This is a genomic window from Bradyrhizobium sp. JYMT SZCCT0180, assembly GCF_018130165.1.
Lineage (GTDB): Bacteria > Pseudomonadota > Alphaproteobacteria > Rhizobiales > Xanthobacteraceae > Bradyrhizobium.
Genome location: NZ_JAFCLZ010000005.1, coordinates 1 through 56,605 on the forward strand (window position 1 = coordinate 1; position 56,605 = coordinate 56,605).

A 56,605-nucleotide genomic window follows, 5' to 3' on the forward strand; every position below is an offset into this window, starting at 1 on the left:
GGTCTGCAGCGCCTGATTGGCGACGGACTTGGCGGAGTCGACGAGCTTCTGCAGCGAGGTGATGCCGGTGTTGGCGGACTGCAGGACCTGCACGCCGTTGCCGATGCTGTCGAGGAGATTGTTGATGTCGCCGGCGCGGCTATCGAGCGAGGCGGCGGTGAAGAAGTTGGTGGGATTGTCGAGCGCCGAGTTGACCTTCTTACCGGTCGAGAGGCGGGACTGCGTGGTCGCGAGAAGATCAGCAGTCGACTGCAGCGAGAGAAGGTTCTGGCGAACCGACGAGGAGAGAACAATACCTGACATGACTCATATCCTTCTGGATGCACACTATTGACGCAACGCCGCAACTTTCATTCGGCGTCCGTGCCACACTGGTCTCGCAGCGCTACCCACTGGTTAACTTGCATGTCCGTACGACTACGCGACGGCGGAAAAAGTCCCGGCTTCATCATTTATGGTAAACAGATTCTTACCGACGCGGACGGCCGCAGTGTCGCGACGATCGCGTGCGGCTCGCTTCCGCGAGCGGATGTTGATCCGTGTTTTGCAAGGATTGCGGTCAGGCCGCCGGCCAGCGCCAAGACGCGCCAATCGAACCGGCACTACGGCAAAGATATAATGTCGGACCGCGTCCCGAAGGCGGCGATAGCCTGGATCGCTATCTTGACTCGGCAGCGCCCGCATAGCGCGACCGCGCTTCGGCAAGGCATTCATTAATCACCGTCACCAGCGCCGCCGGCGTAAACGGCTTGCGCAGGCAGCACGCCGCGCCGAGTTCGAGCGCCATTCGCAGAAAGTCCGGCGCCGGCGCGTCGAGATTGGCAAACGCGTATCCCGACATCGCGACCAGCGGAATCGCCGGCGCGCGCTCGTGGAATATCCGGATCGATTCGAAGCCGCGCATATGCGGCATGAAGATATCGACGATCATCAGGTCGAAGCTGGAATCTTCGAGCGCGCGAAGCCCGGCTTCGCCGCCATCGGCAATCGTCACTTCGAAGCCGTGACGCTCCAGATAGATCTCAATGGCCATGCAAACCATTGGATCGTCATCGACAACGAGTACCCGTGTCATTCCAGCCTCCTGAAGCAAGATATCTGTCTTCAATCGCTCCTCAGTCGCAATACGTGCGGAACCGCCACCCTTTTTCTGGTTCGACGCGAAGTTGTTACGTCTTGCTGGCAGCTCAGCCCGTAGCGATCCTCTCTTTCGAGATATCTGACGATGCCATTCCGCCCTGCTGTTCCGACGGCGCGGTTGTGACGGCGGCAAGGGTGGCGGCGTATCTTCGGTGCGGCTCGGCTTCCGACAAACATTCGTCGATCACGCTGAGCAACGTCGCCGGCCGGAACGGTTTGTGCAGGCACATGGTTGCACCGAGGCTGAGCGCCATTTTTAGGCAAGCAACATTGTCCGTTTCCGGCCCGGAGAACGCATAACCGGAACTTGCGATCAGCGGTACTGTCGGGGCGCGCGCGTGAAATATCCTGATCGACTCAAAACCGCGCATGTTCGGCATGAAAATATCGACGATCATCAGGTCGAACGTTGCGTCATCGAGCGTCGCGAGGCCGTTGGGCCCGCCGTCCGCGATCGCGACCCTGAAACCGCACTGCTTGAGCCAGACGCGCATCGCAAGGCGGGTATGAAGGTCGTCATCGACAACCAGGATACGACGCATCACGGCCTCCTCCGCCGTTATCGGACGTGCTGCAAGAGACACATAACGACAAGCCCCCCACAGGACCACGTCTGGGTCAGGCAGCCCAACTGCACATCAATGCATTCCCGAGCGGTTTTGCCTTGCGAATCAGCGCACTATTCGCAATTCCGTCGCAAATCGGCGGGCCTGTCTGCCCTCCACAGTGTATAGGGCGGGTTCCACAACCCTTGAGCAAGCTCGCGGCCGGTATCCACCACGCCGCCGCATTGCTGATGCGAGACCGCTCAAGCCCCGCCTTCGGCCAGAATTGAGAGTGCGGACGCAGCCCTCCTAATCGCCTGTTACAGGCTCTGCCCGCAGCGCAGTTCCGGTCCCGGGCTGTAACTTGAGATCGTCGAACCGGTCGGGGGTCCTGAGCAAGACCGGCAACGCCTCGGCCGCAGGGTCTACCTGCCCCACAGCGGGTCGTTTCGACGGTGGACAGCCTAGTCCGAAGGTCAGACGTTGGAGGTCGCAACGGTGGGCGCCGCGACTGCCTTTGTCGGCGTCCATGGCCTTCGATGCCGGGCAGCACCGACCGACGCCACGGCCTCCATTCTCGGGGCGGAGCGCCTTCGGACGGCCACCAAGCGGAGTGGCGCCAACGGATCCAGGGCAGCGGCGGAGTGCGGCTATTTGCCGATATTTCCCGACGGCGATTCATGGCAAGATGAACGGGCATTTTTGATGGCGCATATTGTATATTTTTGGTCCCTGGCACCCTGAGACCGGCTTTGACCGTAAGGCAGGAGACTGCTTTGGATTCAGCCCCTCGTTCCCCGAATGGATTTTTGTCCTCGCTGACTGCGGACGATTTTGAACTGATCCGCCCGCATTTGCGCTCTGCCGACCTCACCCAGGATCTGGTGCTGGTGGAAGTCGACGAGACGCTCAAGCGCGCCTACCTGCCGCACCGAGGCGTGATCTCGCTGGTGGTCAAGCTCGCGCGAGGCGAGCACGTTCAGATCGCGATGGTCGGCCGCGACAGCATCTTCGGCGCATTCTCCGCCCTCGGCGATCCAACCGCGCTGAACAGCGCGCTGGTGCTGGTCCCCGGCGTGGCCTCGACGATCGACCTCGATCAGCTTCGGGCGGCTGCCGACCAAAGCGCGACGCTCCGCACGTTGCTGGCCCGGCATGGATTGGCGGTCTACGCGCAAATCCAGCAGACTGCGGGCTGCAACGCCTCGCACACGGTAGAGTCCCGGCTGGCGCGCTGCCTGTTGCATACCCGCGACCTGTCCGGCAGCGACAAGCTCGTGCTGACCCAGGAAGCGATGGCACAGATGATCGGCGCGCGCCGCAACAGCGTATCGCTGGTGGCCAACACGCTGCAGCAGGCGAATTTCATCCATTACAGCCGCGGACATATCGAGATCACCAATCTGGACGGCCTGATCAGGACCTCCTGCGAGTGCTACGCGACGGTCAAGAGCCAGTACGACCGCCTGCTGCATCCGCGCATCCATTGCGCGGCAGCGTGACCCTTGGCCGCCGTCCATGGGGGGCGGGTGCCCGAACCCATTGATAGGCGCCGGGCCGGCGATGCGCGTGAAGATTGCGCCCTGCGATCCGGCCAGCGGGAACTCACCGTATAATTACGGCCGGCCTGGCCTTTGCCCGGGATTTATTCGGCCGGGAATTAACGCGCTGTTCAATGACCCCTGATACTTGTCACGGTGCTGACGGGCAGGTTCGGGAAAGAGCATCGAGACGATTTCGAATGCCACGCGAGTTCACCCGTGTTCGGCGGTTTGCTAGCTGCGCGGAGTAAAGACATGGCTTTTGATTTGTCGATGCCGATCCTGGTGGTCGATGACTACAGCACCATGATCCGCATCATCCGCAACCTCCTCAAGCAGCTCGGATTCGAGAACGTCGACGATGCCAGCGACGGCTCGGCGGCGCTCGCCAAGATGCAGGGCAAGCGATACGGTCTCGTGATCTCCGACTGGAACATGGAGCCGATGACGGGCTACGACCTGCTGAAAGAAGTCCGCGCGAGCCCGGAATTCTCAAACACGCCCTTCATCATGATAACAGCGGAATCGAAGACGGAGAACGTCATCGCCGCGAAGAAGGCCGGCGTCAGCAACTACATCGTCAAGCCGTTCAACGCGGCGACGCTGAAGACCAAGATGGAAGCCGTATTCCCCAGCGCGGCTGAATAGCATCGCGCCCGGGCGCGCTGCGTCAGGCTGAAGGCCGCCATCCATCGCCGCCTCGGCCACTATCCTCACTGCCATCAGACGCGAAGCGGATCGGCGAACGCGGAGGCGGCATCCGACCTGTCTTGCGGTGTCCGGACGGGACCGCGCCGCGCACGTGGCTTGCCGTACTACTACGGTTTACGATTTTCACAGACGGATAACGTTGAATCGCGATAGTCGCGTGGACCAAGGAGCCCCCTCATGTTCACGTTCGAAACGAGCGATCAGAAAGAAGTGCGGCGTTTTCGTATCGCCCAGTTCAACGGCAGAACCGCAACCTTCCGCTCGGCCGGCTCGGCCGTCACCGGCCACGTTCGATCGATCGTGGAAAACAAGTCGAGCGTTCCGGCGGCCTGGGTGATCACCATCATCCCGGAAGAGCCAAAACCGGTCGTTGCGACCCGGCCCGCGCCCCGCATGCGCTCGTTCGCGGAAGACTTCTGCTGAGCGGCAACCTGGCGCGAACTTCTCGGAAAACCGGCTCCCATTGTTCCGGATCACCTTCTGGTCCGGCCTCGTCGGCCCTGTCGCGATTACAATCGGCCTTCGTGAACCTGCAGCATTGCAGCGCTTTCACTGCAGGCGCAGTGCGCTTCGCCTTCATTCCGAGCAAATGAAATAATCAGGCTGGCTGCAACAACGCCTTGCGGACGAGATCCGCGGTGTTGCGGGCGCCGAGCTTGCGCATGGCTTCGGCGCGATGGCTCTCGAACGTCCTCGGGCTGATGTTCATCCGCAAGGCGCCCTGCTTGTTGGAGCAACCTTCACTGATCAGGCTCAGCACCTCGCGCTCGCGCTTCGTCAGCGGCTTCTGGCCGGACTCCGAGGCGAACACCAGCCCCGGTGTGCGACCGCCATCCTTGGTGCGGCTGGCCTGGCTCTCCCGCCCCTGCTTGCGATCGGATTCGGAAGCAAAGGAGGGATGCTTGTCCGACATCTGCTTCACCACGACACAGACGCGTTCGAGCTGTTGAACCGCGTTGTCCACGACCTGTTGCAGGTATACGCGATTGCCGGGCGCCTCGGAGAACTGGTGGCTGTGCTGCTTGATCTCGTTCATGTAGAGCAGCAGCGCCGTCAGCGGTCCGTTCAACTGGCGAGCGATCGAAGCTTCCGCTTCTTCCGTTGCGCGAGCGCGCGCGACGGATAATTGGACGATTTCAAGATTGCTCTCGAGAGGCGTGACGGTTTCCATCCACTGCGGAAAGTGCGAATCACCGGCTCGATGGTCTTGCTGCGACATATAACTAATTTATCGATTCCATCGCCGCCGGTGGTTAATTTTTTAACCAGTAAGAATACGGGGAACCGGCAAAGTGGACCGAAACTGAACCAACGCGACGGGTTTTCGCCTTCAATTGAGGGAGTACGATGCCATCAGATCAGGACTCCGTAGTTTTACGGCCCGTAGAAATGCGTTGGCCCCGCGCCTGATCCCTCATAATGGGTATTTGTTTCTCTAATGTACCCCTTTTGATTCGTTATGGTTCCATCCGTCGGACTGTTTAAACCGGGCAGCCACGCGGCACGCAACAAGCCGCGTATGATGGACCTCAGCGGCAATTCGCAGGCGCGGCTTCGATGAAGTACTCGTCGCTGTTTCCGTTAAGCGACGGATCAGACGTAACCTCGACGCGGTTCAGCTGCGCGGGAGCCTCAGGAACTTTTCGAGGAAGCGTCCCGAGGCAACGAGCCTGAACCACCAGTATGCCATCCGCCGCGTTGTCATGCGCCGTCGTTAACGCCGGTGCCGGCACCTGCGTGTGAATTGCTTCACAAAGAGCCGTAGAAACACTGTGATCGCAGGCGACCACGGCTTCACCGATTTGCGAGGTGCAGGCCGCGCGATGACCGACGCGCGACATCAATCATAACGAAATCAGGAAAAGGCGGACGGCGATGTCGACATCGCCGCGCACGACAACGCGATGCGGGCGCGCGCTATCAGTCCAAACAAGCAGCCGTCCAAATGAAGAATGGTGGCGGATCAGCCGAGCCGGCTGATCTGCTCCTCGGTCACGACGCGCTCGACGTTCTCGGTCTTGCTCTTGATGCGGTAGCGCGGGCGGCCGTCGGCCTCGATCGGCAGGCAGGTGACGATGGTGTAGATGCTGCGTTCCTTGACGGTGGCGCGGCCCTGCGGCCCCTGCAGCTGGTGGTGCACGTCGTCATTGATTGCGTAATTGTGGGCCATCGCCTGTCTTCCCGTTGGAAAAAAGGCTTGTAGTCTCAACGGCCTCGCAAGGCAACCCGCCATTGGCAGGGAACCGGCGCGCCGGTACGCATAGCAGCCTCCGGGGGGGGGGCCGTCAGGCCGCCAAAAGCGCCTTTCGCCGCCCTACCCGGGCGATCGATTCCTTAACGGCGGAACCCGTCAGGGTCCCATTATCAAGGGATTGCTCGACGGATTGGGCGATGGCGGCCATTTCCCGCTCCTGATCGAACAGATTGTTGCCGATGCAGAGCATGTCGATACCGGCCCTCAGCGATTGAAGGCCGGCTTGCCTAGTGCCCAAGGCCTTCTGCAGACCCTGCATCTGCATGTCGTCGGTGATCAGGAGCGTATCGGGAAGCCGCCGGCGCAACCGGCCAAGGCCGGCGGCAGACAGGGTCATCGGATTGTCGCGGTCCCATTGCCGCACGATGGCGTGGCTGACCAGCACGGCATCGCCGAACATTTTTGGCGCCAGCGAATAGAACAGCTCTTCCTGCTCGGGGCGCAGACTGTCGGAAATGTCCATGAACTCCTGATGCGAGTCCACCACCGCGCCGCCGATGCCGGGGAAATGCTTCAGGCAAAGCCCGATGCCCGTCTCGCGCGCGACCTCGCTCGCCAGTAGCGCATTGGCCTCCACCTCGCCGATATCGGCGGACCAGGACCGCTTGATCTTGCCGATGTTCGGATTATCAGGGTTGTAATCGACGTCGATGACGGGCGCGAAGTCGTAGTGAATGCCGAGGCGGCGCATTTCGGCGAAACTGGCGGCAAGTACTTCCCGCTTCTCGCTCAAAGCGAGATGGTTGAATTCCTTCGGGCTCGGGAGCGGCTTGAACCCCTTGCTGTCCTTCAGCCGCCGCACCAGCCCGCCCTCCTGGTCGATGAACACCATCGGGCCTGACGGCAGCCGCGAAATCTCTTCACAGAGACGCTGCACCTGCTCCGGCGATTCGATGTTGTTGTCGTATTTGCGCGTCTGGCAGGAATAGTCGAACAGGATCACGCCGCCCAGGCCGTAGCGGCCTGCGAACTCCCGCAGCCATGCCGGGATGGTTTTGCCGAAGAAGCCGAGAATGAAGAGTTCGCCGACGGGCATGCTGGCAGTCCTGATCACCGATCCCGCGCGCCGCAAAAAGTTTCAAGGGCCTACTGGCCTTGTGCTGTAATCCGTAGCATCCAGGGACACTTTCGGTCCAGCCTGCGATCTGGCACTTCCATCGTTGTTCACCACCGCTGTTCTTGGGCGCTAGGTGCAAGGGCATTCCCGCTCACAGTGACGGTGGCAAATCGACAGGGAGAGCCTAGATAGGCTGCATGAAAAGCATTGGATTCCTTTCGTTCGGGCACTGGACGCCCTCTTCGCAATCGCAGACCCGCTCGGCGGCGGACACGCTGCTGCAATCCATCGATCTGGCCGTCGCGGCTGAGGAATTGGGCGCCGACGGCGCCTATTTTCGCGTTCATCACTTCGCCCGCCAACTCGCCTCGCCTTTCCCGTTGCTGGCGGCGGTCGGCGCGAAGACCAGCCGCATCGAGATCGGCACGGCGGTCATCGACATGCGCTATGAGAACCCGCTCTACATGGTCGAAGACGCCGGCGCGGCCGACCTCATCTCGGGCGGGCGCCTGCAACTTGGAATCAGCCGGGGATCGCCCGAGCAGGTCGTCGATGGATGGCGGTATTTCGGCTATCAACCGGCCGAAGGCGAGACCGAAGCCGACATGGGCCGGCGCCATGCCGAGGTCTTTCTTGATGCGCTGCGCGGCCATGGCTTCGCGAAGCCCAACCCACGTCCGATGTTTCCAAATCCGCCGGGGTTGCTGCGTCTTGAACCGCTCTCCGCCGGATTGCGGGATCGCATCTGGTGGGGCGCCGGCTCGAACGCCACGGCAATATGGGCAGCGAAGCTGGGCATGAACCTGCAGAGTTCGACGCTCAAGAACGACGAAACCGGCGAGGCTTTCCACATCCAGCAGGCTGCCCAGATCAGGGCCTATCGCTCGGCGTGGAAGGAGGCTGGCCATGCGCGCGCGCCACGGGTGTCCGTCAGCCGCAGCATCATCGCCATCATGGATGATCGTGATCGCGCCTACTTCGGCCGCGGTGGAGACGAGGATGACCAGATCGGCTTTATCTCTCCAGAGACCCAGGCGATCTTCGGCCGCAGCTATGCGGCCGAGCCTGATGTCCTGATTGAGCAGCTCAGGAAGGACGAAGCGATCAATGAGGCCGACACGTTACTGTTGACCGTCCCTAACCAGCTCGGCGTGGCCTACAATGCCCATGTCATTGAATCGATTCTGACGCACGTGGCGCCCGCGCTCGGGTGGCGCTAAGGGCTCCTGCGATGTTGCCACGGCTGGCATCCGCTTCGCGCCGGGATCGAGCGACCGCCGGAAGAGGCGGTACCCCAAAAGAGGCAACCAGGTTCCATCCGCTCCGCGATATGTGATAGGCAAAAACCGCCGAGCGTTGTGTTACAATTCCATTTCCTGGCATATCCCCTCGAAAGGAGGCCGAGTTGAGCGTTGCCTTCACCAAGGAAGACAGTGCCGAAACCGCATCGGAGACGCTGCTACCCGACCGCCCGATCTCTGCTCATCCGAACCTGGTTACGGAAGCGGGATTGAAGGCGCTCGAGTTTCAACTGCAACAGGCTCGCGAGGCGTACGAGACGGCGCAGCAGATCGAAGACGTGAATGAGCGGCGGCGGCAAGCGGCAACGCCCTTGCGCGATGCGCGCTACTTTGCGGCGAGAGTTCGGACGGCTCAGCTAATCACCCCTCCTGCGTCCACTGATACCGTTGCTTTCGGGAGTACGGTGACCTTCAGGCGCGAGGATGGGCGCGTGCAGAAATATCATATCGTAGGAGAGGACGAAGCGGACCCCAAGGCCGGCTCGATTTCCTTCGTGTCCCCGGTGGCAAGGTCTCTGATGGGCAAAGCTGTCGGAGATGTCGTCGGCGTATCCGGTCACGAACTCGAGATCATTACGATCTCCTGAGCCAGGGCATTCGACAACTCACAGCAAATTGACGGCAGCTTCCTGATAAGCGCCGGAATCGCGCGGGTAAAAAGGTCCATCGGCGTCAACGAGACGATGGCTCATGATGGTGACAAGCTCCGCGCGCTGGTTGCGACATCGTCGATCGACAGGCCTGATCATTTTTACCGTTCTGCTGCTCGTGCTGGCGGGCGGGTCGGTTGCGGATATCGGCATGGACGCCAAAATTCAGCACGTCGTCACGGCCTATCTGGCGCCGGAGACCGTGGGGAAGCCGGGCGGTCTCGCCGTGGCCGTCTACGCTGCGGGTCACACCGATTTTTTCAACTACGGCGTCGCCGACGAAGCGACAGGGCAGCCGATCACATCAGACACGTTGTTCAACGTAGCGTCGGTGCGCAAACCGTTTGAGGCAATCCTGGTCGCATTGGGTACGCTTCGCGGCGAACTCCGTCTCGATGACCCCGTGAGCAGGTATGTCCCCGAGCTGCGCGGCGACTACATCAAACGCGTGACGATCGGTGAACTGGCAACGCATACGTCCGGACTCCTGCTGCCGACCGATCACCCGCCATGGCCGAACGATTCGTTTAACCTGCCGCAGTTCTTCGAGGCGCTCAACGCATGGACGCCGCAATCAGGCGAGCAGCCGGGAAAGCAGCGCATCTACACCCATGCGGGGTACGTGCTGCTGCAGCTCGCGCTCGAACGTCGCTACGGCCGGCCGATCGGCGAACTTATCGAGGCGCGCATCCTGAAGCCGCTCGGCATGAACCAGACATTTCTGCCCGAGCGCGGGCCAGACCATCGCGCCATAATGGCTCCGGAGCTGATGAAACGTGTCGTGCAGGGCTACGCCGATACGGGCATGGCGGTTGGTCCACCTGGAGATCAGCAGACTTATTACGATTTCCCCGGGACTGGCCAGATGTTCACCTCGGCGCGCGACCTGGCCACCTTTCTGGCTGCCTTCATCGATGGTGAGGCGATCGATCCGCAGTTGCGGCAAGCATTGCAGATGACGCAGCGCGAGGCATTTCACGTGACCGAGAAGTTCGGACAGGCGATGGCCTGGGAGAACATTCACCTGAACGACGTGACCGTCGTCGACAAGCCGGGCGGGCTTAACAACGCAACAGCCTATGTCGGCCTCGTGCCGGCACACAAAGTCGGCATCGTCCTGCTCGCCAACCGCGGCGAGTTTCCGCATGAGATCGCCCGCTACCACGTGCTGCCGGAATTGGCGCGAGAATAGCGACGCGCCGGTGGCCGTCATAAGTCGCCCGGCTGTGGCTCCCGTGTCATATGGCGGTGCAGCGAGCCGGGCTGGCGCGACCGGCCGCTTTTCAATTTTGCATACCTTCTCATCGAAACGGCGTCGTACTATCCCGGCAACGCGTGTTCGAGATCGAGAAAAAGGGGGAGCCGCTCCGTGGCGGATCTGCAGAAGAAAGAGCCGGTCGCACTGCCGACCTGGCCCGACGAGGTGTACCGCGTCCTCAAGGACGCTGACGTGCGCCAGGTCGGAATGGTGCCGGATGCGGGCCACAGCCGCCTCATCCGCGCCTTCGAGGCGGATCCTCAAGCCCGCGTCATCACCCTGACCACCGAAGAGGAAGGGATCGCCATGCTGGCAGGAGCGTGGCTCGGCGGAGAACGCGGCGTCCTGCTGCTGCAATCGAGCGGCGTCGGCAACTGCATCAACATGCTGTCGCTGCCGATGATCTGCCGCATGCCGCTCCTGATGCTGGTGACGATGCGCGGCGAATGGGGTGAGTTCAACCCGTGGCAGGTCCCGATGGGCCAGGGCACCAGGGCCGTGCTCGAAGCCATGGGCGTGATCGTGACCCGCGCCGACGAGCCGCATCTGGTCGCCTCGACCGTTTCGGGCGCGGCCAACCTTGCCTTCAACACCTGGCGGCCTGCCGCCGTCCTGATCGGACAGCGCGTGCTCGGCGCCAAGAATTTCAAGGAGCTTGCCCGAAAATGAACGTTCCCAACGAACTGCTGCATCGCCGCGACGTCGTCAATGAGTTGCTGCGCGATCGCAGCGATCTCCTCGTCGTTGCCGGGCTCGGCGCGCCCAACTGGGATATCTCAGCCGCGGGCGACAGCCCGAACAACTTCCCGCTCTGGGGCGCGATGGGCGCGGCCGCCATGATGGGCTTTGGTCTTGCCATCGCGCAGCCCAAGCGCCGGGTGCTCGTCATCACCGGCGACGGCGAGATGCTGATGAGCCTCGGCGCACTTGCCACGATCGCCGTCCAGAACCCGGCGAACCTCACCATTGCCGTTCTCGATAATGAGCGCTTCGGCGAGACCGGCATGCAGAAGACCCACACGGCAGCCGGCGTCGATCTCGCCGGGATCGCCACCGCCGCCGGCTTCCGGACATCCCGGATTGTCAGGACCATGGCCGAGGTCACCGAAATTCGCGATCTCGCCCACCGCGGCAACGGGCCAGTGTTCGCACAGGTCAAGATCAATCCGGAAGCGCTTTACTTCGTGCTGCCGCCCGCCGACGGCGGCATCCTCACCACCCGCTTCAGGCAATCCGTGCTCGGCGACGGCTCGCTCTATAATTGACGCAAAAACTCCCAAGCGCACACCGATTAGCGACGCTGGATGGTCTGAACGGCAAGACGCGGAGCATGCGCGACCTCGCGACGGCGAGGCCCCGGCAGCTTGCCACCCTCGATCAGGACATCGCGGCGATCAGGTCGTCGGCGCGGGTCACCATCGCCACGTTCTGGATCGCGTAGTTCACCGCGGCAATGTGCCATTCGGCGTTCATCGTCGAGCAGCAATCCTCCGGCACGATCATGTAGAACCCTTTGTCCGCGCCGGTGCGGGCGGTATGTTCGATCGACATATTTGTCCAGGCGCCGGTGACGATGACGAAATCGCGCCCGGCCGCCTTCAGCATGGCCTCCAGCCTCGTGCCCTCCCAGGCGCTCATCCGCATCTTCTCCACCACCTGGTCACCGGCGTGCGGCTCCAGCCCCGGCACCGGCGCAACGCCCCAGGTGCCGCGCACCAGTGCCTTTGCGTCGATCAACCCCTCGAAAAGCGGCGCATTCGCTGTAACGCCCGGCGCGCCCGGCTCCACCACGAACCAGACGTGAATCACCATGACGCCGCGGGCACGCGCGGCCTCCGCGAGCCGCTTCGCGTTGGCGATGGCGTTCTGTTCGCGGCAATGCGCCGGCGAGCCTGACGACGCAAAGGCGCCGCCGTCCATCACGACGTCGTTTTGCATGTCCTGAATGATCAGCGCGCAGCGCGTCGGATCGACCGCGTAACCCGGCTCTGCGAGCTGGGCTGCGGAACGGTTGACGGTCGCCACCGCAGCTGGTGCCGGCCGGGCCGCGGCCGGCGCGTTCTGGCCGGCACGCATATAGGGCTCGTTGCGCGGCCCGACCTTCACCGGCACCGCATAGACCGAATGCGTCGCGGTGATGTAGAGCGTGCGCCAATCCGGCCCGCCCCAGGTCAAATTGCTGACCAGTTCGGGAACGCGCAGCTTGCCGATCAATCTGCCGTCCGGCGCATAGACCCAGATTCCGCCCGGCGCCGAAACCCAGACATTGCCGAGCGCGTCGCATTTCATGCCATCCGGCACGCCGGGCTCCGTGGCCGAGACGATGTTGGAGGCGAACACCCGCCCGTTACCAAGACCTCCACCGGCATCGACGTCGAACACGCGGATCAGATGCTTGACGGTATCGTTGACGTAGAGCCGCTGCTCATCCGGCGAAAAGCACAGTCCGTTCGGCTGATCGAACAGATAGCGGTCGACAAGCAATTGCGGCTCGCCGCCGCGGGGCGGCACGCGATAGACGCCCTGGAAGCCGAGCTGGCGTGGCCGCTCCACGCCGTAGACCGGCATCCGGCCGTACCACGGGTCGGAGAAATAGATCGCACCGTCGGACTTCACGCAAACGTCGTTTGGCGAATTCAGCTCCAGCCCGTCGAAATGCGACGCCAAAATCTCGCGCCGGCCGTCGGGGCGTTCGCGCACCAGCGTGGAGGTGGCGTGCTCGCAGACGATCAGGTTCAGCCCGGCATCATAGGTCATGCCGTTGCACTTGTTGGACGGACGCATCGCCTCGCGAACGCCCTGCCCGTCGAGCCGGCGGCGCACGTCGCCCGGCATGTCGGAGAACAGAAGGTCATGCGCCTTCGGGTGCCAGACCGGCCCTTCCGTGAACTGGAAGCCGGTGCCGGCCTGCCGCACCGGCGCCCACAGGTCGATCAGTTCGGCAAAGGATGGGCGCAGCGCGATATGCGTGGTCATCGCTGGTCTCCGAAGCCGCAGCTCATGCCGCGAACCAATTGCGTGACGGCAGCGATTGCACGGTCGGTCCCGGCACCGCCATGTCGAGGCGCGCCACGACCTGGCCGTGCTCGATCTTGGCCGGCTTGTCATGCACCGGCAGCAGGAAGCGCGAACCGGACAGCAGCCGCTTGATCGCCGCCTTCTCCTCGCGCTTGGTGTTGCCGTGGTTGCCTGTGGTTCGGGGCTCGTTGTGATGCAGTTCGTGGAAGGGATTCACGATCTGGTCGTTGAAATCATAGATCACGTCGCCGCATATGGTGGCGCGGCCCTCGGCGGTCTCGACATGGATGTTCATTGAGCCTTCGGTGTGAGCGCCCGCCGCATCGACGGTGACGCCGGGGCAGACCTCGATCGGGCCGGACAGTTCGAGATCTTCCAGCCGCAGCGCGTGGCGGGTGTGCAGCCGGTCGATCAGGTGCTTGATGTCAGGCGCGGGATATTGCGGATGCATCAGGCCCGACACCGAATATTCCAGTTCGCGCCGGTTCAGCAGCACCGTCGTGTTCATCGGAAACAACTCGTCCTTGCCGGCATGGTCGATGTGGAGATGGGTGTGCATGACGTAGCGCACATCGCCCATCCGCACGCCATGCCTGGCGAGCTGGTTCTCGATCATGTTCTCATGGTGCTGCAGACCGCGCATGCCCAGGCTTTCCATGATTTGGTTGTGCCGATAGCCGGTATCGACCACCATCGGCCAAGGCCCTCCGAGGATCAGGAAGCCGTATGTGTATACCCGCCTGGTGCGCCCACAATCACGTCCCAGCACGAGGAAGCTGGATTCAAGTTCGATGTCGCCGTAGTCCAGGATCTTGATTTCGAGCGCCATGTGATTTTCCCCTCGTTGAATCCCGTTGTTTTCTGAAATCAGGCCAGCCGGTAGATGCCGGCGGCTGTGTCGTGAAAGATCGCTTGCTGGTCCGCGGCGGACACCGTCTGCGTCGCTGCGCGATAGGCATCGAACAACGCGTCGTAGCGGGTCCAGAGTTTTTCGATCGGAAAGTTCGAGCCGAACATGCAGCGTCCGGCGCCGAACAGCCGCACGGTTTCGCCGACCACGAAACCGATATGCGCCGGGTCGTTGCGATGCAGGAAGGTGCCGAGGCCGGACAGTTTTGATACGACGTTGGGCCGCTGCGCCAGCAGCGTCATGCCGGCGCGCCAGCTCTCAAGGCCGGCCGGCGACAAATCCTCCAGCATGCCGGCATGCTGCAAAACGAAATTGACGCCGGGACAGGCGTCGGCAAGCTCGGCCGCACCGGCCATTTGCGGCGCGAACACCTGCAGATCGAAGGCCCAGCCATATTCGCTCAATCGCGCGATGTTGCGCCGGAGCGTCGGATCGCGCGCCAGATCCGGACCCGACGCGAAACGGTATTGCGGATTGTCGTGCCAGTGCAGCTGCATCCTGACGCCGCGCACCAGCGGGAACGCCGCCAGTTGATCCAGTTGCGACCGCACATCCTCCGCGGTGAAATCCGCATAGGCGACGATGGCGTGCGGCCAGCCGGTCTCCCGCGCGGCGTCGCTGACATAACGGACCTCATCGAGGAAGCGCGCCGGTGCCCAGTTCGCTTGCACATAAACCGACCGCGTGATTCCGGCGGCGGAGACATCCGCCAGATATTCCGCGATGGTGTAGTCGCGGCGGATCGGCTCATAGGGCCCGAAGATCCGCGGCAGCATCGGACCGAGCAACCAGGGCAGATCCTGCTGCCGCCAGATGTGATGATGCGCATCGACGCAGCCGGACGCAGGCGTACTCATCGGGCGGCCCTCCGTCGTGAGAGATCGAGAACATGCCGGCACAGCCGCTCCGTCGTCGCGCCGTTGGCGACGCTGTCGAGCATCGGCAGCACCGCGCGCAACGCCGCGGTTTCAGGGCGATAATCGGCCGCGGCGGCGAGCGGGGTCAGCCAGTCGATCCGCCAGGCGCGCGCGGCGAGATGGCCGACCGCGCGGATCATCTGTGCCGGATCGCCGCGCTCGAGCCCGTCGGACAGCACCAGCACCAGCGCGCCGCGGGCATAGCCGGCGAAGCGGGGAACCGCGAGGAAGGCGGCCAGCGCATCGCCGATCCGCGTGCCGCCATCCCAGTCGGCCACGAGGTCGGCTGCGACGGCAAGCGCCTGCTCGCGGTTCTTCAGCCGCAGCGCGCGGGTCAGCCGGGTCAGCCGCGTGCCGAACGTAAACACCTCGACGCGGGGGGCTGCGTTGACCAGCGCATGGGCAAAGCGCAGATGCGCATCAGAGCGCGCCTTCATCGAGCCCGACACGTCGATCAGCAGCAGGATGGCGCGCGGCCGCAATTGGCGTTCGCGGCGGCGCAGCCGGATCACCTCGCCATCGGTGCGGATGGCGTCCCGCAGCGAGCGCTGCAGGTCAAAGCCCCCGCCCCGCTTGGCTAAGCGCATCCGATAGCCGCGGCGGCGCGGCAGCTGGGCCGGCAAATGCCGGCTGAAACGCGCCAGCTGCTGGCTCTCGTCGTCCGGCCGCAACGCGCGCCGCGACAGCGCTTCGCTGGCAGTCGCCGCCTGCCCGGTTTCGTTTGTCTCGTCCGATAGCGGCGCGTCATAGCCGGCGCCATCGTCCTGAACTTCCAGCTCCTCGTCGCTTTCGGCGACCTGATCGGACAGCACGCCGGCAAGGCCGAGAAAGTGCATGTCGAACAGCATGTCGAAATCGGGTTGCCGCTCGAACGGCGGCGCCAGCATGGCGACGCCGGCACGGCGGATGTCCTCGATATTGCGCGGGCCGAGCAGTTCGATCGCGCGCAGAAAGGCCAGGCCCTGTTCCGGCGCGACCGGAAAGCCGTTGCGTCGCAGCAGCGCGATGAAATCCAGCAGCGGCCGGGCCGCGCGCGGCAGATCAAGCGCCGTCATGCCGCGATCTCCGCGATAATGGCGTCGAGCCGTGGCGCGATGAAGGCGAGGTCCTCTTCGTCCTTCAGCGCCACGCCGATCGCACGGCGGAACGCGTCCGGCCACGGCGCGCCGGTTTTCGCCAGCAGCGTCGACGCCTCCGCCCAGTCGATCGCTTCGGCGACGCCGGGCGGCTTGGTCAGCGGCTCCTGCCGCAACCGCCCGACCGCCGTCACGATCGCGCGCGCGGTGGCCTCCGCGACGGCGGACGAGCGCATCATGATGATCCGCGCCTCGCGCTCCGGATCCGGATAGGCGATGTAGTGATAGACGCAGCGCCGCCGCAGCGCCTCGTGCAGATCGCGGGTGCGGTTCGAGGTCAGGATCACCACCGGGCGTTCATGCGCGCGCAGGGTGCCGCGCTCCGGGATCGAGATCGAGAAGTCCGACAGGAATTCGAGCAGGAACGCCTCGAACTCAGGATCGGAGCGGTCGATTTCGTCGATCAGCAGCACGGTCGAGTCCGGCCTACGCAGCGCTGCCAGCATCGGCCGCTCGATCAGGAAATCGTCGCGGTAGATGTCGATCGGCTCGTCGCCGGCCTGGCGGATCGCCAGCATCTGGCGCGGGTAGTTCCACTCATACAGCGCGGCGGCGGAGTCGATGCCCTCATAGCATTGCAGCCGGATCAGCTGCCGTCCCATGATTCCGGCAATCGCCTTGGCGGCTTCGGTCTTGCCGACACCCGGCGCGCCTTCCAGCAGCAGCGGCTTGCCGAGTGCGAGCGCGAGGTAGCCGGCCGTGGCAAAGCCGTCATCGGCGAGGTAATAGGCCGCGCGCAACGCCTCGGCCAGTTTCTCCGGCCGATCGATCCCACCAACACTACCGCGCACCGCCATCCCGATGCCCCCTATGCGCGCCGGATTTGCGGCCGCGCGCCGCCCTGCGCCTTCAGCGCACGCAGGATCTTCTCCGGCGTGATCGGGAGCGTATCGATCCGCACGCCGATGGCGTTGAAGATCGCGTTGGCGACCGCCGGCAGCACCGGATTGGCGCACATCTCACCGGGGCCCTTGCCACCGAACGGACCGTCCGGCGCCGGTCGCTCCAGCACCGTGATGTCGTGCGGCGCGATGTCGCCGGGGCCGGGCATCAGATACTCGTTGTAGTCGCGGCCGCCATGTTCGGGGTTTGGATAATACGGCTCCGGCGTCTCGTAGAGCGCGTGGCTCATGCCCATCCAGGCGCCGCCGACCAGTTGCTGCTCGACCATTTTCGGATTGAGCGCGCGGCCGAGCTCATAGGCGCTGGTCAGCTTGTTGACCTTGACGTCACCGGTTTCGTCGCAGACCTCCAGATCGACGACGAGACAGGCATGGGCATAGGCGGTGACCGGCGACATCTCTCCGGTCTCCGGATGGACCGTCGAGAGCGGGATCAGAAAGATGCCGCGGCCGGAGATCGTCTTGCCCTGCTTGAACTGCGCCGCCTGCGACGCGGCTTTGACGGTGATCGATTTCGACGCCGCGCCGCGGACGTGGATGTTGCCCTTGCCGTCGGTGACGAGGTCGTCGGCGTTGACCTCGAGCTCCTCGGCGGCCGCCTCCAGCAGCACGCCCCGCGCCTCCTTTGCGGCGACGATCACCGCGTTGCCGACGCGATGCGTGCCGCGCGAGGCGAACGAGCCCATGTCGTGGGGGCCCGTGTCGCTGTCGGCGGTATCGACATAGACGTCCTCGATCGGCACGCCCAGCGTCTCCGCCGCGATCTGCCGGCTGACCTGCTTCATGCCCTGCCCGAGATCGATCGCCGACAGCGCCACGGTGAACTTGCCGTCCGGATTGGCATGCACCAGCGCCTGGCTGGGATCGCCGCCGAGATTCATGCCGATCGGGTAGTTGATGGACGCCATTCCGCGCCCCTGATGCCGTGCCATCTCAGCGCCTCCGTGTGAACACCGACGAGAACCTCGCCGCGCCGTGTTGGGGTGGCGCCGGCGCATTCGGAACCGGCGGCGCCGGAGCCGGCAAGGGCGCAGCATCGGCCGGCTGCGACGGATAATTCGGCAGCGCTGCCGCCGGCTGATGCGCCGGCGGCGGCTGATAGACCGGCACGGCGGGCCGAGGCTGATGGGCCGGTAGCGGTGCCGCGCCCGGCGTCAGCTGTGGCGGCGCTTGCCGCGTCTCCGGCCGGCCGATCCGGCCGCTCTCATCGGTCACCGTGGGCGGTATAGCCGCGCGCGGGCCGCCGCCACCGCTCAGCGACGAAGCGCGCCGCGCGGTCTCGCTCAAAGGCCAGTTCACCTTCTCGGCCACGACCTGCACGCATTCGATCAGCGCGGTGTTGTGGGCGACGCGGCGATGGGCCTTCATGTCGCCGTCGCGATAGGCGTTGAGGATGCGGAACTCCATCGGGTCGATGCCGACCAGATGCGCCAGCTTGTCCATCTGTACCTCGATCGAGAAGTCCACCCCGGTGACGCCGAAGCCGCGCATCGCGGTGGCCGGCACGCGGTTGGTGAAGACGCAATAGGCGTCGCCACGCACATTCGGGATCGTGTAGGGGCCCGGCATGTGCGCGACACATTTGACCACGCCGTAGCTGGTCAGCCGCGTATAGGCGCCGGCATCGAAATAAGAGGTGATCTGCCGCGCGACGATACGGCCGTCGCGCATCACGCCGTCCTTGATGACGTGCCGCTCGGCCCCGCGCGGCGAGGCGAACTGCATCTCCTCCTCACGCCCCAGCACATAGCGGACCGGCCGCCCGGTAAGGATCGCGCCGAGCACCGCCAGCGGCTCGGTCAGCGAGTCGACCTTGCCGCCAAAGCCGCCACCGACGGTGCCGCCGATGAAATGCAGCCGGTTGGATTCCAGCGCGAGGATTTTCGCAGTGGTGCCGAGCGAGAAGAACAGACCCTGCGCGCAGGAATGCACGACGTAGCGGTTGTTGGTTTCGGGCGCGGCGATGGTGCCGTTGGTCTCGGTCGAGGCGTGCTCGATCGGCGACATCTGGTAGCGTTCCTCGAGCACGTGATCGGCGGTGCGGAACGCCGCCTCGACGTCGCCGAAGCGCAGCTTCTGATGGTCGTATTTGTCGTGATATTCGAAATAGTTTCCCGGATAGGTCTCGTTGACGACGACCGCGCCCGGCTTCAGCGCCTCCTGCACGTCGAACACCGTGGGCAGCGGATCGTAACTGACCCGAACCAGCTTGACCGCGGCCAGGGCTTCCGCCTCGCTGTCGGCAATGATGGCGACGATCGGCTCGCCCTTGTAGCGCACCTTGTCGACGGCCAGAGTCGGTTCGTCGTCCTTGCCAAAATCGATCAGGCTGAGCAGCGTGTTCTTGTTGAGCGGAACGTCTTGTCCCCGGATCACGCGCTTGACGCCAGGCGCGCGCTCCGCGGCTGTCACGTCGATGCTCCGGATCCGGGCGTGGTGATGCGGCGAGCGCACGACCTTCAGATGCAGCAGGCCGTCAAAGCCGTGATCGTCGAAGAAGCGGGTGCGGCCGGTGACATGCCCCAGCATGTCCTGGCGCTGCTCGCCCTTGCCGATAACGTTGAGATTGTCGTCGCGCTCGTCGGCGAACAGATCCTTGCGAAACTCCAGCATCGGGATCTCCTCAGGCGCGACGGACGCCGCGCTGCTGCGCGGCGGCCAGGATGGCGTTGATGATCGGCTCGTAGCCGGTGCAGCGGCAGACATTGCCGGCGATCGCCTCGACCACCTCGACACGTGTCGGGTTCGGATTGCGATCGAGCAGCGCCTTCGCCGCCATCAGCATGCCAGGCGTGCAGAAACCGCACTGCGCGGCGAAATGCTCCATGAAGGCGGCCTGCAACGGATGCAGGGTCGGCCCGTCGGCGAGCCCGCTTGCGGTTTCGATCGATCGCCCCTCGCAGGTCACGCTGAGCGTGAGGCAGCCCAGCCGCGGCTCGCCATCGACCAGCACGGTGCAGACGCCGCAGGTGCCCTGGCCGCAACCGAACTTCGGGGCGAAATCGCCGAGCCCGCGCCTGATCGTGCCGAGCAGCGTTTCCGCGGGCTCGACGAACACCGCACGATCAGAGCCGTTGAGACGAAACTGTACAGGCATCCGGGCCATTCTGCGTTCCTTCAGGATGTCTCGCCGGCAAGCAGCCGGCCGAGATGCACAGGCAATACTTCGCGGCGATACCATTCCGAAGCGATCGCATCGGTCGCAGGCTGCGTGCCTTCGAGCGCCGCGGTCTTCGCCGCTGCGATGGTGGCGGCGTCCAGGCTGCGGCCTTCCAGCACGCGCTCGACCGCCTTGGCGCGCAGCGGCGTCGGCCCCATCGCGCCGTAGGCGATCCGCGCGCCGCTGATCCGTCCGCCGTTCTGCGGCAGATGCGCCGCGATCGACAGCACCGAGACGCCCTTGGGCCGCACCCGGGCGACTTTGACGAAGCGAAACGCATCGGCGCCGGCCGGGCGGCTGAAGCCGACCGACGCAACCAGCCCCACCCCGCCCCGCGCCCGGTTCGCCAGCATCTCCTCGAGCGGCATTACCCGCGCGCCGCCGAAGCCGGCATGCAGCGTGACGACGGCGTCGAGCGCCAGCAGCGCGGTGGTGAAATCGCCATAGGGCGTCGCGGCGAACAGATTGCCGCCGATGGTCGCCGTGGTCCGCACCGCGGGACCGCCAATGCCGCGCGCCGCCGCGTGCAGGTAGGACAGGTCCCGGTTGGCCAGCACCATCGCCATGGTGACGCCGGCGCCGAGTTCGACGCGCGCACCACCGGTGTTCATCGCCAGCAGCGCCGGATCGACCGCGCGCAGCAACGTGCCTTCCGTCATCACGCCTTCGTTGATATCGCGCACCAGCAGCGTGCCGCCGCCGAGCAATTGCGCGCCGCGGTCGCTGGCAAGGATACTTGCGGCTTCCTGCAATCCCTGCACGATGCGGACATTGACGGGCATGGCGTTTCCTAACTTGCGAGTTCGGGCAGCTGGCGGACCGCCGCGATGCCATTTGAATAGACTTCGTTGCCGACGAGCTCGGCGAGCTCTGTCTCGCGCCCGGCCGGCGTCGTGAACCGGCCCTCCCAATGCCAGAAGCTGCGATTGCCGTCGGTGACCGGCAGCAGCCGGACATGGGCCACATAATTGAACAGCGGAATCGGCGTCTCCAGCAGGCAGTAGCTGAAGGTCATTTCGAGATCCGACAGGGCCAGCAATTGCTCGCGCAATTCGGCGCCGTCCTGCATCGTGAAGCGGCGGACGCAGCCGATCTTGTCGGACGGATAGCCGCGCTCGATGGTGCTCTTGGCGACGATCGGATGCCAGGACTCATGGCCGTTGAAGTCGCGCAGCACCGCCCACAGCCGCTCGACCGGGGCATCGATGATGGTGCTGCGAACCACCCGCGGCATGGCTCAGGCTCCGAAGGCGCGGTTGAGCGCGTCAAAACCGGTCTGGAACACATTGCCGCCGACGCCGCCGACCAGGTCTGCTTCCAGCTCCGGTGCGCAGTCGAAATCGGCGCTCCATTCGATGAAGGTGCGGTCCTGATCGGTGACCGGAGTCAGCCGCAGCGTGGCGACGTAGTTCGTCAGCGGCATCGGCGAATCCAGGATCGAATAGGTGCAGACCATGTCGAAGTCCGACAGGCCGAGCAGCTTTTCGCGCAGCCGGTCGCCGTTGCGCAGCGCGAATGCGCGGACGCAACCAACCTTGTCGGCCGGCTCACCGTTCTCGATCCGACTCTCCGCGATACCGGGATGCCAGTTCGGCAAACCGTTGAAGTCGCGCACGCGCGCCCAGACCTTGGTCGCCGGCGCATTGATGACGCTGGATACGTAGACGCGGGCCATCCGATTACTCCTTGCCCTTGCCTTTGTCGCCGCGGCCCGATGGCTTGCGTTCGCCAGGCCCCGCCTCCGCGGCGGCTGGCCCGTCCTTCGGCCTGGGCGGCAGGGCTTCCTTGCCGACGCGCTGCAGGTCACTGGCCTCGCGCATCAACCCGCCCATCTTGGCGAGGTTGCCGCCCTCGATCCCGATTTCCTTCAGCACCTGATCGATCAGCGGCGCCTGCACCCGGTAGCGCAGCGCCGATTCGATCACCTCGTCGGTCGGCGTACGCGAACTGCCGCCGCCATTGCCGGCCATGCCGCCGAGCCCGTCGACATGCAGGATGCGGATGCCCTCGATCTTCTCCATCGGCTTGACGCTTTCGCGGACGATGCCCTCGATCCGGTCCAGCAGCCGGCGCCGGAACAGGCCGTAGCGCGCCTCGTCGGTGAGCGCATTCTCGGCCTCGTAGAGCAGCTTCTGCGCTTCCGCGTCGACCGCGGCGCGAATCGCATGGGCCTCGGCCTCGATTCGTTTCTCGTCGGCGTTCTTCCGCGCCAGCATGACTTCGACCGTAGAACGGCGCTTGGCGTTCTCGCTTTCGCGCACCGTCTTGACGATCTCCTCGGCTTCCACCGCCTTGGCCTTCGCCATCTCCGCTTTCACCTGGGCGGCGGATTCCAGCAGCGACTTCTCGAAGATCGCGATCGCCTTGTCCATCACCGCGCTCTCGACCTCACGCTCGCGACCGACCTCGAGCTTGCGCAGGTCGAGGTCGCGGCCGATACGGGCCTCGTCGAGGCCGCGTTCGGAGGCGATGCGCGCACGCTCGATATCCTCGCGCGCCGCGATTTCGGATTCCTGCAGTGCCTGGTTGCGCGCGATGTCGAGTTGTTCGAGCGCCTTGCGGCGCTCCAGCCGCGCCACTTCCAGCTCACGCTCGCGCGTGATGTCGACTTTCTCGATCTCCTGGCGCGCATTGATCTCGGCGGCGCGCACGGCGCGGTCGGAATCGACCCGCTCGATCTTCCGCGCCGAGGTCGCGATGACGCGCTCCTCCTCGGCGATCTCGATGGTCTTCTTCTGGTCGATTTGCAGCACCTCGCGGCTCTTCGACGCCGCGATACGCCCCTTGTCGATCGCAAGCTCGGCCTCGATGCGGCTGACCTCGACCGCATCGCGCTTCTTGATCTCCGCGGTCTCGATCGCCTTGTTGCGATCGATATCGAGGCTGCGGATTTCGAGATCGGACGCGATCCGCGAGGCGGCAACCGCTTGCTCCTGAGCGATGCGAGCCGTCTCGGTCGCCTCACGCGCTGCGATCTCGGCGCCTTCGAGCGTCTGCGTCCGCGCGATCTCCTGCGACCGGGTTTCCTGCTCGGCGAGAATGCGATGTGCCGCGATTTCCTTCTCGTTATCGATCCGCGCTGCCTCCACCGCATGCAGCGCGGCGATCTCGGCCTCGTCGATCGCCTGGTTGCGGGTAATGGTCAGGGCGCGGACCCGCTCCTCCTGGACGATGCGGGCGGACTCCACCAACTCCTTCGCCGCAATGGTCTCCTGCTGGACGGTACGATCACGGACGATCTCGCGCGCCAGCCGCTTTTCCTCCGCAGCGAGGCGGCTGGCGATGATCGCGCTGTTGCGGGCAATTTCGGCGGTTTCGGTGGCGAGCCGCGCGGCGATATCAGCTTCCTCGATCGACCGCCGCTTCGCGATGTCGAGGCCGGAAATCCGCTGCTCGTTGGCGATCCGGTCGGTGCTGACGGATGCCTCCTGCGCGATCCGGGCGCGCTCGGTGGATTCGCGGGCGGCGATTTCGGCGGCCTGCAGCGCCCGCAACTGCTCGATCTCGCGCTCGCGGATCTCGCGGTCGGCGGCGATGCGGGCCTCCTTGATCAGCTGGTCGTTGGCGATCCGCGACTTCTCCACCGTCTCGCGCGCGGCGATCTCAGCCTGGTCGACGGTCTGGCTGCGCTCGATCTCGCGCTGGCGGACGTCGCGTTCGGAGGCGATCCTTGCCTCGCTGATGGCGCGCTCATTGCCGATCCGCGATTTCTCGATTTCCTCGCGCGCGTTGATCTGGGCCTGCTCGGCCTCGGTGTCGCGCATCGCGCGTTCGCGGGCGATCTCGGCGCGCTGCACGGCGCGGCGCACCTCGACGTCACGCTGCTGTTCCAGGCGCGCCAATTCACTCTCGCGCTCGATCTCGAGCGACTGCTTCTCCGCCTCGAGATTGCGCGAGCGGATCTTGATCATCGAATCCTGCTCGATGTCGTTGCGCGCCTTGCGCCGGCCCTCGATCTGCTCAATCAGATGGGTCAGGCCCTCGGCGTCGAAGCGGTTCGAGGCGTTGAAATATTGCAGGTCGGTCTGATCGAGATTGGTCAGCGCCACCGATTCCAGTTCGAGTCCGTTCTTGGCCAGCGCCTCGGCGGCGGCCTCCTTGACCTTGGCGAGATAGACCCCGCGCTGCTCGTGCATGTCTTCCATCGTCATCTCGGAAGCAACCGAACGGATTGCCGAGACGAACTTGCCTGATAACAGCTCGTGCAGCGTCTCCGGCTGCATGGTGCGCCGGCCGAGCGTCGAGGCCGCGAGCGACACCGCCTCAGTGGTGGCGCGGACGCGGACATAGAAGTCGGCGTCGATGTCGACCCGCATCCGGTCGCGAGTGATGATGGCGTCGTCCTGGCCGCGATGCACCCGCATCTGCAGCACGTTCATGTTGACAGGCGTGATGTCGTGGATGAACGGCAGCACGAAGGCGCCGGAATCGATCACCACTTTCTCGCCGGCAGCACCGGTACGGACGAACGCTGCTTCCTTCGACGAGCGCCGGTACAGCCAGTTCACCAGATAGACGACGATCGCGATCACGATGATCGCGACGATCAGCCAGAGAATGAGCGATCCGATCAGCTGGCCTGACATATCTGTTCTCCCTCTACAAAGTGCTGTCGCATGGTCCGTTCAGCTGCGGCTGATGGCCTTGAATTTCCGGGTCTGCTCGCGGATCGCGACTTCGACCGGCAATCGCTCCATCGAGGACGCGCCGTAGAAGCCGTGGCAATGCCGCGAATTCTTGATCACGAATTCGGCGTCCGCAGGTTCTGCCACCGGACCGCCATGCACGAGAATGATCGCATCAGGTTTCACCGCGAGCGCCGCCGCCGCCCATGCGTCCAGCATGGCCGGAACATCCTCCAGCTTCAGTGCGGTCCGCGCGCCGATCGCGCCGCCGGCGGTCAACCCGAAATGGCAGACGATGATGTCGGCCCCCGCGCCCGCCATGTCAGCGGCATCGTCGGCCGAGAACACATAGGGCGTCGTCAACAGGCCCTTGGCTCCGGCCAGCGCGATCATCTCGACCTCGAGGGCGTAGGACATGCCGGTTTCCTCCAGCCCGATACGGAAGGTGCCGTCGATCAGCCCGACCGTCGGAAAGTTCTGTACGCCGGAAAAGCCCGCGGCTTTTACCTCGTCGAGAAAACGGTCCATGCTGCGGAACGGATCGGTGGCGCAGACGCCGGCCAGCACCGGAGTCTTCTTGACGACCGGCAGCACCTCGGCGGCCATCTCCATCACGATCGCATTGGCGTCGCCGTACGGCATCAGGCCGGACAGCGAACCGCGCCCGGCCATCCGGAAACGGCCGGAATTGTAGATCACGATCAGGTCGATGCCGCCGGCTTCCTCGCATTTGGCCGATAGCCCGGTGCCGGCACCGCCGCCGACGATGGGCTCGCCGCGCGCGATCATGTCGTGAAACCTGGAGAGAAGAGCCTGCCGATCGATCGCTGCCATGCTGTGATCCCCTACCGGCCCGCGGCGCGTGCGCGCGGCCGTGCGCCTTGCAGCGCGCGAAAATGTTGCACCAGCGCAGCCGCAAAGGCCGGGCTGTTGATGTGATGCGGTACGCGGACGAGCTGACGCGACGCCGTCTGCCGCACGCTCGCCTCCAGCGCGCCGAACAGCGCCTCGCGCGCCGCGGTGTCGAAGAACGGTTTGCCCGCCTCGTCGAGGGCCGAGATCCCGCCCTCCGGCAGCAGGAAGCGCACCGGGCCTTCCATCAGATTGAGCCGTTCGCCGATCCAGCGGCCCATCGCGGCATTCTCGTCAGGCTGTGTCCGCATCAGTGTGACCTGCGGATTGTGCTGATGAAGTAGCCGCGTCCGGTAGCGCTCGGGGACGCTGTCGGGCGCACCGAAATTGACCATGTCGAGCGCGCCGACCGAACCGACATAGGGAATTCGGGTGCGGATGATGGCGCCGAAGCGGTCCTCGGTCGCCGGAAACACGCCGCCGAACAACAGGTCGGCGATTTCGGTGGTCGAGACGTCGATCACCGCCGGCACCAGGCCGCCATCGACCAGCTTCTCCATCGACTGGCCGCCGATGCCGGTGGCGTGGAACACCAGGCATTCGTAGTCGTCACCGATCAGTTTCGTGACCTGCTGCACGCAGGGCGTGGTAACGCCGAACATCGTGAGACCGACCAGCGGCCGCTCGCCGCCGGCGTGGCGGCGCGGCGGCGGCGCCTTGCTCGCTTCCAGCCGTGCCCTCGCCATCCCGGCCATCGCCTGCGCGCCGTTCGCCAGCACCTGTCGCGAAATCGCGTTCAGTCCCTGAACGTCGGTGACGGAATACATCATCATGATATCGGAGGGGCCGACATAGGCCCGCGTGTTGCCGGAGGCGACGGTGGAGATCATCAGCTTCGGCACGCCGACCGGCAGCGCCCGCATCGCCGGCGTCGCCAACGCCGTGGCGCCGGAGCCGCCGGCGGAAATCAGGCCGAGCAGCCTGACGCCCTCGCGGCCAGATTTTCCCTTCACCCAGCTCTCGAAAGCCTCTGCCATTGCCGCCACGGCGGCGCCGCGGTCGGCATTGAACACGCCGGCGGAACCGCGCGGGTGATGCAGCGCGATCTCCAGCGGCGGCACATCCGCGCCGGAGATCCGGCCCGTGGTCGACAGATCGACCAGCTTCACCGGCAGGCCCGCCGCCTTGATGATGTCGGCGATGAAGCGCAGCTCCTCGCCCTTGGTATCGAGCGTGCCGGCCACCGCGACGAACGGTTCGTTGAGACCACCCACGCTGCGCCCGACCTTGCGGTCGGATGCGGCGGTCGCGGCGACGACAGGCATGCGCGTCAGGGTGTGCGCGGAAGCCTCGATCCGCGCTGCCGCAACATCGGCGCTCCAGCGGGTCGGCAGCACCGGGTTCGACAAATAGACCCGGATCGGCGCATCGGTGCGTGTCGGCGCCGCTGCGGTCCGGCGGCCGCCGGGTTCGCTCACAGAAGCCGGCGGCGGTTCGATCTCCTCGTGGCCATGGCGACCGACGCCGAGCAGGCGCTGCTGCAGGTCGCGATCGGCCGCCAGCCGCGCCGCCTCGATGACGCGGTTGACCCGGCCGTTGACCATGATCGCGACCGTTTCGGAGATCTCGGTTGCCACGCCGATATTCTGCTCGATGACGAGGATGGCGACGTCGCCTTCCTCGCTCAGCCGCACCAGCATGTCCTCGACATGAGCGACGATGACAGGCGCGAGGCCTTCGGTCGGCTCGTCCATGATCAGGAGCCGCGGATTGAGCAGCAGCGCCCGCGAAATCGCCAGCATCTGCTGCTCGCCGCCGGAGAGCTGCGAGCCGGCGTTGTTCTTGCGTTCGGCAAGCCGCGGAAAGACGTCGTAGACTCGCTCCCGCGTCCAGCCGCCGCGCGGCCCGCGCTGCGCCAGCCGCAGATGCTCGTCGACACTCAGCGACCGCCACAGCCGCCGGCCCTGCGGCACATAGCCGATGCCGAGCCGGGCGATGTCGGTGGTGGAACGGCCGACCAGTTCCTCGCCGAATGCACTGATCGAGCCGCTCGACACCGGAACCAGGCCCATGATCGCCTTGCACAGCGAGGTCTTGCCCATGCCGTTGCGGCCGACCAGGCTGAGCACTCCATCCTGCAAGGTCAGATCGACGCCCTGCAGTGCGTGCGAACGGCCGTAATAGAGGTTCAGCCCGCTGACCTGGAGCGCCGGCAGCGCGCCGCGTAGCTGCTGACGGCGGTCAGTGGTGGGCATGACCGCCTCCGAGATAAAGCTCCTGAACTTCCGGATCGGATTCGATCTCGTCGGACCGGCCTTCCTTGAAGATCCGGCCGTTGTGCATCATCGTCACGCTGTCGGCGACGCGCAACGCGACATCCATGTCGTGTTCGATAATGATGAAGCCGATATGCGCCGGCAGCGAGGTCAAAATCGTCACCAGATCGGCGCGCTCGGTCGGCGACAACCCTGCCGCAGGCTCGTCGAACAGCACAAAGCGCGGCGCACCTGATAGCGCCAGGGCAACTTCGAGCTGGCGTTGCTGGCCATAGGCCAGCTCGCCGACCAAGCGGTCCTTATCGGCAGTCAGGTGCACAGCCTCGACCAGCATTTCCGCGGCTTGCACGAGTGCATCGTCGGGGCGGGGCCGGACCAGCGAGAAACGGTTTCGCGAAACGCCGCAGCAGGCCAGATAGACATTGTCCATCACGCTCAGTCCGGTGAAGAGCGAGGATATCTGGTAGGTGCGGCGCAAGCCCCGGCGGATGCGCTCATGGGGCGGGAAGACCGTCACATCCTCGCCAAAAAACCGGACCAGGCCCGCGCTGGGCAGAAAATCCCCGGTGATGCAGTTGAACAGCGTGGTCTTGCCCGCGCCATTCGAGCCGAGAACGGCCCGCCTTTCGCCCGGTTTCACCGAAAGCGTCACGTCCGATATTGCGGCCAGCGCGCCGAACATCTTGGTGATGCCGCGCAGTTCCAGCGCATTGCCGGAGCTGGCATTGCCGGTTCCGGGCAAGTTCATCCGGGAAGACACGACGGGCGCGTTCATGCCCCGCCTCCCGTCGCCACGGCCTTGCGCGCCGCCATCCGCGCGCGCCAGCGATCCCACAGACCCAGCACGCCATCCGGCGAGAACAGCACGATCGCCAGGAAGCCGATCCCGATGATCAGCTTGAAGCGATCCGCCGAGAACCCGAAAAAACCGAGAATGTCGGTCGAGAACACTTGCAGCAACACGTAGATGAAAGCGCCGATAAACGGTCCGAGCGGACGGCGCATCCCGCCGACGACCGCGACCACGAGCACATCGATCGCGGAGGAAATACCGATCGTGCCCGGCGCGATCTGCGCATTCTGCCAGACCAGAAGAATACCGCCCGTGGAGGCGAAAACGCTCGCCAGGGCGTAGGCCGCCACGCGATGGGCGGTGACGTTGAACCCCAGTGCCGCCATGCGGCGCGGGTTGTCGCGCACGCCCTGAAGGGCGAGCCCGAAGGGAGAGCGCGCGAGATAGACCACTGCGCCGTAGCAAAGCGCGGCGCAGGCAAGGGTGAGGTAGTAGAATGGCAGGGGATCGCGCCAGTTCACGCCGAAGAGCTTCGGGGGCAACACGAGGTTGAACCCGGAATAACCGTTGAAGATGGAGTAGTTCTGTCGTGTGAAATAGAAAAAGGCCGCCGCGATCGCGAGCGTGATCATGATCGTGTAGATGCCATCCGTGCGAACGGCGAGCGCGCCGCACATGGTCGCGAAAAGGGCCGCGATCAGGAAAGCGGCCGGAAGCACGATCCACCAGGAGAGACCGAGACTGACATTGGCCGCGCCGGACGGCCCGAGGATTGCGACCATGTAGCCGGCCAATCCCGCAATCGACATCTGCAGCAGGCTCACCATTCCGCCATAGCCGGCGAGGAACATCAGGCTGAGCCCGATCATGCCCAGAATGAAAGTCCAGCCCATGATCTGGAACAGCCAGAAATTATTGGCCACGATCGGCAGCAACAGCAGGATCAATCCAAGGATCCACCAGGGGGCGGGAATGCGCTCGGACCACATCCGCTGGTCGGCGGGGCTGGCGAAGCGAGGGGCTTGATCGGCAACCGACATGGCCTATCGCCTCGTTCCCAGAAGGCCCTGCGGCCGAAACGCCAGCACCGCCGCCATGATGAGGAAGGTGAGAACGATCGAATAGGTCGGCGCGTAGACAAACCCCATCTGTTCGGCCACCCCGATGATCAGCGCGCCCAAGGCCGCGCCGACGATCGACCCCATGCCTCCGACAATCACCACCACGAGGCTTGCCAGCAGAAAGCGCGTGTCCTCGCCCGGCGACAGCGACTGGAACGTGGCGCCGATGATCCCCGCAATACCGGCAAGCCCGGCCCCAAAACCGAACACCGCCAGAAACACCAAGTGGATGCGCACGCCGGACGCGGCCAGCATCTCGCGGTCGTCCACGCCCGCACGGATCAGCATGCCAAGCGCGGTGCGGTTCAAAACCAGCCACATCGCGATGCCGATCACGATTGCTGCGACCAGGATCCAGACGCGCACGGCCGGGTAGCGCAGCCAGGTGACCACGCCGGTCGCGTCGTTGATGTTGCTCACGAGGGGCAATTCCATCGGCCCCTGCAGGAATTGCGGAGCGAGGATCGAATACGATTGCCCGCCCCACCACCAGAGCATGAGGTCGGCAAACACGATCGAAAGCCCGATGCTGACCAGCGTCTGGCGGAGCTCTTCGCCTTCCATTTTCGAGAAGATGAAGAACTGCATCAGGAGCCCGAGCAGCCCCACGACAATGAACACAGTCGGAAATGCCAGCAGCCACGAACCCGAGGCGGTCGCGACCTCGTAGCCAACATATCCGCCGATCAGGAACAATGAGCCATGCGCGAGATTGACGACGCGCATCAGGCCGAAGATCAGCGTGAAGCCGGCTGCTACGAGGAAATAGAGCGCGCCGAGCGTGATGCCGCCCAAAAGGGCATTCAGGAAGATTTGCTTGCGGCCCCAAACCGCCACCAGTTCGGGTGGCCAGGGGGCCAGCACAAGACACAGGAACGCGGCGGCCAAGAGGAAAAAGATAAGGCTCCAGAGCGGATAGCGCTTGATGAAATTGTCCATCTCAGAACGGCCCAACAGCTTCCCGTGGCGAATTTCGCCACCGTTGGAATGAAGGCTAGATTGAAGTTGCCGGCCTGTCCTTTCCCGAACGTCTGTTCTCTAGCCCGAACGTCTCTTCTTTGGAGTGCGGCACCTCTTTTTCAGTGTGTGAGACCCGCGACGCTGCGCCGGTAAGCGCTCGGCGGCACGACGCCATTGGCGATGAAGAACCGCGAGAAGCTCGCCGGGGTCGCAAAGCCGAGATCGAGCCCGATTTCAGAAACCGTTTCCGTGCCTCCGGCCAATCGATCGATCGCGCGCTCCATGCGCAGCGCGTTGAGGAAGATCGTAGGCGGCAGACCCATCTGCTCGCGAAACAGCTTGAAGAAATGCGGGCGCGAAAGCCCGGCGTGCCGTGAAATCTCTGCAAGATCGACGGGTTCGCCGAGCCTCTCGCTCAGGAGGCTGATGGCGCGCCGGAGGCGGAAATCCCGCAGTCCCGAGCAATGGGCAGCCGGCCTGTCAGCCGCGCTCGTCCACTGCCAGGTTTGATCGAAGGCCGCCTGGGTGAGGGCACTGAGCCGGTCTTCGAAAGAGCCATCGCAGCCGCCATGGTCGGCGAGAAGCCGTGCGGTTTCCAGGACGAGCCGGGTGATGTGGTCGCTCATTTCGACGGTTGAGCGGCCAAAGCGCAGGATTTCGAAGGCGGTGTGGCTCGCCTCAACAAACCAGCCCGGGCGAATATAGAGAACGAGCGTCAGCGTTGGTTCGCTGCGGCCAATCGGCGCGAAATAATGCGGCTGCCATGGGCTAATTGCCGTTGCGCTGAGGGGGGTAAGCGGCAAGGTCTTGCCATCGACAACCACGCTGGCGACCGGTCCGCTGACGTGAAAGATCAGATGTCCCTCGCGATGGGCATGCGGCACCATCGGCCGATCCAGCTCATAGAGGCAAGCGCGCCCGAACGCACCATGTGCGACCGCGTGAGCAATACTCATCGGTTTCCTCCCCGCCCATCTTTGTGTGCGGTTTGGGAAGAATGTATAAGGAGATCGCGTTGTGACAACAGGCAAATTGCCCCGGCCGCCACCGGTCCAGGCCGTTTGCCCCGCGCCGGGTGGTTCTCGTTCGTGCTCACCAGGCGGCCTCGAGAATGCGGCGGCAATCGCCTGGGGTCAGCCGCCGGGGATTGGCAAGGGCTCCGGGGTCGTTCGCGGCCATTTCCGCAAAACGGTCAAACTGAGCCGGATTGATCCCCATCTCCCGCAAGGAGGTCGGCAGGCCGATGGCGCGGGCGAACGCTCCGATGGCGGTGCTCAAGTGCGGCTCTGGCGTTGTTCTGGTGAAGGTTTCGGCCATGGCGGCGTATCGATCGCCCACGGCTTCGGTGTTGAAGTCGGCCATGGCCGCCATCAATGGCACATGGAGATCGCCTTGCAGGACGCCGGGTCCAAGTTCAGCCTTGATCGGATGCGCAAGCGCATCGACCCCGCCAACCGCTTTTTCCAGCGCGAGCCCGGCCGTCAATGCCGCGGCCATCAATTCGCGCTGCGCTTCCCGGTGACTGGGCGAAGCAAGCGCCACGGGCAGCCACCGCGTGAGCCGCTTTGTGGCCTCCAGCGCAAGCGCGTCCGCCGGCGGGTGGTAGACGGGGCTGGCATAGGCTTCGATGGCATGAACCAGCACCTCCATGGCCGCGGCGGCGAGGCGGCGTGAGGACGCGCCCTCAAGCACCGTCGGATCGGCGATGACCCGGTCGGGGCGCGGGCAGGTGACCGGCTGCCCCTCCCCCAGGCGCACCCGCCGCGCTAATCCGAAATCGCAAAGGCCGGCAGGAACCGCGATCAGCGTGAGGCGTTCGCCCCGCCGCAATGCATGTTCCGCAGCGAGCCGCGCCTGCCCGACAGCCGCAGGTCCGCCCACGGCGATGAGCATGCCTGTCCGGATGTCGCTCATCGCGCTCAGAATTCTGAGGGTTGCTTCGCCATGAGAGATGGCACAATCGGTCGTCCGAGCCAGGCTGATCGCCGTCTGGTCGAGAGCCTCCTGCACGCGCGTGCAAACGGCCGCGCTTCCCGGCTCGTTGTCAACGAGTACCAGCGCCCGAGCGAGCGGCCCCACCTCCTCGGGAAGCGCATCCTCGATCGCGGCTTCTGCGAAATGGGTGCGCGTGAGATAATCGATGAGAGTCATCGGAGACGCTCCCGGCGTTTCCGCCGCATGGAGTCCGCAATGGCGGAGTTCCCGAAGGAAGCGATGGCCGGCTGAGAGCGCCGGCCACCGTAGATGACATCAGGAGCAGGCGCGCTCAGCCGCCCGCGCGCAGCTTGGCGCAGTCAACCGCGTCGCGTGCCGGCAGCCCCAGGGCCTTGAACTGAGCCGTCGTCATGCCGAGCGTCTGGTTCACGTTTTCGGTCTTGGCCACCATCTTGCTGGTCAAGTTGCCGTCCGGTCCATCGACCACTTCGTTAACGAAGACCGTTCCGGTCGCCTGCCGGTTTTCGTTCAGCGTGATCTTGCCGATCGGGCTGTCGAGCTGAAGCTTGTTGAGCGCTTCCTTGAACTTTGCCTGCCCGTTCGACAGATCGCCCCCGGCCGCTTCGAGCCCTTTGATGGCGGCCTGCGTGGCGACGTAGTAGCCCAGACCGAACAGCGACGGCGACGGCAGGCGCTGGGCGGCGGGGAAGGTGTCCTGATAGAGCTTCACATACGAGGTCCATGCCGGGTCGGTATTGTCGGCGGCGAAGGGGCCGGAGGTCGGCGTGCCCTTCAGCACGTCTTTCGCTTTACCTTTCGCCGTCAGAACCGTCTGGTCGGCCATGATGGTGCCGCCGATCAGGCGGGTCTTTTCACCGGCCTGCTGGTATTGATTGAGGAAGTTGATCGCATCCGTGCCGCCAAGGCCGAGATAGATCGCATCCACATTGTCCGGCAGCTGCGCGATGATCCCGCCGAAGTCCGATTGGCCGAGCGGCTGCCAGAACCGCTGGACGATGTCGCCGCCCGACTTGCAGAAATCCACCGCAAAACCCATGAAGTTCGTGTAGCCGAACGAGTAATCGGCTGCGATCGTTGCCACCTTCTTCCAGCCCTTCGTCTTCACGACGTAGCCGCCGAGGCCGTAACCCCATTGCGAGCCGTCGAGGTTGAAGCGGTAGAAGTTCGCCGCCGGGTCGACCCATGTCGTCTCGAGCGCGCCGGAAATGCCGTTGATCACCACCTTGTCGGGGATGGTCTTGGCGAAATCGCGCATGGCGATGCCTTCCGAGCCGGAAAGCGGGCCGATGATGAAGTCGACCTTGTCCTGCTCGATAAGCTTGCGAGCCATACGGACCGTTGTGTCGGGTTTGGTATCCGTCGGAGCGACGACGGTTTCGATCTTCTTGCCGGCAATGGTGTTGTTGACCTGTTTGAGCGCCAGTTCGACATTTCGGACGCCATCCTGGCCACCGGTCGCGAAGGCGCCTTCCAGCGCCACCAGAATGCCGATCTTGATGGTGCCGCTCTGGGCGAGAGCTGCGCCGGGCAGCATAAGGGCAGCCACCGCGACGGCGCCAAGCAAAGACTTGCGCATTGTTGTCCTCCCTCTGACGCGGAAGAGAGAATCCGGCAACCACGCCGGACCTTCCTCATGTGCGTCTCCTAACGCGCCCCTCGCGGGCGCCTTCAGGAAAGCTGCCGATCAAAGCGCAAGCCGCCAATATCCAAGCGTCTCATTTTCGCGGACGCTGTCATGCGCGGGCAGCGCAGCATCTCTCCGACTGCGAGCTCTCCGCTGCCCGATCGCATCTATTACTCATCCGCCGCGCGGTTTGAGACAAGCCGGATAGGTACGTGCTGATTACCCAATTCCGCCTCACCGCGCTGCCGGAAGTCTAACGCACCACGCAACAACCATGCTGGCGCGTCGGCGTGCTTACAGTTCAATTGGCATCCAGACCCCTCCGGCTGCGCTCGAGCGCAACACGGCATCCACCATCGCGACACCGGCAAAGCCATCCTCGATCGTTGGAAAGGTCACTTGGGGATCGCCAAGGGAAGCGGCACGCCTGGCCACAATAGCTGCGGCCACTTCGGTATAGATCGTCGCGAACGCTTCCAGATATCCCTCGGGATGGCCGGGTGGCGTACGACTGACGCGCTGACCTGCGGCATTCACAGACGTTGCGCCGCGGCGTACCAGGCGCGGCGCCTCGCCGAGCTGCGACCAGACGAGAAGGTTCGGTTCTTCCTGCCGCCAGTCCAGGCCGCCCTTCTCGCCGAAGATGCGTAACCGCAGCCCGTTATCGTTTCCGGGTGCAACCTGGCTCGCCCACAATGCGCCCCGCGCCCCGTTGTTGTAGCGCAGCAGAATTTGCACATTGTCATCGACACGCCGACCCGGCACGAAGATGGTTGTCTCGGCCAGAATCTGCTCAGGCATCATCCCGGTGACAAAGTGCGCCAGCTGATATGCATGGGTACCGATGTCGCCGACGCAGCCGCCTGCCCCCGCGCGCGCCGGATCGGTACGCCAGTCGGCCTGCTTCTGACCGGTGGCCTCGAGCGGATCGGCCAGCCATTCCTGCGGGTATTCGACCTGCACGATCCGGATCGCACCGAGTTCGCCGCCCTGAACCATGGCGCGTGCATGCCGGACCAGCGGATAGCCGGAATAATTATAGGTGACGGCAAACATCCGTCCGCTCGCGCGCGCCTTGTCGCGCAAGCGGCGCGCCTCCTCGAGGGTTGTCGTCAACGGTTTGTCGCAGATGATGTGAATGCCCGCGTCCAGGAAGGCGTCGGCGATCGGGGCGTGCATATGGTTTGGCGTGACGATCGCGACCGCTTCGATGCCGTCGCTTCGCGCGGCCTCGGTCTGCGCCATGGTCCGGAAGTCCGGATAGGATCGATCGGATGGAAGGCCGATCGCCGTCGCCGATCGGATCGCTTTATCGGATGAGGCCGAAAGCGCGCCGGCGACGAGTTCGTAACGATCGTCCAGGCGCGCGGCGATGCGGTGGACGGCGCCGATGAAGGCGCCTTCCCCGCCGCCTACCATTCCAAGTCGAATGCGTGGTTCAGCCATGTCGCGCGCTCCTGTCGATCTGTTCCGGCGCTCAACTGAGGCCCAATGTCCGTCGGATCTGCGCATCGTCGCTGGCGCCGCCGGCGAAGTCATCGAACGCCCGCTCGGTGACGCGGATGATGTGATCGCGGATAAAGCTAGCGCCTTCGCGCGCGCCGTCCTCCGCGTTCTTCAGGCAGCACTCCCACTCCAGCACTGCCCAGCGGTCGAACCCGATGGCGGCCAGCCGCGAGAAGATCGCCTTGAAATCGACCTGTCCGTCGCCGAGCGAGCGAAAGCGGCCGGCGCGATTGATCCAGGACTGGAAGCCCGAATAGACGCCCTGCCGCCCGGTCGGATTGAACTCCGCGTCCTTGACGTGGAAGGCGCGAATGCGCTCGGCGTAAATATCGATGAAGGCCAGATAGTCCAATTGCTGCAGGACGAAATGGGACGGATCGTAATTGATCGCGCAACGCGGGTGATTGCCGGTGCGCTCGTAGAACATCTCGAAGGTGATACCGTCGCAGACGTCCTCGCCTGGATGGATCTCGTAGCAAAGGTCGACGCCGGCTTCCTCATAGGCATCAAGAATGGGACGCCAGCGACGCGCGAGTTCGTCGAACGCCGTCTCGATCAGGCGCGGCGGCCGCTGCGGCCAGGGATAAAGAAACGGCCAGGCCAGCGCGCCGGTGAAGCTGACGCAGCCGGTGAGGCCGAGGCGGCGAGAAGCTTGCGCCGCCTTCATCATTTGATCGACCGCCCAGGTCTGACGTTCGTTCGCCCTGCCCCTGACGGTCGGCGGTGCAAAAGCGTCGAATGCCTCGTTGTAGGCCGGATGCACCGCGACGAGTTGTCCCTGCAGGTGGGTGGACAATTCCGTGATCACCAGACCATGGCTCGCGGCCACGCCGGCAATTTCATCGCAATAGGTCTGAGAGACGGCGGCCTTGTCGAGATCGATCAGGCGTGGATCGGCGGTCGGGACCTGAACGCCCTTGTACCCCAGTGATGCCGCCCAGCCGCAGATCGCATTGAAGCTGTCAAACGGCGGCGCTTCGCCGATGAACTGCGCCAGAAAAATCGCGGGGCCCTTCATGGTGGCCGGTCGGATGGTCGCTGACATTACATTTTCTCCGGTTCGGGCCACTGCGCCACGCCAGTAGGACGCCGCCTCATTGTCCGACAGGGACGCCGACCGTTCAATACGCGAGACGATCTTGATCGTGCCCCCCCGGGTGGTAGAGGCCGAGAACGAAGCGTTCGCCGGCGGCGCATGGCCGGCAGCCCGGCATATTCAATGAATCGCATCGCAACGGACGCAAATTTACGATCTCGCGGCGCGATGCGCCCGAGGCTTGCAGGAACGCTTCCGCCCTCTGATGTCAGAGGGCGCAGGGAATGCCGGATGCGCGCTGCACCCGCGGTCTCGTGTGCGATAGTGCAAAGAAAGCTGCACACGAGCATACAGGGCAGCGGAGAACATCCGACATTCCCTGCGCAGTGGCTTTACGGCTTATGACGCGCTCTCCCCGGTGAGACGGCCTCTATTGCCACCGTCGCCCTTCGGAAGCGTTAGCTCCCGAAAGACTTGACGCCGTTACGGGCGCCAGGACCACACGCTTTCGCCGTACGCTTCAGCCGCGACCGTCCATCGCAACTGTTACGTCCACCGCAACCCGCCCCTCGTCGTGACGACGGCCGACGCCCCTCTGAGTGGGACGGGATGGCTATTGATGTGCAGGTGATTTGGGGTCGAAGGAAAGGAAAATGTTTTTGATTTTCGGAAATTTAGGACTTGACATGATTTCTGAAAATCAAAATTGCTTTGCCCGTCGGGTTGATTTGTCGCACACGGGTCGCGAGATTGCGCTTGCGCGCAAGGCGACACAGTCCGTAGGGCGGATTTAAGCCGGAGGCGTAATCCGCCGACCAGCGGCGGAATACGCTACGCTATCCCGCCCTCCCGCCCCACGAGTTCTAAATGATACCTGTCTCGCGATACGGCGCGCCGTCCAACACACGTTGCCATCCAAAACGGCTCAGATCGATGGTCTGATAGCCGCCGTCCAGTATCAGTTCGGCGATCGCGCGCCCGCAGCCCGGTGCATGCATCAAACCATGCCCCGAAAATCCGGCCACCATATAGAAATTTGGCAGGCCGCCGGTCCAAGGCCCGATTATCACATTGCCGTCGAGCTCATTCTGATCATACAGCCCGGCCATCACGTTTTTCTCCTTCGTTTTTTCGAAGGCCGGAAACCGGTGTGCGAGCGCGGGCCACACGACCCTTTCAAAATAGTCATGCTCGATGTCGAAGTTGAACCCGCGCGGCTCGCTGGTGTCGGGCACGCCGCCTGAGTAACCTTTGCCCTCCGGTCGAAACGCCAATCGTTGGGGGTCCTTCAGGTAAGGCAGCGGCTCTATCGCCTCTTCGCTTTCGAAATAATGCTCGTAGCGGCGCATCGGCTCGATCGGCACCCGCATCCCTGCCATTGCGCTTACTTGTTTCGCCCAGGCCCCCGCCGCGTTCACCACATGATCCGTGGAGATGACAGCTCCCGATTTCAGCGCCACTTTTCGAACGCGTCCGCCTTGCGCCTCCAACCCAACAACTTCGTCGTCGAGGAACGTAGCGCCCAATGAGCCTGCTTTCCGGCGCAATCCGCGCAGGACACTGTAGGGATCCAGCCAACCGTCATCAGGGGAAAAAACCGCTGCCGCGAGATCGGTTACATTCATCGAAGGGAATTTGCTCTTCAGCCCGCTTTGGTCGAGCCAGACAACGTTCACGCCGTGCTCCTGCTGCACGCGAAAATTCCTTTCGAGCATGCCGAGATCATCAGGCGGGACGATGAACAGATAACCGTTTTTCCGGAAATCGATTTGCGCAGGCTCGTCGCCCACAGCCATGTCGGCTTCAAACCGTTCAAAGAACGGAATGCTGAAGTTGGAAAGCGCGATGTTCTCCGGCAGGGCGAAAAGCCGGCGAACGCCGCCGGACGCGCGTGGCGTGGAGGCGTGCTGATAGGACTTGTCCCGCTCGATCACGGCGACCGAGCAGGCCTTCGGGTGGCTCCTGAGGAAATAGGCAACGCTCGCCCCGACCGCGCCTCCACCGATAATTACGACGTCATAATGCACGTGGCTTCCCTCACATCAGGCAGCTTACGCCCAGCGCAGCAGCCAACTCACGATCCCTCTCATCAGCACCATCGTATAAGATAATTTGATATTTTATACAATCCTGTTAAATCGTATTCATCGGTAAAAGTTGCGTATGGGAGCAGGCAATTGAACAAAATCAGCCTCAAGGCCTTTTGCGCGGTCCTGGCCTGTCTCGGGCCAAGCGCTGACCTCTATGCTCAGGACAAGTCGGACACCCTCGACAAGATCAAGAGCACCGGCGTCATCACGCTCGGCCATCGCGATACATCGATTCCGTTTTCGTATCTCGACGACGCCCAGCGCGTGGTCGGCTATTCGATCGATCTCTGCTCCCGCGTCATCGACCAGGTCAAAACGGTCACCAAACGCCCCGACCTTCAGGTCAAGTATCAGCCTGTCACTTCCGCAACGCGAATTCCGCTGCTTGCCAACGGGACGATCGACATCGAATGCGGTTCCACGACCAACACCGTGGAGCGGCAGGCCCAGGTGGCATTTTCATCCACGACCTATTTGACGACCAGCAACTTCGTCTCGAAGAAGTCGGCGGGCATCCGCGGATTCGATGATCTCAGGGGTCGCACGGTGGTCTCCAGCGCCGGCACCACGTCGCTTCGGCTCCTCAACGAGCTTAACGCCAAAAAAGGTCAGGGCATGTCGATCATCCCGGCCAAGGACCACGCCGAAGCATTCCTGATGGTTGCGACCGATCGCGCGGCCGTGTTCGTGATGGATGACGTTTTGCTGGCCGGATTGATCGCGAACGCGCAGGACCCATCGATCTACGCCATATCGAGCGAATTCCTGTCCGTGGAGCCTTACGCGATCATGATGCGGCGCGACGATCCCGGCTTCAAGCAGCTGGTCGACGCCACGCTCGGTGACGCATTCCGTTCCGGTGAGTTCGAGCGCACCTACCGGAAGTGGTTCGAATCACCGATCCCGCCACGGAACATCAACCTCAAACTGCCCATGAGCGAAGCACTCAAGAAGGCTGTTCTGCACCCTACCGACTCGGCAGACCCTGCGGCCTATCAATAAGCTGCCCGATCTGTCTCTGTTGCATAGTTCGCTGCAACGCGATTTTATAGGAAAGAGTCGCAATCAGGCGACGACGGCGGCGATCGCTCATCATGAAAAACGGCACATCGCCAAGGAAATCTCCAAGGAACAAGCGTCGCTCAGGCACCTTGCCGGACAAGCGGCCTGGTTCTGCGGGCAACATCCACCCTGCGGAAACTTTGAAATCGTCGGCGCCGGACGTGGTCAGGGACGGGTTACGAAAAGCGATCTTTGACGGCGACCTCGTCGCAGGCACGCAACTGCGGCAGGACGAACTCGCCAGCCGCTTTGGCACAAGTCGCATTCCGGTGCGCGAAGCGCTGCGACAATTGGAAAGCGAAGGGCTTGTCACGTTGCACCCAAATCGGGGAGCGGCGGTATCGTCCATTTCGCTTGAAGACGTGCTGGAGCTCCTGGAAATCCGCATTGGTCTGGAATGCCGCGCCCTCAAACTTGCCATCCCGAACATGGTCGGCGACGATTTTGATCTGGCCGCGGAAATTCTGCGCGGCTATGACGACGAGCCGGAGCCCCGGAAATGGGGTGAGATGAACTGGCGGTTTCACGAAACGCTGTACATCCCATGCCAACGGCCAAAGCTGCTGTCGATGATTGAATCGAACTACGGGCACGTGGGCCGCTTCGTCAGGCTGCAAGTGTCGATGGCGGCCGGCAAGGAGCAACCCAACCGCGACCATTGGGCCATCCTCGACGCTTGCCGCGCAGGAGACGCCGGCAAGGCCGTCAAACTGCTCGAAGATCACATCGTGCAGACGCAAAAGTCTCTGATGGCCGCGATGCGCCGAACGTCCGGTCGCGCGTTTGCGGTCTCGAATTAGCGCATAGGGTGGATTTAAGCCGAAGGCATAATCCACCGACCAGCAAAGCGGCGGAATATGCTGCGCTAGCCCGCCCAACGGACGACATGCCGGCGCTACCTTAGGCGATGCTGATGTCAGTCGCCGGAAAATCGTTGCCTTTGCACAGTAACGGCGCGTTCATAACCTTTGCCAGCGCGTAAGCGAAGCAATCACCATAGTTCAGCGCAGCACTATGACCGGTCCCTTTGCCGAATTGCAAATGCGCCAAACGGGCTGCCTGCGCTTGATCCGGCGTCACCGATTCTACCCGGATGCCTGCCGCTTTCATGAAATCGTCGAGCCATCGCTCGGCCTTTTCCGGTGCAAGCTTTTTCAACCCACGCAGTACGATTGAGACCTCCACGAGATTGGCGGCGGACATAACCGGATCGTCGTCGGTAGCGATGCTTCGGGCATAATCCTCCGCGTCATGCTCCTGGCGAAAGATAGCGATGACGGCCGAACTGTCGACCACGATCACGTCGGTAATCCATGGTCGTCATACCCGAGGATTTCATCCGGACTGCGGCCTGTGTCCGGGAGCTTGGCAAACTGGCTGCCGATCTTCATCAATCGAGCCGCGATGCTGTCCGTTCGGCGGCGGCGCTGCTCCCTTGCAAGGCGTTCCCGCAAAGCCAGCGTGACGGCCGAAGTCAGGCTTTCGCCAGTTAGCTTGGCAAGCTCAGCCGCAAGCTTGTGGGCTTCGTCGTTCTTGATGTTCAGATGCATCGCCTTCCTCATGGTAGAAATATACACATCTTCTACCATCAAGGCAAGATTGGGCGTTGCGGTATACCGCCTGCCCCTACCCCCCACCCACCAACGCCAGAAACACCCGCCGCACCTCGGCCTCGGTCTCCCTTACCCTTGCCTGCAGCGTCGAGAAGTCCGGGGTGTCACCGGCTCTGGCCATCACGCGCTGCAGGTTTTCGCCTGCGGTTTCCGGGTTGAACTTGCCGTTCACGCAGAGCCGCAAAATCTGGGTCAGGTCGTGATAGAGCCGCGTGGCGGAGCGCAGCACTTCGGCTTCGGCTTGCGGCAGCACGCCTGACCGGGCGGCGTTGTCGAGCACCTGCAGGGTGGAGACGCTGAGGATTTCGGGCTTCTGGGACGCATAAGCGAGCTGCAGATATTGCGCGATGAAGTCGATATCGACGAGGCCGCCGGCGGCGAGTTTCAGGTCCCAGATGTCGTCCTCGCCCTTTTCCAGCGCGATGGCGCGGCGCATGTCGGCGACGTCGCCGGCGGTGCTGGCGGGATCGCGGGGTCGGACCAGGACGCCGCGGATGATGTCCTCGATCTTCTTGCGGAACGCGGGCGATGCCGAGATCACCCTCGCGCGTGTCAGCGCCATGTGCTCCCAGGTCCAGGCCTCGCGTTCCTGGTAGTCGGCGAATGAATCGATCCGCGACGCCACCGGGCCGGCGCGGCCCGAGGGGCGCAGCCGCATGTCGACGTCATAGAGCACGCCGTAATTGGTCCGCGTCGTGAAGGCCGAGATCAGGCGCTGGGTCAGCCGCGCAAAATATTGCGCGCCGTGCAGCGACCGCTCGCCGTCGGAATCCGGATGCTCCTCGTCGAAATCATAAAGCAGGATCAGATCGAGATCGGAGGACGCGGTCATCTCGCGGCTGCCGAGCCGGCCCATCGCGAGGATCGCGGTCTCCTGCCCCTTGATCCTGCCGTATTGGGTCGCGAACTGGTCGGTGACGAGACCATGCACGGTGTGCACGATGCCTTCGGCAACATCGGCGAAGGCGACGCTGGCCTGCTGCGCCGATACGGTACCTGAAAGAATGCGCGTGCCGATCAGGAACAGGCTTTCCTGGCCGAACAGACGCAGCCGGTCGAGAAAGTCCTCGTAGGAATCCGCGTCCTTCAATGTCGTCGCAAGGCGCGCGGACAATTCCTTCTGGTCCGGCATCGCGCCGAAAAAGCGCGGGTCGATCAGCCCGTCCATGATCTGCGGCTGGCGCGCCAGCATGTCGCCGAGCCGCGGCGCCGCGCCAAGGATCAGCGCCACCAGTGCGACGAGATCGCGGTTCTGGCTCAATAGCGAAATCAACCGCCCGCCGCGCTGCAGCGCGCCGAGGAAGCGGTCGAACGCCGTCACGGCATCGTCGGGGTCTTCGGCATGGGCGAGGCCGTCGATCAGGCCGGGGATGAATTCGATGAACGCGCTTTTGGTGGCCCCGTTACGCAGCGCGCGATAATCGCCTTCGATCCATTGCTGCACGGTCTTGGCCACCGTGACCGGCTTCTTGAAACCGAGCGTGGCGAGATGGTCGAGCAGCCGTTGGTCTTCCGCACCGCCGCCGTAATTAACGTCGGGCAGTTTCTCGGTGCCGGTGGGATCGCCCTCGAACAGCTTGCTGTAGTGCCCCTGCACGATATTGAGGTGGCCGAGCAAATCCTTCGCGAAGGCGGCGCGGCTCTCATAGCCGAAGAAGTTTGCAAACCGCGCCACGGCATCGGGATCGTCCGGCAGCGCATGGGTCTGCTCGTCGGATATCATTTGCAGCCGGTGTTCGACGCGGCGCAGATATTCGTAGGCGAGGTTAAGTTCTTCCTGCGCCTGAAACGTGATCCAGTTGCTGGTCGCCAGCACCTGCAATGCCTGCAGCGTCGGCCGCACCCGCAAATGCGGATGCCGGCCGCCGGCGATCAATTGCTGGGTCTGGGCGAAAAATTCGATCTCGCGGATGCCGCCGCGGCCGACCTTGACGTTATGGCCCTCGACCGAGATCTCGCTCTGGCCGCGATAGGTCTGCATCTGCCGCTTCATGTCGTGGACGTCGGCGAGCGCGGCAAAATCGAGATGCTTGCGCCAGACAAACGGGGCGAGTTCGGCGATCAGCGCCTCGCCGGCCCTGGGATCGCCGGCACAGGGCCGCGCCTTGATCATCGCGGCGCGTTCCCAGGTGCGCCCTTCCCGCTCGTAGTAATGCAGCGCCGCGTTGGTCGACATCGCGACCTGCGTCGAGGCGGGATCGGGCCGGAGGCGAAGATCGACTCGGAACACATAGCCGTCGCCGCTGCGCTGCTGCAGAATTCGTGCGAGCGCCTGCGTGACGCGCACGAAGAACGGCGCCGGCTCGATGTCGGCGACGAGCGAGGTCGCGGCGGGATCGAAAAACACGATCAGGTCGATGTCGCTGGAATAGTTCAATTCGCCCGCGCCCATCTTGCCCATCGCAAGCACGATCAAGCCGCAGCCTTCCTCGGGCTTGTCAGGGTTGGCCGCATTCATCCGGCCGCGCACGACCTCCTGGCGGAGCAGGAACCGCAACGCCGCCTGCACTGAAGCGACCGCGAGATCGGTCAGCGCCGCCGTCACCCGCATCACCGGCCAGACGCCGCCGATGTCGCACAGCGCGGTCATCAGCGCGGCTTCCGCCTTTAGGCGGCGAAGCAGAAGCATCACGTCGGCTTCGCTGGCCGCATCGAATACGTCGTCGGTGGTTTTCTCGATCAGCGAGGAAAGGTGCGACTCCGGGTCGCACGCCAAGAGGCGGATCAGCCGCGCGGCGTCGGCGCGGATCAGATCGAACAGATAGGGCGAGAATTCCGCTATCCCGAGCAGGATGCGCCTGGCGAACGGCCGCGTCAGCACGGCCTCGAGCGCAGCCGACTGCGCCGGCTCCAGTTCGGAGAGCCAGGCTGAAAATATCTGTTCGGCATTGCTGGAAGCGGAGACATGCGGCCCGTCCACGAAGCGCGCGGCGAGGCCCTGTCCTTCCGCGTTGCCCGGCGCGGATGAGTTCATGCCACCTTCTGTGGCACATCCGGCGTTTGAGCCGCAAGCCTGTCGCCGGAGGCCGCGCGCGCCGGAATGGCCAGCGTCGCGATCAGGCCCGGATGCGCATCGCCGAGCCGGAGTTCGCCGCCGTGCAGGGTTGCCACCGCCGAGGCCAGGCTGAGGCCGAGGCCGGAACCGGGCAGCGTCCGGCTGGCTTCCAGCCGCACGAAGCGCTCCACCGCGTGCTTGCGATCGCCTTCGGGAATGCCGCGGCCGTGATCGGTGACGCTGAGCAGCACGGAATCGCCCTCGCGCCGCGACTCGATCAGGATTTCCCTGGAACGTGCCGCCACGCCGGCGTCCAGCGGCTGCACGGTTGGGTCGGGCTTGCCGTATTTGATCGCGTTCTCGACCAGATTGGCCAGCGCCTGGCTGATCAGCTCGCGGTTGCCGTGAAGGGCCGCGGATGCGGCCTTGACGCGCAGGGTCAGGCCGTCGTCTTCGGCCAAGGGCTCATAGAGTTCGTGGATGCCTTTGGCGACGTCGGCGGCGTCGAAATCGTCCATGTTGCCGCGCGCCTGCCCGGACTCGGCGCGCGCGATCATCAACAGCGCATTGAAGGTGCGGATCAGCCCGTCGGATTCCTCGATGGTGCGTTCCAGCGCCGCGCGGTATTCGGCCTCGCTGCCGGAACTCGCCAGCGCCTCCTCGGCGCGGTTGCGCAGCCGCGTCAGCGGTGTCTTCAGATCATGGGCGATGTTGTCGGAGACTTCCTTCAGCCCCGTCATCAGGGCCTCGATCCGCTCCAGCATGGCGTTGAGGTTTTCCGCGAGCCGATCGAGCTCGTCGCCGCTGCGGCCCACCGGCAGCCGGCCAGTGAGATCGCCGGCCATGATGCGCTGGGTGGTGCCGGTCATGGCGTCGATCCGGTGCAGCACCCGCCGCGCCACGAAGATGCCGCCGCCGAGGCCGAGCACGATGACGACCAGCAGCGACCATTGCGCGGCGTTGGCGACGATGCCGAACATCCGCCTTCGTTCCTCGAGGTCGCGTCCGACCAGCAGCCGAAAACCGTTGTTGAGTTGGGTGACGCGAACCAGCGCGCGATGGTGGGCGGTGTCCTGCTCGTCGAGCCGGCGGTACGCCGTCTCGGACCAGCCTGAGGAAGCCATCACGCCCGGGGACAGCGATTCAACATTGCCGCCGAACGCCGTTCCCGCCGGCGTGGTGACGAGATAGAGGTTGGCGCCGGGCCGCAGCGTGCGGCGGCCGAGCGTAAGGGCAAGGCCCTGCAGACCGCGGCGTTCGTAGATGGTCTCAATCTCGGCGATCTCGGCATTGACGGTCGCGGTGATCTGCTCGTTGATCATCCGCCGCGTATTCCAGGCGAAGTAGCCCAGGAGCGAGGCGGCAAACAGCGCAAACAGAAACAGGTACACCAGCGTCAGGCGAAACGCCGTGGTGCGGATCAGTTTACCGAATGCCGTCACGGATCATGTATCCGGCGCCGCGGATCGTATGCAGCAAGGGCCGCTCAAAGCCCTTGTCGATCTTGGAGCGCAGCCGCGAGATATGCACGTCGATGACGTTGGTCTGCGGATCGAAATGATAATCCCAGACGTTTTCCAGGAGCATGGTGCGCGTCACCACCTGCCCTGCATGCTTCATCAAATATTCGAGCAGGCGAAACTCGCGCGGCTGCAGCGTCAGCTCATCCTTGCCGCGGGCGACGCGGTGCGACAGCCGGTCGAGTTCGAGATCGCCGACCTTGTAGGTGGTTTCCTCAGCCGGACCGCCGTGGCGGCGCGACAGCACTTCGACGCGCGCGAGCAGCTCGGCGAACGAATACGGCTTTGGCAAATAATCGTCACCACCGGCGCGCAGGCCCTTGATGCGGTCGTCGACCTGGCCGAGCGCGGAGAGGATCAGGACCGGCGTGCGGTTGCCCTTTTCGCGCAAGCTGCCGATCAGCGACAGGCCGTCGCGCTTCGGCAGCATGCGGTCGACCACCAGCACGTCGTAATCGCCGCTGTCGGCGAGCGACAGCCCTTCCTCGCCATCGCTGGCGAGATCGGCGATGTACCCGACTTCACGGAACGCCTTCACCAGATAGTCGGCGGACTCGCGGTCGTCTTCGATGATCAACAGGCGCATTTGGGAGGCGGTTGCGGTCTGAGAAGCGATTGTGCTCACGTTGTGGGCCTTTTCTCACCATGGCGCGGGGCGCATGCCGATGCAAGGCAGCGGGGAACCCGCGCAACTTTTTGTGTTCCCAAAGCTTCGGTTTCCGAAGCTCTGGATCGTTGTTTTGACGCGTTTTCTTCACGCAAACCGGTACCCACTTTGCTCGAAAACGCTTTCGAGTAAAAAAAGCGGGCGGCGAGGCTGGGGGACCCCGCCGCCCTTTTCCCTTCCGACAGAGGGGGGCGTATTCCATCGAAAGGTAGCTGGAGGGAGCGAGTTTTGCACCCGCTCCCCGGAAGGAGCCGTCGGCGGGGGCGACTGTTGCCGGCGAAACCCTCCATCTCGTATTTAACCCTTCGCTACCGGCACTGCCACGAACCGCGACGAACCGCCGCTCTTCACGCGCATGAGAACGCTGCTCTTGTTGTCGCTGCGCGCCGCGTTGATCGCATCACGCACTTCGCCAGCGGTAGCGACGCTCTTGCCGGCGACTTCCAGGATCACATCGCCTTCCTTGAAGCCGCGCTCGGCCGCCGCGCTCTTCGGGTCGACCTCGGTGACCACGACGCCTTCCTTGCCGGCGCCGGCCACGCTGTTGGCGGGGGCAACCGTCATGCCGAGCTTCGGCACGTCGGTTCCCTTGTTCGGCTTGGCCTTGTCGCCGTCGTCGATGCTGGCCTTGGCCTCAACGGTGTTCGGCAACTGGCCGAGCGTGAGGTTGACGACCTTGTCCGTACCCTTGTGCAGCACGTTGAGCTTGACCGCGGCTCCCGGCGCCAATCCGCCGATGGTGCGGGCGAGTTCGCGCGCATCCTTGACCGTCTCGCCGTTAACAGCGGTGATGACGTCGCCGGATTCGATGCCGGCCTTGGCCGCCGGACCATTGGCCTGCGGTTCCGCCACCAGCGCGCCTTCCGCTTTTTTCAGGCCGAGGCTGTCGGCGATATCAGCGGTCACCGGTTGGATCTGGACGCCGATCCAGCCGCGGGCGACCGAGCCCTTGTCCTTGAGCTGGGCGACCACGCTTTTTACCGTGGAGGCGGGAATCGAGAACGCGATGCCGACGCTGCCGCCGGACGGCGAATAGATCGCGGTGTTGACGCCCATCACCTCGCCGGCGGTATCGAATGCCGGTCCGCCCGAGTTACCCTTGTTCACGGGCGCGTCGATCTGGATGAAATCGTCATACGGACCGTTGCCGATGTCGCGGCCGGACGCCGAGACGATGCCGGCGGTCACGGTGCCGCCGAGGCCGAACGGATTACCGACCGCGAGCACCCAGTCGCCGATCCGCGGCTTGGAGTCGGACAGCTTTGCGAACGGGAAGTCGGTGCGGCCGGCGACCTTGATCAGCGCAAGGTCGGTGCGCGGATCGGTGCCGATCACCTTGGCGCTGTAGCTCTTGCCGTCGTCCATCGTGACTTCGACCTTGTCGGCGCCGTCGACGACGTGATTGTTGGTCACGGCATAACCGTCAGGCGAGATGAAGAAGCCGGAGCCCTGGCCGGTCACCGGGCCACGGCCGCCGCGCGGGTTACCGCGCAGGCCGGGCGGCAAACCATCCGGTCCACCGAAGCGGCGGAAGAAGCGCTCCATCGGCGAGCCCGGCTGGAACGGCGTATCGTCGTCCCGGTTGGCGCTGTCGTCCTTGTCCTTGCTGGCAACCTTCTCGGCGATGTTGATCTTGACCGAAATCACCGACGGCTTCACGCGCTCGACGATGTCGGCAAAGCCGATCGGCCGCTCAACCTTGCGGACTTCGTTGTTGACCTGCGCGTGCGCCGCGCTGGTGAACACATCGATCGGGCCCGACGAAGGGCTGAAACCATAGACCGCAGCGCCGAGGCCGGCGACGACGGACGCCATCAGCGCGAATTTGCGCGCCGAGAACAGGGAGCGGCGCGGGGCGCCATAGGAGGGAAGCGAGGAAAGATCGACGGGACGTTCAGTCATGTTGGGAAATCTCCAGATCCAGAATTCGACGGTGCGGGGGGCTGGGCACCTGACAGGACGGAAGATGGGGTCTGGCGCCTTACCGCGCGCTGGCGAGGGAATTAAACTTTTGTAATGGAGGCGGTTATGACTGCGGCAGTTTAGCGCAGGCAATCCAACGGCTTAGCGCCGGCCGAAAGTGGCGGTTCGAGGGGCGCTGCGGCCTTTTTCATTTGCCGCAATGGCGCCGCTAACCGCCCCTGGATTTACTGGGCTTTCCGGACTTATTCCCGGTTTTGCTGCTCGCGCCGTTGGCCAGGATGTCCGCCATCTTCTCGATTTCGCTGGCGTCGTCCCATTGGCGGTCGGGGGCGAAGACGCACCGCGTCAGGAAATACCCGACATGCATGCAGTGCACGGCACGCGCCAGCACCTCGACATCGACATCGCTGCGGAGCCTGCCGTCGGCGCGCAGATTCTCCAGGCTTTCGATCATGGGTTCCCAGATATGCCGCTGCCACAGCTCGGCCATCGCGCCTCTGATGTCGTCGTTCTGAATCATCTCCGCGGTGACAGTGCGGGCGATTCCCGGGTTCTTGACCACCATCGTCATCTCCTCGCTGGCGGCCGCGATGAACCAATCCTTCAGGCTCGGGGCCCTCGCCTTGATCTGCTTTTCGCGCGTCTCCCACTGCCGCGTCAGGCCCCGCTGCAGCATGATCGGAAACAGCACGCGCCGGACCAGGTCGTTCTTCGAGGGGAAGTAGCGAAACATCGTCTTCTCGGTGACCCCCGCGCGCCGCGCGATTTCGGCTGTCGTGGCGCCATCGACGCCGCGCTCGCCGATCAGGGCGACCGCGGCATCGATGATCGCTTTCTCCTTGGCCGTGGCCGGTGTGAGGAATTTTTCGGTCTCGCGTTCGAGATCGGCCATCGACAGGCGGGATTTCCGGGAAGGCTTTTGATCCATGACTTTGAGAATCCTCACTTTTCGCACGGGAGTATAGTGATCACTATCTTTTTGTATAGTACCCACTTTACTTTTATGTATAGTGCGCACTATACTCCGCACCGTCGTTACGCAAGCGCGCCTAGGCGCCACCGCCCGCGACGCTTGCCAGCAAACGGAGATCACGATGACCGCATCACGGCAGACGCTGCTTCGTGCCAACGCCCTGTTCCTGCTCGCCGCTTCGGCCGGCGGCTTCTGCAGCGACGTGCTCGGCATCTTTTTCGCAACCGGGCCGGTCGCAAAAATCGTCGCGGTCGCGCCCTATTCCGGTCTCGGCTTCATCGAGGCGCACGGGCTGGCGTTCCTGATCGGCATTCAGATGTGGCGCGCCGAACCATCGCGCGCCTGGCACCTCACCGCCGTGGCGATCCATGTCCTGCTCGGCACCTCCAATCTGGTGTTCTGGCAATTCTTCGTCGTCGCGGACATGCTGGTCGTCGGCTATGTGACGACGGCGCTGCACGTGCTGTTCGTGGTGCTGCAACTGATTGCCGCGAGCACGGCCACGCGACCGATCGCAGGTCATGCCCGGGCCTGACCTCTCGTTTCCATTGCTGTTTGACAAACTGAAAGGAGCTGGACTGTGACCCGCGAACAGAAGACCGTTGCGATTGGAGCCGCGAGCGGTGTTTTGACCATGGTGCTGGCGGTTGCCGGCATCTACCGGCTTTGGCCGGATACCGCAGCCCTCACCGATATTGCCGGCCGATTAGCCTTCACGCTGAAGGCCAATGCGTTTGCGGCGATCCCGCTGCTGGTCGGCATCATCACCGTCGGCAACAACCGGTTTCTCAGCGAAGCCATCGATCCGACGCTGCACAAGGAAGACGCCGCGACCGAGATCAACGGCCGGGTGCTCGACAACACGCTTCAGCAATATGTGCTGTTCCTGGCGGGCACGCTCGCCCTCAGCGTCACGCTGACGGCCGAGCAGACCAAGGTCGTTGCCGCCGCCGCCATCGTGTTCTTCGTCATGCGATTTGCGTTCTGGGTCGGATACCGGATCCATCCGCTGTATCGCGCCTTCGGCATGTCGTCGACGATCTACCTCAATGCCGGCATTCTCGGCACGGCGCTCTGGAAGACCCTGTGGGGATAGGCCACACAGCCCTCAGGTCTTTAACTTCAGCCGGCCCATGAAATCGCGTTTGCCGAGCGGAACGCCGTTGGTGCGCAGGATGTCGTAAGCCGTGGTGGCGTGGAAATAGAAGTTCGGCAGCGAGAACGACATCAGGAAGCCTTCGGCCGTGAACGGCAATTTGCGGTCGCCCAGCGCGAAGATGACATCCTTGCCAGCGAGCGCATTGACCGCCTCCGGCGTCAGCGCCGACAAGGCGTCCCGGGCCTGCGTCACGTGCGCCTGCAATCCGGCGAAGTTGAACGGGGTCTTGAACGACGGCGGATTGAAGAGGCCCTGCTGCACGCCCTCGATGGCGCCGCGGGAATGCTGGACGACGGAAATGATCTGGAAACGGAACGGCAGCATGTCCGCCGCCAGCCGCGTCTCGACGATCGCTTCCGGATCGATGTTGTTCTCTTCAAAATGGCTCAGCGCGCGGTCGAGGAATCCGCTGACCGCGCCGAGGGTTTGCAGATAGTTCGCCACGCTGGCGTCGTAGAGCGAAAGAGCCATTGCGGATTCCCCCTTTGGCGATGTTGTTCTTGACGGCCGCAATGTAGCGGCGGAACCGGCCGGCTTGCAATCGGTACAAGCTTCAGGCCGGCTTTTCCGGCGACGTTTCCTTGGCGATCAACCGCTCCAGGCGGGCCTCTTCCTCGGCCGTCAGCTTCAGCAAGCCCTGGTCTTCCCTGCCCGGGAATTTCGAACGGCGCCGGCTGTAGACCCATAGCGCCAGTCCGCCACCCCCGAGCGCCAGCGGCGGCAACAGCCACAGCACCAGCGTATGCGGGTTGAACCGCGGCCGCAGCAGCACGAATTCGCCGTAACGCGCCACCAGGAAATCGATCACCTGCGTATTGCTGTCGCCGGCCGCAATCCGCTCGCGTACCAGCAGCCGCAAGTCGCGCGCCAGCGGCGCCTCGGAATCGTCGATCGACTGGTTCTGACACACCATGCAGCGCAGCTCGCGCGACAGATCGCGCGCACGGGCTTCCTTGCCCGGGTCCGCCATGATCTCGTCGGGCTGCACCGCGTAGGCAGATGTAGTAACGGCCGCGAGCCACAGGACGGTTAGAATCGTACTTAGCTTCCGCATCGTTTCTCCTCATCCTGAGGAGCATCCGAAGGATGCGTCTCGAAGGATGGCGTCAATCCGGGCCTCATCCTTCGAGACGCCGCTGACGCGGCTCCTCAGGATGAGGAGAGTCTATTCCGCAGCCTGCAACGCACGCGAAGCCTTCGCGGGCTTCGGCGCGCCGACGCGCAAGCGCCGGTCCGACAGCGACAGCAGGCCGCCAAACGCCATCAGCACGGGGCCCCACCAGATCAAGAGCACCAGCGGCTTGTGATAGATGCGTACCGCGACCGCGCCTTCGTTCGTACTTTCGCCGAGCGAGATATAAAGCTGGCTGGCGCCGCGCGTCAGCAGCGCGGCCTCTGTTGTCGACGATCCCCGCGTGATGAAATTGCGCTTCGACGGCGTCATCACGCTGAGCTTCTCGCCGTCGAGACGAACCGTGAACTGCGCGATCATCTCGCGGTAATTCGGTCCCTGCCGCTGCGTGACGCCGTCGAGCTTCAATTCGTAACCGGCAACCCTGGCGACCTCGTTCGGCTTCAAGGTGCCGATATATTCGCTGTTCCAGGTGGTCTCGCAGACGATCCCGATCAGGGCAACGCCGACGCCGGCATGCGCGAAGGCGGTGCCCCAGGTCGCCCGCGGCAAGCCGCGTGCGCGTTGCATCGCGGTCGCAAAGGGAGCGCGAAACAACGCCGTGCGCTCGGCGAGATCGGTCATCGCACCGGCGATGACGAAAATCGCAAGCCCGATCGCGAGCGGTGCAAAGGTGCTGCCGCCATAGGTCCATGCATATGCCACCGCAATCGCGACCAGCGCGGCGATGCCCGCCGCCGTCAGCCGCTGCGCCGCGCCGAGCAGGTCGCCGCGCTTCCATGCCAGCAGCGGCCCGAACGACATCGCCATCATCAGCGGCACGAACAGCGGCCCGAAGGTCAGATTGAAGAACGGCGCGCCGACCGAAATCTTGTCGCCGGTCAGAACTTCCAGCGCCAGCGGATACAGCGTTCCGACGAACACTGTCGCGCAGGCCGTGGTCAGGAACAGATTGTTGAGCACCAGCGCGCCTTCGCGCGAGATCGGCGCGAACAACCCGCCCTGCTTCAGCGTCGATGCGCGCCAGGCATACAGCGTCAGGCTGCCGCCGATGAAAAAACAGAGGATCAGCAGGATGAAAACGCCGCGCGTCGGATCGGTCGCGAACGCATGCACCGACGTCAGCACGCCCGAGCGCACCAGGAAGGTGCCGAGCAGCGACAGCGAGAAGGTCAGGATCGAAAGCAGTATGGTCCAGACCTTCAGCGCGTTGCGCTTCTCCATCACCACAGCGGAATGCAGCAGCGCGGTGCCGGCGAGCCACGGCATCAGCGAGGCATTCTCGACCGGATCCCAGAACCACCAGCCGCCCCAGCCGAGTTCGTAATAGGCCCAGTACGAGCCCATCGCGATGCCGAGCGTCAGGAATATCCACGCCACCAGCGTCCATGGCCGCACCCAGCGCGCCCAGGCCGCATCGATCCGCCCCTCCATCAGGGCCGCGACCGCAAACGAGAATGAAATCGAGAAGCCGACATAGCCGAGATAGAGCATCGGCGGATGCACCGCGAGGCCGATGTCCTGCAGCACCGGATTGAGGTCGCGGCCCTCGATCGGCGGCGTGGCGATGCGCAGGAACGGGTTCGAGGTCATCAGGATGAACAGATAGAACGCGGCCGCGATCCAGCCCTGCACCGCCAGCACATGGGCGCGCAGCGACAGCGGCAGATTGTTGCCGAACGCCGCGACGAGACCGCCGAACAGCGCCAGGATCGCCACCCACAGCAGCATCGAGCCTTCGTGGTTACCCCAGACGCCGGTGATCTTGTAGAGCAGCGGTTTGGTCGAGTGTGAATTCTCGAACACGTTGGCGACGGAGAAATCGGAGCTGACATGGAGCATCACCAGCGCCGTGAACGACACCGCCACGAACAGCAATTGCGCCAGCGCCGTGGAGCGCGCGACGTTCATCAAGGCGACATCGCCCCAGCGCGCGCCCGCAACCGGCACCGTCGACTGGATCAGCGACAGCGCCAGCGCCAGCACCAGCGCGTAATGTCCGGCTTCCGCGATCACTTAGGCGCCCCCTGCGTCGGCGCCGCCGAAGCGCTGGGCTTGGCGCCATAATCGTCCTTCCAGTGCCCCTGCTTCTTCAACGCGTCGGCGACGTCCTTGGGCATGTAGGTCTCGTCATGCTTGGCGAGTACGGTGTCGGCCCTGAACACGCCCGATGCGTCGATCGCGCCCTCGGCGACGACGCCCTGCCCTTCACGGAACAGGTCGGGCAGGATTCCCTTATAGGCAACCGGCAGCACGGCACTGCCGTCGGCGACGCTGAAATTCACCGCCAGATTGTCGCCGCGCACCAGCGATCCCGGCTGCACCAGGCCGCCGAGGCGAAAACGCTTGCCGGCGGGAATCTGCTTCTCGGCCGCCATCGAAGGCGTTGAAAAGAACACGATGGAATCGCGCATCGCGTTCAGCACCAGCGCCGCCGCCACCGCGAGCACCGCGAGCGAACCGCCGATCATGGTCAAACGCCGCTGCTTGCGCGTCATGATAATCCTTTGGTTCCCTGCATGATGGGTTCCATCATCCGTCGAGCCCGAGATTCTTCAGGCCTTCATTGAGCTGACGCAAGCGTTCGGCATCGTTGGCAACCGCCTGACGCGCATCGCCTAGCGCGCTCACCGCCTTGTCGCGCTCGCCCATCACCATATAGGCCCGCACCAGCCGCAGCCATCCCTCGACATCGTCGCCGTTCTCTTTCAACCTTGTGGCGAGGCGGTCGACCATGCCGCGGATCATGGTGCCGCGGTCGGCCTCGTTCATGTCCTTGGCCGCCGCCATCGCATCATTCGACAGCGCGGGTGCAGCCGGACCACCGACGCGCACCAATGCTGCCTGAACCAGCGGCCGCCACGGCGCATCGGCTGGCGCCTTGGCCAGCATCGCGCGCCAGATCGCGGCGGCGTCGGTGCGACGGCCGTCCTGCTCGGCGGCAAGCCCGAGGAAATAGCCGGCCTTGGGCTCGTCGGCGTTCAGCGCCGCCGCGCGTTCGAATTCGGCCTTGGCCTGCGAGGTCACGACGCCGCCCGCCGAACCCGTCAGCGCTTCGCCGAGATCGGACCGGCGCTCGGCGCTGTCGCCATTGTAAGTGATCGAATTGCGCAGCGCGCGGATCGCGTCGTCGTAGCGGCCGAGCCGCACCAACGCCGGGGCCAGCACACTCCAGCCGCGGCCGTCAGTCGGATTTTTGTCCAGATGCGCCTCGACCTGCGCGATCAGATTGTCGATCGGCTGATTGACGTCGGGGGCGCGGCTGCGGCTGGCGAGCGGGAAATCGCCGAGCTGCGGCGATCCCAACGAAAGGTAGAACGCGACCGCCGCGACCGGCAGCCCCACCAGCGCCAGGACGGTCGAGGACCGGCGTAGCGTGAGGTTCGCCTGTGCCGGCAGGTCATCCCTGCCATCCGCGGCCGCCAGCAGGCGGCGGCTGATCTCGACGCGCGCGGCTTCCGCTTCCGAGGGCCCGATCAGGCCGGCGGCGACGTCGCGATCGATCTCGGCAAGCTGGTCCCTGTAGACGGCAGCCTCGCTGCCACCGGCCTGAGCCGCCGAACCGCGGCTCAACGGCCAGAGCACGGCAAAGATCGCCGCGACCGTCATCAGCGCGAACACAAACCACAGCGTCATCAAGCGGTTCCCGGGCGGAACGGCGCTTTTAGAATGAGAATAAGCGGCGCCGATGCGCCGCTTTACACTACCGGCGGCAAGCCCGGCAATTGACAATTGCGGCAGAAAAACCAGGGAAACCGAACCGATCGCAGGCTCGATCGCGTGAGCGCCGCCGGGTCGGCCAGCGCGACGCGCAAACCCGCGCGAAACCTGGTGATTCCAGGGGCCATGAACCCTGGGGATCACCGATTGAGCCTCAGAACGTTCCCGATCCCACCGTCATCACCGCGAAGGCGGGTGATCCAGCATTCCAGAGAAGTGCGTGATCGATCCGGAGTGCCGCGGCGCACTGGATGCCCCGCCGGAGCCTTTCATCGGGCGGCCATTCGGCCGACCCGGTGGCGGGGCATGACAACGCCATGTCGATGCGCCGCTGGAGGATGTTCTGCAAGCTATAGCATTTGCACCAAGACGTAGGCGATGCTACATAATGGGGTGAATACGTTAATTCCCAGCCCCTTAGAGGCAAAATCGATGCGATCCTGGAAAGCTCTTCGACGCGACGCCCTTCCCTTTGGCCTTGTTGGAATTCTGGATGGCCCGA

55 protein-coding genes are annotated in these 56,605 nt (G+C 64.1%); 13 read left to right on the forward strand and 42 right to left on the reverse strand.

Features of this window, described 5'->3' with window-relative positions:
- From JQ641_RS08630 to JQ641_RS08640, 3 genes are all read right to left on the reverse strand, one after another.
- Positions 1–303 (reverse strand): flagellin N-terminal helical domain-containing protein (locus JQ641_RS08630; RefSeq protein WP_502754939.1); only part of this gene is annotated, 303 nt, incomplete at its 3' end.
- A 355-nt stretch (positions 304–658) separates the two neighbouring features.
- A complete protein-coding gene (locus JQ641_RS08635; RefSeq protein WP_211995567.1) occupies positions 659–1,075 on the reverse strand; it encodes a response regulator in 417 nt (138 codons plus the stop codon).
- 112 nt (positions 1,076–1,187) lie between these two features.
- Positions 1,188–1,682 (reverse strand): response regulator, encoded by a 495-nt coding sequence (locus JQ641_RS08640; RefSeq protein ID WP_211995568.1) that lies wholly within the window; start codon positions 1,680–1,682, stop codon positions 1,188–1,190.
- A 779-nt stretch (positions 1,683–2,461) separates the two neighbouring features.
- Here JQ641_RS08640 and JQ641_RS08645 point away from each other — a divergent pair.
- The 3 genes from JQ641_RS08645 (at position 2,462) to JQ641_RS08655 (ending at position 4,360) form a co-directional block, all read left to right on the forward strand.
- A complete protein-coding gene (locus JQ641_RS08645) occupies positions 2,462–3,187 on the forward strand; it encodes a Crp/Fnr family transcriptional regulator (protein ID WP_211995569.1) in 726 nt (241 codons plus the stop codon).
- Positions 3,188–3,481: 294 nt separating this feature from the next.
- Positions 3,482–3,874, forward strand: coding sequence for a response regulator (locus JQ641_RS08650; RefSeq protein ID WP_192740568.1), 393 nt, complete (start codon positions 3,482–3,484; stop codon positions 3,872–3,874).
- 240 nt (positions 3,875–4,114) lie between these two features.
- Complete coding sequence (locus JQ641_RS08655) at positions 4,115–4,360, forward strand: hypothetical protein (protein ID WP_211995570.1); 246 nt, start codon at positions 4,115–4,117, stop codon at positions 4,358–4,360.
- A gap of 175 nt (positions 4,361–4,535) precedes the next feature.
- On the opposite strand, the gene JQ641_RS08660 is transcribed toward JQ641_RS08655, so the two are convergent.
- From JQ641_RS08660 to JQ641_RS08675, 4 genes are all read right to left on the reverse strand, one after another.
- A complete protein-coding gene (locus tag JQ641_RS08660) occupies positions 4,536–5,156 on the reverse strand; it encodes a helix-turn-helix domain-containing protein (RefSeq protein WP_211995571.1) in 621 nt (206 codons plus the stop codon).
- Between the two features lie 310 nt (positions 5,157–5,466).
- The gene (locus JQ641_RS08665) at positions 5,467–5,778 is read right to left on the reverse strand and encodes a hypothetical protein (RefSeq protein WP_211995572.1); all 312 of its coding nucleotides are present in this window, start codon (positions 5,776–5,778) and stop codon (positions 5,467–5,469) included.
- A 122-nt stretch (positions 5,779–5,900) separates the two neighbouring features.
- On the reverse strand, positions 5,901–6,107 hold the full coding sequence (locus JQ641_RS08670; RefSeq protein ID WP_192740564.1) for a hypothetical protein: 207 nt from the start codon (positions 6,105–6,107) through the stop codon (positions 5,901–5,903).
- Positions 6,108–6,222: 115 nt separating this feature from the next.
- On the reverse strand, positions 6,223–7,227 hold the full coding sequence (locus tag JQ641_RS08675) for a glycoside hydrolase family 3 N-terminal domain-containing protein (RefSeq protein ID WP_211995573.1): 1,005 nt from the start codon (positions 7,225–7,227) through the stop codon (positions 6,223–6,225).
- Positions 7,228–7,445: 218 nt separating this feature from the next.
- Here JQ641_RS08675 and JQ641_RS08680 point away from each other — a divergent pair, with 218 nt between their 5' ends.
- From JQ641_RS08680 to JQ641_RS08700, 5 genes are all read left to right on the forward strand, one after another.
- The gene (locus JQ641_RS08680) at positions 7,446–8,468 is read left to right on the forward strand and encodes an LLM class flavin-dependent oxidoreductase (protein ID WP_211995574.1); all 1,023 of its coding nucleotides are present in this window, start codon (positions 7,446–7,448) and stop codon (positions 8,466–8,468) included.
- 185 nt (positions 8,469–8,653) lie between these two features.
- Positions 8,654–9,136, forward strand: a complete 483-nt coding sequence (greA, locus tag JQ641_RS08685) for a transcription elongation factor GreA (protein ID WP_211995575.1) — start codon at positions 8,654–8,656, stop codon at positions 9,134–9,136.
- A gap of 103 nt (positions 9,137–9,239) precedes the next feature.
- Positions 9,240–10,391, forward strand: a complete 1,152-nt coding sequence (locus JQ641_RS08690; protein ID WP_249150285.1) for a serine hydrolase — start codon at positions 9,240–9,242, stop codon at positions 10,389–10,391.
- A gap of 177 nt (positions 10,392–10,568) precedes the next feature.
- Positions 10,569–11,126: a thiamine pyrophosphate-binding protein gene (locus tag JQ641_RS08695; protein ID WP_312016124.1), complete on the forward strand. Its 558-nt coding sequence runs from the start codon at positions 10,569–10,571 to the stop codon at positions 11,124–11,126.
- Positions 11,123–11,722 carry a thiamine pyrophosphate-dependent enzyme gene (locus JQ641_RS08700; protein ID WP_211995576.1) on the forward strand — a complete coding sequence of 200 codons (600 nt, stop codon included), beginning with the start codon at positions 11,123–11,125 and terminating at the stop codon, positions 11,720–11,722. The genes JQ641_RS08695 and JQ641_RS08700 overlap by 4 nt, the downstream gene beginning before the upstream one ends.
- 112 nt (positions 11,723–11,834) lie before the next feature.
- Here JQ641_RS08700 and JQ641_RS08705 read toward each other — a convergent pair whose 3' ends face one another.
- From JQ641_RS08705 to JQ641_RS08810, 22 genes are all read right to left on the reverse strand, one after another.
- Positions 11,835–13,433: an isochorismatase family protein gene (locus JQ641_RS08705; RefSeq protein ID WP_211995577.1), complete on the reverse strand. Its 1,599-nt coding sequence runs from the start codon at positions 13,431–13,433 to the stop codon at positions 11,835–11,837.
- A gap of 22 nt (positions 13,434–13,455) precedes the next feature.
- Complete coding sequence (locus tag JQ641_RS08710) at positions 13,456–14,304, reverse strand: MBL fold metallo-hydrolase (protein ID WP_211995578.1); 849 nt, start codon at positions 14,302–14,304, stop codon at positions 13,456–13,458.
- Positions 14,305–14,342: 38 nt separating this feature from the next.
- Positions 14,343–15,242, reverse strand: a complete 900-nt coding sequence (locus JQ641_RS08715; protein WP_211995579.1) for an amidohydrolase family protein — start codon at positions 15,240–15,242, stop codon at positions 14,343–14,345.
- Complete coding sequence (locus tag JQ641_RS08720) at positions 15,239–16,357, reverse strand: vWA domain-containing protein (protein ID WP_211995580.1); 1,119 nt, start codon at positions 16,355–16,357, stop codon at positions 15,239–15,241. Before JQ641_RS08720 ends, JQ641_RS08715 begins: the two co-directional genes overlap by 4 nt.
- Positions 16,354–17,235 (reverse strand): AAA family ATPase, encoded by an 882-nt coding sequence (locus JQ641_RS08725; RefSeq protein WP_211995581.1) that lies wholly within the window; start codon positions 17,233–17,235, stop codon positions 16,354–16,356. The genes JQ641_RS08720 and JQ641_RS08725 overlap by 4 nt, the downstream gene beginning before the upstream one ends.
- Positions 17,236–17,246: 11 nt before the next feature.
- Complete coding sequence (locus JQ641_RS08730) at positions 17,247–18,272, reverse strand: xanthine dehydrogenase family protein molybdopterin-binding subunit (protein ID WP_249150286.1); 1,026 nt, start codon at positions 18,270–18,272, stop codon at positions 17,247–17,249.
- 1 nt (position 18,273) lies between these two features.
- The gene (locus JQ641_RS08735) at positions 18,274–19,953 is read right to left on the reverse strand and encodes a xanthine dehydrogenase family protein molybdopterin-binding subunit (protein ID WP_211995583.1); all 1,680 of its coding nucleotides are present in this window, start codon (positions 19,951–19,953) and stop codon (positions 18,274–18,276) included.
- 10 nt (positions 19,954–19,963) lie between these two features.
- Positions 19,964–20,446, reverse strand: a complete 483-nt coding sequence (locus tag JQ641_RS08740) for a (2Fe-2S)-binding protein (protein WP_192740553.1) — start codon at positions 20,444–20,446, stop codon at positions 19,964–19,966.
- 11 nt (positions 20,447–20,457) lie between these two features.
- Positions 20,458–21,282, reverse strand: coding sequence for an FAD binding domain-containing protein (locus JQ641_RS08745; RefSeq protein ID WP_211995584.1), 825 nt, complete (start codon positions 21,280–21,282; stop codon positions 20,458–20,460).
- 8 nt (positions 21,283–21,290) lie between these two features.
- Positions 21,291–21,734: an SRPBCC family protein gene (locus JQ641_RS08750; protein WP_211995585.1), complete on the reverse strand. Its 444-nt coding sequence runs from the start codon at positions 21,732–21,734 to the stop codon at positions 21,291–21,293.
- A gap of 3 nt (positions 21,735–21,737) precedes the next feature.
- Complete coding sequence (locus tag JQ641_RS08755) at positions 21,738–22,175, reverse strand: SRPBCC family protein (protein ID WP_211995586.1); 438 nt, start codon at positions 22,173–22,175, stop codon at positions 21,738–21,740.
- A 4-nt stretch (positions 22,176–22,179) separates the two neighbouring features.
- Positions 22,180–25,086, reverse strand: a complete 2,907-nt coding sequence (locus JQ641_RS08760; RefSeq protein ID WP_211995587.1) for a flotillin family protein — start codon at positions 25,084–25,086, stop codon at positions 22,180–22,182.
- A gap of 39 nt (positions 25,087–25,125) precedes the next feature.
- Positions 25,126–25,959: a phosphoenolpyruvate hydrolase family protein gene (locus tag JQ641_RS08765; RefSeq protein WP_211995588.1), complete on the reverse strand. Its 834-nt coding sequence runs from the start codon at positions 25,957–25,959 to the stop codon at positions 25,126–25,128.
- Between the two features lie 11 nt (positions 25,960–25,970).
- Positions 25,971–28,232, reverse strand: a complete 2,262-nt coding sequence (locus JQ641_RS08770) for an ABC transporter permease (protein WP_211995589.1) — start codon at positions 28,230–28,232, stop codon at positions 25,971–25,973.
- A complete protein-coding gene (locus tag JQ641_RS08775; protein ID WP_211995819.1) occupies positions 28,219–29,001 on the reverse strand; it encodes an ABC transporter ATP-binding protein in 783 nt (260 codons plus the stop codon). The genes JQ641_RS08770 and JQ641_RS08775 overlap by 14 nt, the downstream gene beginning before the upstream one ends.
- Before the next feature lie 23 nt (positions 29,002–29,024).
- Positions 29,025–30,086, reverse strand: coding sequence for a branched-chain amino acid ABC transporter permease (locus tag JQ641_RS08780; protein WP_211995590.1), 1,062 nt, complete (start codon positions 30,084–30,086; stop codon positions 29,025–29,027).
- Positions 30,087–30,089: 3 nt separating this feature from the next.
- The gene (locus tag JQ641_RS08785) at positions 30,090–31,106 is read right to left on the reverse strand and encodes a branched-chain amino acid ABC transporter permease (protein WP_211995591.1); all 1,017 of its coding nucleotides are present in this window, start codon (positions 31,104–31,106) and stop codon (positions 30,090–30,092) included.
- Between the two features lie 140 nt (positions 31,107–31,246).
- A complete protein-coding gene (locus JQ641_RS08790; protein WP_211995592.1) occupies positions 31,247–32,083 on the reverse strand; it encodes an AraC family transcriptional regulator in 837 nt (278 codons plus the stop codon).
- A 136-nt stretch (positions 32,084–32,219) separates the two neighbouring features.
- Positions 32,220–33,278: a dehydroquinate synthase/iron-containing alcohol dehydrogenase family protein gene (locus JQ641_RS08795; protein ID WP_211995593.1), complete on the reverse strand. Its 1,059-nt coding sequence runs from the start codon at positions 33,276–33,278 to the stop codon at positions 32,220–32,222.
- Between the two features lie 115 nt (positions 33,279–33,393).
- Complete coding sequence (locus JQ641_RS08800; RefSeq protein ID WP_211995594.1) at positions 33,394–34,659, reverse strand: ABC transporter substrate-binding protein; 1,266 nt, start codon at positions 34,657–34,659, stop codon at positions 33,394–33,396.
- A 342-nt stretch (positions 34,660–35,001) separates the two neighbouring features.
- Positions 35,002–36,219, reverse strand: coding sequence for a Gfo/Idh/MocA family protein (locus tag JQ641_RS08805; protein WP_502754940.1), 1,218 nt, complete (start codon positions 36,217–36,219; stop codon positions 35,002–35,004).
- Positions 36,185–37,258 (reverse strand): sugar phosphate isomerase/epimerase family protein, encoded by a 1,074-nt coding sequence (locus tag JQ641_RS08810; protein WP_249150287.1) that lies wholly within the window; start codon positions 37,256–37,258, stop codon positions 36,185–36,187. The genes JQ641_RS08805 and JQ641_RS08810 overlap by 35 nt, the downstream gene beginning before the upstream one ends.
- A 644-nt stretch (positions 37,259–37,902) precedes the next feature.
- Here JQ641_RS08810 and JQ641_RS08815 point away from each other — a divergent pair.
- Complete coding sequence (locus JQ641_RS08815) at positions 37,903–38,043, forward strand: hypothetical protein (RefSeq protein WP_211995596.1); 141 nt, start codon at positions 37,903–37,905, stop codon at positions 38,041–38,043.
- A gap of 69 nt (positions 38,044–38,112) precedes the next feature.
- Here JQ641_RS08815 and JQ641_RS08820 read toward each other — a convergent pair whose 3' ends face one another.
- Complete coding sequence (locus tag JQ641_RS08820; RefSeq protein WP_211995597.1) at positions 38,113–39,276, reverse strand: NAD(P)/FAD-dependent oxidoreductase; 1,164 nt, start codon at positions 39,274–39,276, stop codon at positions 38,113–38,115.
- 159 nt (positions 39,277–39,435) lie between these two features.
- On the opposite strand from JQ641_RS08820, the gene JQ641_RS08825 reads away from it, so the two are divergent.
- On the forward strand, positions 39,436–40,341 hold the full coding sequence (locus tag JQ641_RS08825; protein WP_211995821.1) for a transporter substrate-binding domain-containing protein: 906 nt from the start codon (positions 39,436–39,438) through the stop codon (positions 40,339–40,341).
- A gap of 92 nt (positions 40,342–40,433) precedes the next feature.
- Positions 40,434–41,201 carry a GntR family transcriptional regulator gene (locus JQ641_RS08830; RefSeq protein WP_211995598.1) on the forward strand — a complete coding sequence of 256 codons (768 nt, stop codon included), beginning with the start codon at positions 40,434–40,436 and terminating at the stop codon, positions 41,199–41,201.
- Positions 41,202–41,301: 100 nt separating this feature from the next.
- Here the strand turns inward: JQ641_RS08830 and JQ641_RS08835 are convergent, their stop codons facing one another.
- From JQ641_RS08835 to JQ641_RS08865, 7 genes are all read right to left on the reverse strand, one after another.
- Positions 41,302–41,703 carry a type II toxin-antitoxin system VapC family toxin gene (locus JQ641_RS08835; RefSeq protein WP_211995599.1) on the reverse strand — a complete coding sequence of 134 codons (402 nt, stop codon included), beginning with the start codon at positions 41,701–41,703 and terminating at the stop codon, positions 41,302–41,304.
- Positions 41,700–41,951 (reverse strand): type II toxin-antitoxin system VapB family antitoxin, encoded by a 252-nt coding sequence (locus tag JQ641_RS08840; RefSeq protein WP_211995600.1) that lies wholly within the window; start codon positions 41,949–41,951, stop codon positions 41,700–41,702. The genes JQ641_RS08835 and JQ641_RS08840 overlap by 4 nt, the downstream gene beginning before the upstream one ends.
- 76 nt (positions 41,952–42,027) lie before the next feature.
- A complete protein-coding gene (locus tag JQ641_RS08845) occupies positions 42,028–44,988 on the reverse strand; it encodes a bifunctional [glutamine synthetase] adenylyltransferase/[glutamine synthetase]-adenylyl-L-tyrosine phosphorylase (RefSeq protein WP_211995601.1) in 2,961 nt (986 codons plus the stop codon).
- Complete coding sequence (locus tag JQ641_RS08850; RefSeq protein ID WP_211995602.1) at positions 44,985–46,451, reverse strand: sensor histidine kinase; 1,467 nt, start codon at positions 46,449–46,451, stop codon at positions 44,985–44,987. The genes JQ641_RS08845 and JQ641_RS08850 overlap by 4 nt, the downstream gene beginning before the upstream one ends.
- A complete protein-coding gene (locus JQ641_RS08855; RefSeq protein WP_192734724.1) occupies positions 46,435–47,115 on the reverse strand; it encodes a response regulator transcription factor in 681 nt (226 codons plus the stop codon). The genes JQ641_RS08850 and JQ641_RS08855 overlap by 17 nt, the downstream gene beginning before the upstream one ends.
- A gap of 378 nt (positions 47,116–47,493) precedes the next feature.
- On the reverse strand, positions 47,494–49,098 hold the full coding sequence (locus tag JQ641_RS08860; protein ID WP_211995603.1) for a Do family serine endopeptidase: 1,605 nt from the start codon (positions 49,096–49,098) through the stop codon (positions 47,494–47,496).
- A gap of 229 nt (positions 49,099–49,327) precedes the next feature.
- Complete coding sequence (locus tag JQ641_RS08865; RefSeq protein WP_211995604.1) at positions 49,328–50,047, reverse strand: TetR/AcrR family transcriptional regulator; 720 nt, start codon at positions 50,045–50,047, stop codon at positions 49,328–49,330.
- A gap of 166 nt (positions 50,048–50,213) precedes the next feature.
- Between JQ641_RS08865 and JQ641_RS08870 the strand changes: the two genes are divergently transcribed.
- Together JQ641_RS08870 and JQ641_RS08875 are read left to right on the forward strand one after the other, a co-directional pair.
- Positions 50,214–50,627: a hypothetical protein gene (locus JQ641_RS08870; RefSeq protein ID WP_211995605.1), complete on the forward strand. Its 414-nt coding sequence runs from the start codon at positions 50,214–50,216 to the stop codon at positions 50,625–50,627.
- A 45-nt stretch (positions 50,628–50,672) separates the two neighbouring features.
- Positions 50,673–51,188, forward strand: a complete 516-nt coding sequence (locus JQ641_RS08875; RefSeq protein WP_211995606.1) for an MAPEG family protein — start codon at positions 50,673–50,675, stop codon at positions 51,186–51,188.
- A gap of 12 nt (positions 51,189–51,200) precedes the next feature.
- On the opposite strand, the gene JQ641_RS08880 is transcribed toward JQ641_RS08875, so the two are convergent.
- The 5 genes from JQ641_RS08880 to ccmI form a co-directional block, all read right to left on the reverse strand.
- The gene (locus JQ641_RS08880) at positions 51,201–51,722 is read right to left on the reverse strand and encodes a DUF1993 domain-containing protein (protein WP_211995607.1); all 522 of its coding nucleotides are present in this window, start codon (positions 51,720–51,722) and stop codon (positions 51,201–51,203) included.
- Positions 51,723–51,804: 82 nt separating this feature from the next.
- On the reverse strand, positions 51,805–52,305 hold the full coding sequence (locus JQ641_RS08885) for a cytochrome c-type biogenesis protein (RefSeq protein ID WP_211995608.1): 501 nt from the start codon (positions 52,303–52,305) through the stop codon (positions 51,805–51,807).
- Between the two features lie 111 nt (positions 52,306–52,416).
- A complete protein-coding gene (locus JQ641_RS08890) occupies positions 52,417–54,399 on the reverse strand; it encodes a heme lyase CcmF/NrfE family subunit (protein ID WP_211995609.1) in 1,983 nt (660 codons plus the stop codon).
- Complete coding sequence (gene ccmE / locus JQ641_RS08895; protein WP_192734309.1) at positions 54,396–54,881, reverse strand: cytochrome c maturation protein CcmE; 486 nt, start codon at positions 54,879–54,881, stop codon at positions 54,396–54,398. The genes JQ641_RS08890 and ccmE overlap by 4 nt, the downstream gene beginning before the upstream one ends.
- A gap of 34 nt (positions 54,882–54,915) precedes the next feature.
- A complete protein-coding gene (ccmI, locus tag JQ641_RS08900; RefSeq protein ID WP_211995610.1) occupies positions 54,916–56,019 on the reverse strand; it encodes a c-type cytochrome biogenesis protein CcmI in 1,104 nt (367 codons plus the stop codon).
- Between the last annotated feature and the right edge of the window lie 586 nt (positions 56,020–56,605).

Bases quoted from the DNA above. Each gene is read 5' to 3' on its own strand.
- JQ641_RS08770 (WP_211995589.1), bottom strand. From the start codon at position 28,232: ATGCCCACCACTGACCGCCGTCAGCAGCTACGCGGCGCGCTGCCGGCG.
- JQ641_RS08640 (WP_211995568.1), bottom strand. From the start codon at position 1,682: ATGCGTCGTATCCTGGTTGTCGATGACGACCTTCATACCCGCCTTGCG.
- JQ641_RS08860 (WP_211995603.1), bottom strand. From the start codon at position 49,098: ATGACTGAACGTCCCGTCGATCTTTCCTCGCTTCCCTCCTATGGCGCC.
- JQ641_RS08715 (WP_211995579.1), bottom strand. From the start codon at position 15,242: ATGAGTACGCCTGCGTCCGGCTGCGTCGATGCGCATCATCACATCTGG.
- JQ641_RS08840 (WP_211995600.1), bottom strand. From the start codon at position 41,951: ATGCATCTGAACATCAAGAACGACGAAGCCCACAAGCTTGCGGCTGAG.
- JQ641_RS08745 (WP_211995584.1), bottom strand. From the start codon at position 21,282: ATGCCCGTCAATGTCCGCATCGTGCAGGGATTGCAGGAAGCCGCAAGT.
- JQ641_RS08780 (WP_211995590.1), bottom strand. From the start codon at position 30,086: ATGTCGGTTGCCGATCAAGCCCCTCGCTTCGCCAGCCCCGCCGACCAG.
- JQ641_RS08845 (WP_211995601.1), bottom strand. From the start codon at position 44,988: ATGAACTCATCCGCGCCGGGCAACGCGGAAGGACAGGGCCTCGCCGCG.
- JQ641_RS08775 (WP_211995819.1), bottom strand. From the start codon at position 29,001: ATGAACTTGCCCGGAACCGGCAATGCCAGCTCCGGCAATGCGCTGGAA.
- JQ641_RS08655 (WP_211995570.1), top strand. From the start codon at position 4,115: ATGTTCACGTTCGAAACGAGCGATCAGAAAGAAGTGCGGCGTTTTCGT.
- JQ641_RS08855 (WP_192734724.1), bottom strand. From the start codon at position 47,115: ATGCGCCTGTTGATCATCGAAGACGACCGCGAGTCCGCCGACTATCTG.
- JQ641_RS08675 (WP_211995573.1), bottom strand. From the start codon at position 7,227: ATGCCCGTCGGCGAACTCTTCATTCTCGGCTTCTTCGGCAAAACCATC.
- JQ641_RS08760 (WP_211995587.1), bottom strand. From the start codon at position 25,086: ATGTCAGGCCAGCTGATCGGATCGCTCATTCTCTGGCTGATCGTCGCG.
- JQ641_RS08805 (WP_502754940.1), bottom strand. From the start codon at position 36,219: ATGCGCAGATCCGACGGACATTGGGCCTCAGTTGAGCGCCGGAACAGA.
- ccmE (WP_192734309.1), bottom strand. From the start codon at position 54,881: ATGACGCGCAAGCAGCGGCGTTTGACCATGATCGGCGGTTCGCTCGCG.
- JQ641_RS08705 (WP_211995577.1), bottom strand. From the start codon at position 13,433: ATGACCACGCATATCGCGCTGCGCCCATCCTTTGCCGAACTGATCGAC.
- JQ641_RS08785 (WP_211995591.1), bottom strand. From the start codon at position 31,106: ATGGACAATTTCATCAAGCGCTATCCGCTCTGGAGCCTTATCTTTTTC.
- JQ641_RS08755 (WP_211995586.1), bottom strand. From the start codon at position 22,175: ATGGCCCGCGTCTACGTATCCAGCGTCATCAATGCGCCGGCGACCAAG.
- ccmI (WP_211995610.1), bottom strand. From the start codon at position 56,019: ATGACGCTGTGGTTTGTGTTCGCGCTGATGACGGTCGCGGCGATCTTT.
- JQ641_RS08740 (WP_192740553.1), bottom strand. From the start codon at position 20,446: ATGGCCCGGATGCCTGTACAGTTTCGTCTCAACGGCTCTGATCGTGCG.
- JQ641_RS08665 (WP_211995572.1), bottom strand. From the start codon at position 5,778: ATGTCGCGCGTCGGTCATCGCGCGGCCTGCACCTCGCAAATCGGTGAA.
- JQ641_RS08735 (WP_211995583.1), bottom strand. From the start codon at position 19,953: ATGCTGGAGTTTCGCAAGGATCTGTTCGCCGACGAGCGCGACGACAAT.
- JQ641_RS08700 (WP_211995576.1), top strand. From the start codon at position 11,123: ATGAACGTTCCCAACGAACTGCTGCATCGCCGCGACGTCGTCAATGAG.
- JQ641_RS08710 (WP_211995578.1), bottom strand. From the start codon at position 14,304: ATGGCGCTCGAAATCAAGATCCTGGACTACGGCGACATCGAACTTGAA.
- JQ641_RS08660 (WP_211995571.1), bottom strand. From the start codon at position 5,156: ATGTCGCAGCAAGACCATCGAGCCGGTGATTCGCACTTTCCGCAGTGG.
- JQ641_RS08800 (WP_211995594.1), bottom strand. From the start codon at position 34,659: ATGCGCAAGTCTTTGCTTGGCGCCGTCGCGGTGGCTGCCCTTATGCTG.
- JQ641_RS08795 (WP_211995593.1), bottom strand. From the start codon at position 33,278: ATGACTCTCATCGATTATCTCACGCGCACCCATTTCGCAGAAGCCGCG.
- JQ641_RS08750 (WP_211995585.1), bottom strand. From the start codon at position 21,734: ATGCCGCGGGTGGTTCGCAGCACCATCATCGATGCCCCGGTCGAGCGG.
- JQ641_RS08680 (WP_211995574.1), top strand. From the start codon at position 7,446: ATGAAAAGCATTGGATTCCTTTCGTTCGGGCACTGGACGCCCTCTTCG.
- JQ641_RS08765 (WP_211995588.1), bottom strand. From the start codon at position 25,959: ATGGCAGCGATCGATCGGCAGGCTCTTCTCTCCAGGTTTCACGACATG.
- JQ641_RS08790 (WP_211995592.1), bottom strand. From the start codon at position 32,083: ATGAGTATTGCTCACGCGGTCGCACATGGTGCGTTCGGGCGCGCTTGC.
- JQ641_RS08635 (WP_211995567.1), bottom strand. From the start codon at position 1,075: ATGACACGGGTACTCGTTGTCGATGACGATCCAATGGTTTGCATGGCC.
- JQ641_RS08830 (WP_211995598.1), top strand. From the start codon at position 40,434: ATGAAAAACGGCACATCGCCAAGGAAATCTCCAAGGAACAAGCGTCGC.
- JQ641_RS08815 (WP_211995596.1), top strand. From the start codon at position 37,903: ATGTTTTTGATTTTCGGAAATTTAGGACTTGACATGATTTCTGAAAAT.
- JQ641_RS08880 (WP_211995607.1), bottom strand. From the start codon at position 51,722: ATGGCTCTTTCGCTCTACGACGCCAGCGTGGCGAACTATCTGCAAACC.
- JQ641_RS08865 (WP_211995604.1), bottom strand. From the start codon at position 50,047: ATGGATCAAAAGCCTTCCCGGAAATCCCGCCTGTCGATGGCCGATCTC.
- JQ641_RS08720 (WP_211995580.1), bottom strand. From the start codon at position 16,357: ATGACGGCGCTTGATCTGCCGCGCGCGGCCCGGCCGCTGCTGGATTTC.
- JQ641_RS08810 (WP_249150287.1), bottom strand. From the start codon at position 37,258: ATGTCAGCGACCATCCGACCGGCCACCATGAAGGGCCCCGCGATTTTT.
- JQ641_RS08725 (WP_211995581.1), bottom strand. From the start codon at position 17,235: ATGGCGGTGCGCGGTAGTGTTGGTGGGATCGATCGGCCGGAGAAACTG.
- JQ641_RS08870 (WP_211995605.1), top strand. From the start codon at position 50,214: ATGACCGCATCACGGCAGACGCTGCTTCGTGCCAACGCCCTGTTCCTG.
- JQ641_RS08670 (WP_192740564.1), bottom strand. From the start codon at position 6,107: ATGGCCCACAATTACGCAATCAATGACGACGTGCACCACCAGCTGCAG.
- JQ641_RS08650 (WP_192740568.1), top strand. From the start codon at position 3,482: ATGGCTTTTGATTTGTCGATGCCGATCCTGGTGGTCGATGACTACAGC.
- JQ641_RS08885 (WP_211995608.1), bottom strand. From the start codon at position 52,305: ATGCGGAAGCTAAGTACGATTCTAACCGTCCTGTGGCTCGCGGCCGTT.
- JQ641_RS08730 (WP_249150286.1), bottom strand. From the start codon at position 18,272: ATGGCACGGCATCAGGGGCGCGGAATGGCGTCCATCAACTACCCGATC.
- JQ641_RS08690 (WP_249150285.1), top strand. From the start codon at position 9,240: ATGATGGTGACAAGCTCCGCGCGCTGGTTGCGACATCGTCGATCGACA.